Origin of the sequence: Sandarakinorhabdus glacialis (genome assembly GCF_014643455.1) — a bacterium.
Taxonomy (GTDB): Bacteria; Pseudomonadota; Alphaproteobacteria; order Sphingomonadales; family Sphingomonadaceae; genus Sandarakinorhabdus; species Sandarakinorhabdus glacialis.
This window is the reverse complement of sequence record NZ_BMJM01000012.1, coordinates 7,501-65,171: the sequence shown is the minus strand read 5'-3', so window position 1 is coordinate 65,171 and position 57,671 is coordinate 7,501. Positions and strand designations below refer to the sequence as shown.

Here is a 57,671-nt window from a genome sequence, read left to right as displayed (position 1 = left end):
GCCCTCCATGCCGTGGATGATGATGCCGCCGCCGACCCACAGCATCGCCGCCGTGCCGACATAGGCCAGCGTCTTGAGGAACGGCGGCATCGACTTGACGAGGCCGCGTCCGATCGCCTGCAACGGCGCCGAGCGCGTCTGCGTCAACGCCACCCCGGCATCGTCGGCCTTCACGATCAGCGCGACAAAGCCATAGACCAGCGCGGTAATGCCCAGCCCAACCACCGCCAGCACCGCCGCCTGTTCGGCGATCGGCGCGTCGGCGACATCGGCGAGAGTGATCGCCATGATTTCGCCCGACAGGATCAGGTCCGTGCGGATGGCGCCCGACACCATCCGCCGTTCCATCACTTCGGCGTCCTCATCCGTCACATCGTCCTCGACGACGGCGTGCGGCCGAAAAATCTCGTAGATCTTCTCGGCGCCTTCGAAACACAGGTACGACCCGCCCGCCATCAAGAGCGGCGTGATCGCCCAAGGCGCAAAATAGCTCAGCGCGATGGCGCCCGGCAACAGGAACATCAGCTTGTTCTTGACCGACCCCAGCGCGATCTTGCCAACGATCGGCAGCTCGCGCGCCGCGGCAAAGCCGTGGACATAGCGCGGCGTCACCGCAGCATCGTCGATGACCACCCCCGCCGCCTTGGCGCTCGCCTTGGCCGCCGCCGCCGCCGTGTCGTCGAGCGACGCCGCCGCAATCTTGGCGATGGCCGCGATATCGTCGAGCAGCGCGAAAAACCCAGTCGCCACAAAGCCTCCAGAAAAATCCCCCGCATCGATAGCGTCCACCCCCGCAAACGTAAACGCGGACTTCGAAACACCAGCATTGGCCGCATTGCCGACCGCCCGCGCGACTGCTAAAGCACTGACAGGCAAAAACGCGGGGGCGCGTCGTTGGATATTCTGCAAAGCATCCTGGTCGTCGCGGTCATATTCGTCCCGCTCGAGCTGTTACTGCCGCAGCGCCCCGCACAACGCATCTTCCGCCGCCACTGGTTCAACGATCTCATCTACCTGTTCGGCAACGGCTTCGTGGTCCGCATCGGCGTCCTGTTGGCATTTGCCTTCCCCCTGGGCGATGTCGAAACCGCCATGCCGGGCTCGGCGCGCGGCTTCGTCCAGTCGCAGCCAATCTGGCTCCAGGTCGTCGCCGCGCTCATGGTTGCCGAAATCGGCTTTTACGCGGCGCACCGCCTGTTTCACGCCGTGCCGTATCTGTGGCGCTTCCACGCCATCCATCACAGCATCGAGGATCTCGACTGGCTCGCCGCCCACCGCGTCCACCCCATCGATCAGGTCTTCAGCTCGCTGGCAACGGTCGTGCCTCTGCTTGTCGTCGGCTTTTCGCCCGAGGCGATGGCCATCTATGGCCTGCTCTACCTGCTGCAATCGCACCTCGTCCACGCCAACGTCCGGCTCGATTTCGGGCCACTTCGCTGGGTCTTCGCCTCGCCGCGCTTCCATCACTGGCACCACGCCAACCAGCCCGAGGCGCATGGCCATAATTTCTCGGCGCAGCTGGTGTTCATGGACCAGATCTTCGGCACGCTCCGCATTCCCGATGCCATGCCCGATCGCTACGGCACCGACGAAGCCATCCCGCAGGTCTATCCGCTGCAGCTCGCCTGGCCGTTCCTGCGGCAACAGCCCGCGCCGTTCCTGCGGCAACAGCCCGCGCGCCCGCCCCAGCCCCTCACAGGATCGACGCCCTCATGATGTCCCAGCGCACCGAAGACCTGCTCGGCAAGGGCTTGTTGGTCTTCACCTTCACGCTGCTGGCCTATCAGCAGGCACTGTCGTTCGCCCGTACCATCCTCGCTGCCGACCGCCCGGATTTCTGGTGGCTCGACATATTATCGCGCACCCTCACCCTGTTGTTCGTCGCCATCGTCGTCGTCATGACCATCCGCCGCCTGCCGGCCCGCGCCACCGCCGCCGGGCTCGAACCGCGCATCACCGCCATCGCCGGCACCTTCACCCTGATGCTGCTCGCCTTCCTCCCCCATGGCGACGCCGGCGTTGCCGCGCAGTTCGTCGCCACCGTCCTCATCGCTATCGGCACCGCGCTGTCGATCCATTGCCTGCGCTATCTCGGCCGCTCGTTTTCGGTCATGGCCACCGCCCGCGAGCTCGTTACCGGAGGACCCTATGCCCGCGTCCGCCACCCGCTCTATGTCGCCGAGGCCATCACCACCATCGGCATCGTCATCCTGCACTGGTCGATCGGCGCCGTCGCGCTCGGCCTCATCCAGGCGCTGCTCCAGTTCCGCCGCATGCAGAACGAGGAAGCCGTCCTCCGCGCCGCTTTCCCGGAATACGCGAGCTACGCCGCCCGCGTGCCGATGATCATTCCAAGACTGGCGATCTAGCCCCCATCAGGCAAAGACGAAGTCCGCTGCCGAGAAATTCGCGGCGCTCAACACGCTCCCCGGGTCGCCGACCAGCACCGAGAAGTGCACCCCCGTCGATGTCACCACATCGAGCGAAATCTCGCCTCCCGCCGCGTCCCTGGCGAACACCGTGCCAAGCCCGCCGCCATCCTGGTAGGCCCGCACGCCCAGTTTCTCGAGCACCAGCCGGTCTGCGCCATCGGCAAAATCCTCGACCCGGTCCGTCCCCGACAGCGCGCCGGCGCCCTTGAACACGAACCAGTCCGCCCCGGCCCCGCCCCACAACCGGTCGTCGCCCAGTTCGCCGAACAATTTGTCGTTGCCGGCATCGCCGCGGATCAGGTCATTGCCCGCGCCGCCAAACAGGCTGTCATTGTCGTTGCCGCCGTAGAGCCGGTCGTCGCCGTCCTCGCCGCTGATCAGGTCCACACCCGCATCGCCATAGACAAGGTCGGCGCCCGATCCTGCCTGGATATTGTCCGCCCCGGCGCCGCCGACGATCGTGTCGGTGCCCCATTCCGCCACGATGATGTCGTTGCCGTCGCCGCCGTCGAGGTAATTATTGCCGTCGCCGCCATCGACGCGGTCATTGCCGATGCCGCCATAGACCTCGTCGTCGCCCGACTGGCCCTTCAGCTTGTCGTCGCCGCCCTCGCCGTGGATGATGTCGTTGCCCGCGCCGCCGCCGACCGCCTGCGTCGTCATCAACCCCGTCGCCGGGTTGATCTCGTTCAGGAACCCGTCGTCGCCGTCGCCGGCATAGATGGTGTCGTCGCCGACCCCGCCGTCGAGATAATCGCGCCCCGCCCCGCCGAGCAGCGTGTCGTTGCCGCCTTCGCCGAGCAACGCATCGTCGCCGTCGCCGCCCTCCAGCCGGTCGTTGTTCGCACCGCCGTCGAGCACATCATTATCGAGCCCGCCGATCAGCGTGTCGTCCCCAACTCCGCCATCGAGCCGATCCCTGCCCGCCCCGCCGTCGATCCAGTCGTTGCCGCCAGCGCCGAATATCAGGTCCGCCCCGCCAAATCCGAATATCCGATCGCCAACCCCCGTCCCGTAAAGTGTCTCGTCCCGCGTTGTGCCGTTGATCGTCGCCATTCAGGTCTCCTGCCTGCTGCCTCATGCACGCTGACATGTTGCGGACCCGTTAAGAGCCCGCCGGAATGCGACCACCTGCCCTTCGGCATAGTCCGGAAGATGTATTCAATATCGTGGCAAGCGCCGATCGCGCAGACGGATAGGGCTACGCATGGCCCGATTTTGTTGGATTCATAAGGCCAGTCAGTTCGTTAACATTTTCCGCATTTTCCGCTTTCGCACGTTTTTGCGCAACGGCCGGGACCGGGATGGACGTTTACAAGATGAACAGCCGGAATGCCGGATAGCCGGTTTCGGGCGTGTAGGACAGCGCGGCTTCAGCCTGGAAAGGTCGACGGTAAAGCCTCCGGCGGCTGGGGTCTTGGCCCCAGGGCCCCAGTTGACGAATGCCCACCTACGGTCACGCTGCGATCTAACCCGCCACAGAAGGTGGACAATTCACACCACGTCTAAAAAACGACCAACCCAGTCGACGTAATCGGCCAAGCGCCGTCCTGCGCGAATAGAATTGGACCATCAGCGTCATCCGCAAAGTCAAGAGCGTAAACGGCTGTAACTTCTAGAACTGCAAAGGATCTAATTTAATCTAAATCGAGATTGTCTGCTAGTATGTATAACGGAACTGTTCTTCCGGCGCTTATCCTCGTATGGTATCGCGAGGTTAGTAACGCTTTCAATTAGTCTTTTCCGATCTTCATCAGATGCCCAATTAAACAGTTCTGCACCTTGGTGTTCAGCAGCCATCAAAGATGGAGCAGCCAACCTATCAAGTGACGAAGATATATCAAACACAATTTTCGATCGTGTATTATTAATTCCAAAATTCATTCTCGATTGCTCTAAAACTAGAGCAGAGACCGCAATATCTGAAACTAGTTTTCTAGCAGATGATTCTTCAGTGGCAGCGTCAACTGTCTCAATAATATGCATAGCACCATTCTTAAGAACAAAATCAGCAGCCAAGCCTTCGGCTATCTTGAGATTGGTGACCACTCGGTGATCCTCTAATCCTTCACCTTTTTTGGCTAACACTCGTTGACCTAAGAAGGCGCTCTTTATCTCTCCGACAAGCCTTGACCGTTTAAACTTCAAAAACGCAGGTCGAGGCTCCGGGTCAACAAGACTTTTCAGCAAATTAGCGACCGACTCTTCGTAAGCATACTTGGTAGACGCTTGAAAGGTTCCACCTGCGGTGGTTTTTACGGGCCCCAGTTCTCCAAGCATTGATAGACGTTCAACGTGGCTTACAATGCCGCTGCTTACAACATGAGAGTCCAATTCGACCAAGGACCGAAGCGAGTCACGCAAATAGTCTAAATTGATTGCTGCCGAAATCGACTTCAACTTGTCGAGTCGATCTGATAATCTAATATCGATCTTGTTTTCAGAAATTATCGCGAGCCCTACATTCAACCGCTCGTCACGGATATCGTGTGCGCAGAACTGCAAAACCGCAAATCTATGCGAGCGATCCATTTCTCAAGCCCGCTCTAAGAGCTGGCAAGCGCACCCCGTTCGCAAGATCCGACCATGCCCCACGTATAACCCTTTTCTCATCGTCCGAAATCCAATCCGAAGGGACAGTTTGGAGGATTCTATCAAAAACGTCCATAGGCATTGCAGCCACATGGTCGATGATTTCAAACGTAACGCCGATATGGCCACCGTGAAGCTCCCGAAGAATTTTACCCAAGCGGAGGGTGCTGTCGGTAGGCGCAGGGAAGGCGATAGTCGTGAGATCAGAAAATCTAGCCGACGCAAAATCGATCGCACAAAGTCGGTGATCCTGACCATCTGGCACAAGAATGAAATTGCTTGGATATCGATCGCGGTTGTTGAAGAGGAGATCGAGAGCGTGGACACTGGATAGAAATCGGCCAGGCTTGCTTAATGGCTGGCCCAACTCACCAAGTTGACGCCACGACAGGTAGGATTTCATCGTTGCGAGGGCCGCCGTGGAAATATTTTCCAGCGATCCGAAATAGGTATACCCGCGATTATCCTCAATGACGCTAAAGGGGGCCGTCGCAATACCCAAATAGTCCGCAATGCTGGTACAGATTAGCTCAGTCGCTCGTACACGTCGCGCTCCGTCATCGTCCTTGCACACGTAGATCTGGCCACCGTATACGACGGCACGGAAGGCAATATCGCGCCCGAGGTGATTAGCCTCCATTATGTCACGAATACGGAGAGGTAGCAGCGACGGCTGTTCCTCAAAGGGGATCGCGCTTGTAACTCGCACGATCCCTTTCCGCATTTTTATGATGGCGCCCTCATCCACCTAGCTTACTCCGCAGCCACGCCCAGCAACCCGCCCTGCCGGTCATCGATCTCGTTCGCTGCGCCGCCCTCGCTGAGCGTCTTCGCCCCCTTGCGGCTGTCGAACGCGTCCCAGACTTCGTTCCAATTGCCCTTCGTCGCAGCCTTGGAATATTCCGTTGCCCGCGCTTCGAAGAAGTTTGCATGCTCGACGCCGTTCAGCAGCGGCGTCAGCCATGGCAGGGGGTGTTCGTCGATCATGTAGATCGGCTTCATGCCGAGCTGCTTCATGCGCCAGTCGGCGGTGAAGCGGACGTATTTCTTGATGTCGTTGGGGGTCATGCCGGGGACCGGGCCCATTTCGAAGGCGAGGTCGACGAAGGCGTCTTCCATGCGCACGGTTTTCTGGCAGATGTCGGCGATATCGTCGCGCAGCTTGGACGTCATCACGCCGGTTTCGGCGCAAAAGGCGTGGAACAGCTTGATGATGCCTTCGCAGTGGAGCGATTCATCGCGGACCGACCAGGTGACGATCTGGCCCATGCCCTTCATCTTGTTGAAGCGCGGGAAGTTCATCAGCATGGCAAAGCTGGCGAACAGCTGCAGCCCCTCGGTGAAGCCGCCGAACATGGCGAGCGTGCGCGCGATATCGGTGTCGGTCTCAACGTTGAAATTCGCCATGTATTCGTGCTTGTCGCGCATTTCCTTGTAGTTGAGGAAGGCGCTGTATTCGCTTTCGGGCATGCCGATGGTGTCGAGCAGATGCGAATAGGCCGCGATATGGACGGTTTCCATGTTGCTGAACGCCGCCAGCATCATCTTGATCTCGGTCGGCTTGAACACCCGGCCGTATTTCTCGTGATAGCAGTCCTGCACCTCGACATCGGCCTGGGTGAAGAAGCGGAAGATCTGCGTCAGCAGGTTGCGCTCGTGCTCGGTCAGCTTCTGCGCCCAGTCGCGGCAATCCTCACCCAAGGGCACTTCCTCGGGCATCCAGTGGATCTGCTGCTGGCGTTTCCAGAAATCATACGCCCAGGGGTATTCGAAGGGCTTGTACGACTTGGAGGCCTTGAGGAGTGACATGGGGCGAGGTCCTTTGGGGGGATTTGGTGTGTATTCTAGCTTGTTTCGTCACCTCGGCGAAGGTGGGGGCCATTTCCTGGACGTTTCGGAGATGGGCCCCGGCCTTCGCCGGGGTGACGGCGAGGGAGTGGGTGACGGCGTAGAGTGTGCGTTAGCGCGTCAGCAGTTGGGAGGGGGCCGTGGCGACAAGTCGTGGAAGTCATCGCCGCGGCCCCCTCACCTTCCCGATCGGCTGTCACCGGCCGGGTGCCGGACCCTTGCGGGCCCGGACATGCCCTACTGACAGGCAAGGCATTCATCGTAATCCTTCATCTCCATCCGCATGATCGGCGGGGCGGCGGTGTTGTCCGCCTCGACGCCGCCGGCGAACCCGGCGCGCTGGATGCTCATCGAACGGAGATAATACAGCGATTTGATGCCGAGTTCCCAAGCGCGGTAATGGAGCATCAACAGGTCCCATTTCTCGACATCGGCCGGGATGAACAGGTTAAGCGATTGCGCCTGGTCGATGAACGGCGTGCGATCGCCCGCCAGCTCGAGCAACCAGCGCTGGTCGATCTCGAACGCCGTCCGGAACACGGCCTTTTCATCGACGCTGAGGAACTCGAGATGCCCGACCGAGCCGCCCTGCTCGAGGATCGAGTTCCACACCGCGTCGCTGTTCTTCGACTTGGCGATCAGCAGCTTTTCGAGGTACGGATTGCGCACCGAGAACGATCCCGACAGGGTCTTGTGGGTATAGATATTGGCGGGGATCGGCTCGACGCAGGCGCTGGTGCCGCCGGCGATGATGCTGATGCTCGCGGTGGGGGCAATCGCCATCTTGCAGCTGAACCGCTCCATGACGCCCATGTCGGCGGCATCGGGGCAAGGTCCGCGCTCGGCCGCCAGCGCCATCGACGCCTGGTCGACCTGCGACCGGATGTGCTTGAACATCTTCAGGTTCCACGATTTCGCCATGGCGCCTTCAAAGGCAATGCCGCGCGCCTGATAGAAACTGTGCAGCCCCATCACGCCGAGCCCAACCGAACGCTCGCGTTCCGCCGCATAGCGGGCGCGGGCCATTTCGGGCTCGGCGCGGTCGATGTAATCCTGCAGGACATTGTCGAGAAAGCGCATGCAATCCTCGATGAAGCCGGTGTCGCCGTTCCACTGATCCCAGGTTTCGAGGTTGAGCGACGACAGGCAGCACACCGCGGTGCGCTCGTTGCCGAGATGATCCGGCCCCGTCGGCAGGGTGATTTCCGAGCAGAGGTTCGACGTCGAGACCTTGAGCCCCAGGTCGCGCTGGTGCTTGGGCATCGTCCGGTTCACTTCGTCGACGAAGATGATGTACGGCTCGCCGGTCGCCAGCCGCGTCTCGACCAGCTTGGTGAACAGCCCGCGTGCATCGACCCGGCCGCGCTTTTCGCCGGTCTTGGGGCTGACGAGATCGAACTCCGTGCCGTCGCGCACCGCTTCCATGAACTTGTCCGTGACCAGCACGCCGTGATGGAGGTTAAGCGCCTTGCGGTTGAAATCGCCCGATGGCTTGCGGATTTCGAGGAACTCCTCGATCTCGGGATGCGAGACATCGAGATAGACCGCCGCCGAGCCGCGCCGCAGCGAGCCTTGCGAAATCGCCAGCGTCAGCGAATCCATGACGCGCACGAACGGGATGATGCCGCTGGTCTTGCCGTTGAGGCCGACCGGCTCGCCGATGCCGCGGACGTTGCCCCAATAGGTGCCGATGCCGCCACCGCGCGACGCCAGCCAGACGTTCTCGTTCCAGGTGTCGACGATGCCGTTGAGGCTGTCGGAAACCGAGTTGAGGTAGCACGAGATCGGCAGGCCGCGCCCGGTCCCGCCGTTCGACAATACCGGGGTGGCGGGCATGAACCAGAGTTGCGAGATATGGTCGTACAGCCGCTGGGCATGGCCGGCGTCATCAGCATAGGCGGCGGCGACGCGGGCGAACAGGTCCTGGTATGATTCGCCGGGCAGCAGATAGCGATCGTCGAGAGTCTCGCGGCCGAAGTCGGTCAGCAGCGCGTCGCGGCTGCGATCGACAATGACCGGGAATCGCCACGGCATGATCTCGTTCGACGCACGCTGCGGTGCCTTGGCCGGCACCGCGGCCGCATCAATCGCCTTCGCCATGATCGTCTCCACCGGGTCCAGCATCAGCATGTCACCCGACCGGGATCCGCTGTCGCCCGCATTGCTCTGAAACTCGCTCACTGGTCACTCCCGAAATTCTGCCCCTCGCGAACATGGTAGAAGGAGAACAAAACAAGGTCACGCACCGAATTTGCCCCCAAGGCGCAATCCTCGCGTTATCCCCGTTATACACAGCCGGTGGATAACCGGCCCTTGCCCTCCCGCTTCCGCACCCACAACATACTGTGTGATTGCGTCGTCCCCGGGCTACAGATTGTGCCTGACTTCGCGGCGATAACAAGTCCTGATATTTACCGGATATGGGAATTATCCGCTGGACAAACAAGCGGGCCGCCTGTTCCCCCTTCGGCGCCGCGCTGTGGTGGACCAAGCGTCGCAGGCCGCTGTCGGGCGGCCGGTACGGCATGACATGGGGGCGATCGGAGCGGTATCCCGAGTCGCTGGCGCGGCCCGAAAACTGCGCCACACTGCGGCAGGTGCAATGCGGAAGGAGCCGGCGATGAGCGAGTCGACGACATTGACGCTTTATTCCCACCCCTTCTCGTCATACTGCCAGAAGGTGCTGACGGCGCTGTGGGAGAACGATATCGCGTTCACCTACCGGCATCTCGAGGACCCCGGCGCCGGTGCCGAATGCACGGCGCTCTGGCCGATCGGGCGGTTTCCGGTGCTGGTCGACGGCGATCGCACCATCGTCGAATCGAGCATCATCATCGAGTATTTCGACATGCATTTTCCTGGCCCGGTGCAGCTGATACCGGTCGACCGCGAGGCGGCGCTCGAGGTCCGCCTTCTCGATCGCTTTTGCGACAATTACGTCATGGCGGCGATGCAGAAGCCGGTGTTCGAGATGTTGAAGGGCGACCCTGGGCGCAAGGAGGCGGCAATGGCCGAGGCAGCGGCGGCGCTCGACACCGCCTATGCTTGGCTCGACACACGCCTCGCCGGCCGCCGCTGGGCCGCCGGCGCCGACTTCACCATGGCCGATTGTGCCGCCGCGCCGTCGCTGTTCTACGCCGACTGGGTCCACCCGATCGGCGCAAACTGGCCGCGCCTGCGCGAATATCGGGTGCAGCTGTTGGCACGGCCGTCGTTCGCCCGCGCCGTGGAGGAGGGCCGGCGTTATCGCAGCTATTTCCCGCTTGGGGCACCCGATCGAGACTGAATTGTCGGTTGACTCGGCACCGGAACGGATCCAATGTTCTTGTATTGTTCCGCAAGGGAGTCGTCCATGTCCGACCTCATATTCTATACCAATCCGCAGTCGCGCGGGCGCACCGCGCGGTTCATGCTCGAGGAACTGGGGGTGCCGTACGAGACGGTCATCCTCGGTTATGACGGCGACATGAAGACACCCGAGTATCTGGCGATCAACCTGATGGGCAAGGTGCCGACCATCCGCCACGGCGACCGCATCGTTACCGAAGTCGCCGCCATCTGCGCCTATCTCGCCGATGCCTTCCCCGAGGCGGGCCTTGCCCCGGCGCACGACGACCGCGCCGACTATTACCGCTGGCTGTTCTTTGCCGCCGGGCCGGTCGAATCGGCGATCATGGACAATTATCGCAAGCTCGAGCCCGACGCCGAACAGCAGGTGATGATCGGTTATGGCACTTTCAGCCGGACCATTGCGGCGCTCGATGTCGCGGTTGGGAAAAACACCTGGATCGCCGGCGACAGGTTCAGCGCCGCCGATGTCTATGCCGGCTCGCAGATCGACTGGCCGATGAAATTCGGCATGCTCGAACCGACGCCGGGTCTCGTCGCCTATGTCGAGCGCCTGCGCGCGCGTCCGGCGTATATCCGGGCGGCGGAGATCGACGGATAAAGCCGGTCCGTCGCCGAAAAACCTTCGTCATGGGTGGACAAGCGCCCATTGTTGACACCACCCACCCTCCCCCGCCATCCCTCGCGGCATGATCCTCACCCGCCCCGCCGCCGTCCTGTTCGACATGGATGGGCTGCTGCTCGATACCGAACGCATCAGCCGGGCCTCGATGATCGAGGTCTCGACAGCCATGGGCTACCCGGTCACCGAGGCGATTTTCGAGCGCCTCATCGGCGTGCCCGACGACGGCAATCGTGCCACATTGACCGGCATCTTCGGATCCGGTTTCGACTATGACCTGATGCGGACTCGCCAGCGCGCCCTCAACGACAGCCGGTATGGCCATGCCCGGCCGCTGCGCCCGGGCGCCCGCGCCATTACCGAAGCCGTCGCCGCACTCGGCATCCCCTGCGCCATCGCCACTTCGACCGGCCGCGAAAAAGCGACGTCCTTCCTCACCCACACCGGCCTGGTCGGCGCCTTCGACCATATCCTGACCCGCGACGACGTCGCTCGCGGCAAACCCTATCCCGACCTCTACCTCGCAGCCGCTGCCGCGTTCGGCTTCGCCCCCGCCGCCTGCCTGGCGCTCGAGGATTCCTACAACGGCGTCCGCGCCGCCCATGCCGCCGGGGTTCCCGTCATCATGATCCCCGACCTGCTGCCCGAAACCGCCGAGATGCGCGAACTTACCCTCGCCGTCGCACCCGACCTCGATACCGTCCGCGGCTGGCTGCTGGCGCTGTCCTGACGACATTGTCATCCCGGGGTTGACCCCGGATGACAGCAAACTCTACCGCCCCGACAAATGCGCCGCCAGCGCGTCATACGCCGGCAATGTCGTCACATTGATCACCCGGTTGGTCGCTACCGGATGCGAGCCGAACCGCGCGATCACCATTTCGGCCTTGGGATCGATGTAGATCCCCTGCCCGTGGATGCCGACCGCCATGAACTGCCCGCCGGCACGGTGCCACCATTGGCTGGCATAGCTGCCGCCGGCCAGCCCCGGATATTTCGCCGCGACGAACGCCGGCGCATCGCCGCCCTTGCGGATTGCCGCCATCGCCGCCGCCGGGATGATCTCGGCGCCCTGCCAACGGCCGCCCAGCCGCAGCATCTCGCCGAACCGCGCCATGTCGCGCAGCGCCGGCGAAAATCCGCCGCCGGTAAAGCCCGTCCCGACCGGATCGACCTGCAGGCTGGCGTCCTGCTCCATACCCAGCTTCGACCAGAACCGCGCCTCGATCTGCGCCGCGATCGACTGCCCGGCCACCTGCTCGAGCACCCACGCCAGCGCATCGGTATTCGGGGTGCGATAGACCCAGTCACCGCCATGCGCGCCGGCCTTCTTCAGCGACGCGACATTGGCGAAAATCCCGTCCGGCCCGGCATAATCCTTGGGCCGTGGCACCCCGCCCATCGCCAGGCTCATCCGGAAAACGTCGCCGTCGATGCCCCCATAAGCCTCGTCGAAGGCAATGCCGGTGCGCATGTCCATCACCTGGCGCACCGTCGCATCGCCAAAACCGCTGCCCGCCAGTTCGGGCACGTACGACGCCATCGTCCGCTGCGGGTCGAGCTTGCCCTCGGCGATCAATATCTCCGCCAGCGTGCCGACAAAGCTTTTCGTCACCGAAAACGCGATGTGCAGCCCATCGGGCTTCAGCGCACCGAAATAGCGTTCATAAACAATGCGTCCCTTGTGGAGCACGACGATGCCATCGGTGTAATTCGCCGCCAGCGACTGTTCCCAGGTCATCGGCGTCGTCGCCCCCAGCGGCACCAGCGTGATCGCATCGATATCGCGCCGCTCGGCGCGCGGAAATACCGAGATCGGCCCCGACCGCCGCACCGCCGTCGACGGCATCAACTCGCGCCAATGCGAAAAACTCCAGCGCGTTTTCGGGAACGCCCACATGCTCGAATTGTCCCAGCGCACCTGTTTATCGGCCGCCGGCGGAAACCCCTGCATCCACCCCAGCCTGACCGGATCGCTGTCCGCCGCATTCAAAGGCGTCTTGTCCTGTGCCATCGCCGCCGTCCCTGCCAATAGTACCGCCAGCGCCACCAAAATCCGCATCGAATGTCACTCCCCCGAATTGCCGGGACAGCCTAGTGTCGCGAGCGCCATGCGGCAATCTCATGCATAGTAACAGGGCCAACCGACCATGACCGAACTGGATAGCGCCCTTGATTCCGCCTGGCGCGTGCTTGCCCAGGGCGCCGCCGACCCCGACAGCCCGGTCCACACCCCATCGCTTAGCAACATCGACACAAAGGGCCGTCCCGACAGCCGCATCCTCGTCCTCCGCGCCGCCGATCGCGCCAGCGCCAGCCTGCGCTTTCACACCGACGCACGCTCGCCAAAGGTCGCGGTGCTCGACGGCGCGCCCGTCCACATCCTCGCCTGGCATCCCGCAGAGGCGATCCAGCTGCGGATTGCCGGCATCGCCCGCATTCAAACCAGCATCGTCCAAGCCGATGAAATCTGGGCCGCCGCCACCCCCTTCAGCCGCCGTGCCTACCTCGCCGAAAACGCCCCCGGCACAGTCCTACCCGCCCCAGCCTCCGGCCTCCCCCCAACCCTCGACAGCCGAGCCCCGACCGAAGCCGAGCTTGTCCCAGCCCGCCAGAACTTCGCGTTGGTTCTCGTCGAAATCACCAAAATCGACTGGCTCCACTTGGCGCGGAGCGGGCATCGACGGGCGGTGTTCCGGCGGGCGGACAATTGGCTCGGCGAGTGGCTCGTGCCGTAAAACTCCGAACTGCCCCACTCAACACCGTCACCCCCGCGAAGGCGGGGGCCCATCGCCCGCTCATCGACGCTAGCGGGTCAGCTTCTTGTACGTCAGCGCATGCGGCCGATCCGCCGCATCTCCCAACCGCCGCCTTTTGTCTTCCTCATAAGCCTCGAAGTTCCCCTCGAACCATTCGACATGGCTATCGCCCTCGAATGCCAGGATATGCGTCGCCAGCCGATCGAGGAAGAAGCGATCATGGCTGATCACCACCGCACACCCGGCAAACGATTCGAGCGCTTCCTCAAGCGCCCGCAGCGTCTCGACGTCGAGATCGTTGGTCGGCTCATCGAGCAGCAGCACGTTGCCGCCCTTGACCAGCATCTTGGCCATGTGGACGCGGTTGCGCTCACCGCCCGAAAGCTGGCCGACCTTCTTCTGCTGGTCGGCGCCCTTGAAGTTGAACGCCCCGACATAGGCGCGCGTCAGCACCTCGTTCTTGCCGAAGTAGAATTTCTCGTTGCCCTGGGAAATCTCCTCCCAGACGTTCTTGTCGCCCGCCAGCGCATCGCGGCTCTGATCGACATAGGCCAGCTTGACGGTGTCGCCGACGCGGATGCTGCCGCTGTCGGGGGTTTCCTGTCCGGTGATCATCCGGAACAGCGTCGTCTTGCCGGCGCCGTTCGGCCCGATGATGCCGACGATGCCGCCCGGCGGCAGGCTGAACGACAAATTCTCGAACAGCAGCTTGTCGCCGTACGACTTGGTGAGGTTGTTCGCCTCGATGACGGTATTGCCCAGCCGCTCTGGGATCTGGATGAGGATCTGCGCGCTGCCGAGCCGGCGATTGGCCTGTTTTTCGACAAGTTCGTCGAACGCCTTGATACGCGCCTTGGACTTGGTCTGCCGCGCCTTGGCCGACGACCGGATCCATTGCAGCTCGTCGGTGATCGCCTTTTGGCGGCTCTTGTCCTCGCGATCCTCCTGGTCCATTCGCTTCGCCTTGGCTTCGAGCCAATCCGAATAATTGCCCTCGAACGGGATCGCCTGGCCGCGATCGAGCTCGAGCACCCACTTCACGACATTGTCGAGGAAGTAGCGATCATGGGTGACCATGATGGCCATCCCCTTGTATTCCTTCAGATGGTTCTCGAGCCACTGGACGCTTTCGGCATCCAGATGGTTGGTCGGCTCATCGAGCAGCAGGATGCCGGGCTTTTCGAGCAGCAGCTTGCACAGCGCGACGCGGCGCTTTTCACCGCCCGACAGATTGTCGACGCTCGCATCGCCCGGCGGGCAGCGCAGCGCGTCCATGGCGATCTCGAGCTGGTTGTCGAGCGTCCAGCCATCGACCGCGTCGATCTTTTCCTGCAGCGTGCCCATTTCCTCGAGCAGCTTGTCGAAATCGGTGTCGTCCTTCGGGTCGGCCATCTCCGCCGAGATCGCGTTGAAGCGCTCGACGAGGTCGGCGACCGGACGGACGCCGTCCATGACATTGCCGCGCACGTCCTTGGTCGGGTCGAGGTGCGGCTCCTGCGGCAGATAGCCGACGGTGACCCCTTCGGCGGCCCAGGCTTCGCCGATATATTCCTTGTCGATGCCGGCGATGACCTTCATCAACGTCGACTTGCCGGCGCCGTTCGGCCCGATGATGGCGATCTTGGCGCCGGGCAGGAAGCTCAGCGTGATGTCCTTGAACGCCGGCTTGGGCGCACCCGGATAGGTCTTCGACAGACCCTTCATGACATAGGCGTATTGATAGGCCACGGCGGCAAGGCTTTCGAAAAATGCAGGGGACAGGGCGTGTCGGCGCGGTCTAGCCGATTGACCGGGCCAGTTCAAATGGCGCGTCGCGTCCTACCCCTCTCCCGTTCGAGGAGAGGCGAGAGACGGCGCCTTCACGCCGGCCCGGGTGAGGGTCCGTTACTGCAGCGCCGCATCCCCGCACCCCGCCACCAGCACCAGCGGCACTGCAATCTCCCGCCCCGGCACCGCCACCCGGACCTCGACCTTGCCCGCCGCCGCCGCGCCGATCGCCAGCTTCACCAGCCGGCAATTCCAGGCAAAACACCCCTGCACCACGGCATTTTCAGCCGGCTCCTCGCCCAGCGGCACGATCGTCACCCCAGCCGCCGGCACCACGCTGACGACCGCATCGCTCCACCCGGCGCCGTCGCCGTATAGCCGCAACAGGGCGCTTTCCCGGCGCACCACACAGCTCCGCGTCGGCCGCTTGTGCGCCGCCACCGGTGCCAGCGGCCCCAGCGCCAGCGCCGCGTAACACACGGCCTGCGGGTTGCCCGTCACCGCCGCCAGCGCGCTCCCCGTGCACATCGGCATCCGCCCGCGCATCTCGAGCCGGTCGCCCGCCTCGCAGCGCCAGCCGCGCGCCGCTGTCGGCTTCGCCGGAACCGTCACCGCCACACCGCGCTGCGCCACCAGTCCCTTTTCCGGCAGCCCGGCGCATGGACTGGCCTGCGCCCGTGCGGGTACCGCCATCGTTGATGCGGGCCCCGCCATCGCCACCGCGACCAGCGCGATAAAAACCCGCATCAGACCAACTCCGGATCGCCAGTGAACATGATCGTCAGCCACAGTTCCGGCCCGATGCCGCCCAGCGCATTGCCGACCTCGTGCCGGATCTCGTCGAATTCCGCCACCGGCCGCGCCGGCATGTCGGGCGGCACCAGTATCGACACCTCGATGAAGCGCGCCCGCCCGACTTCGACGGCATAGCTCTGGAAATCATGAAAGCCGTGCCGCGCCAATACCGCCGCCACCGCGTCCTTGATCTCGATATGCACCGCCTTCGAGGTGATCAGGAAGATCTCGCCAAAAGCCTGCCGCGCTGTCTGCAGCGGCGCCAGCAGCAACACCGGCGCCAGCAGCGCCAGCACCGCCGGATCGACATACGGCACCACCCATTGCCACGGCGTGCCCTTCAGCAGCAGCCCGCCGCAAAACGCCAGCAGCAGCGCCAGCGTGATCACCCCCGCCATCAGCCAGCCCTGGATCTCGAGCCCGATCAGCTCGGATTCGATACGCTCGTTGCGCGCCTTCAAATAGAACACCATGAAGAAACAGCTGGCACCGACGACGACGGCATAGACGATGCCGATGCCAAACGCCGGCGTCTGTCCGCCCGACATCAGGCCCATCACGGCGTTCAGAAAGGCATAGCCGCAGACAAAGATCAGGATCGACGAATTGAGCGCCATCACCAGCGGTTCAAGGTGCCAGTAGCCGTACTGGAACCGGTGGTTGCCCTCGCTGGCGAGCAGCCGCGCGACAATCAAGGTCAGCACGGTGACGGCCGCGTCGACAACCGAGAATAGCCCGTCGAAAACGATCGACATCGATCCGGCCAGCAGGCCGATGATCACCCCGGCGGCAGCGACGAACACCGTCGCCACGATCGACCATTGCAGCAGCGACGCCTCGAGCGCGCTGCGCAGCGCCGTCACGGCGCGGGCCCGGCGCTGGCTCACCATGATCGTTCCGCCCTCATGACCGCCATCGGCGTCACCTCGCCGCCCGTGTCAAGCGCCACTTGCACGCCCCCCTTGCACCGCCCGCCCCAACCATTATGCCTCTGCCGTAACAGCTGCAAAGGACGCCTCATGTTTCGCCCCCTAACGCTCGCCCTCCTGATCACTGCAACCCCCGTCCTTGCTGCCGACCGGCTCACCCAGGCCGCCACCCTGCGCGATACCGCCCTTGCCCGCTCCGAAGCCTTTCCATTGCTCGAAGACCTGACCACCCGCGTCGGCCCGCGCCTCGCCGGCACCCCCGCCGAACAACGCGGCCGCGACTGGGCAATCGCCGCGATGAAGGCCGCCGGGCTGGTCAATATCAAGACCGAGCCGTTCCCGCTGCCGGTCTGGGAACGCGGCGTCGAATCGGCCGAAATCGTCGGCAGCCACCCGCAGAAGCTCGCCATCGCCGCGCTCGGCTACAGCGGCGCGACGCCGCCGCAGGGCATCACCGCCCCCATCGCCTATTTCGCCAGCTACCAGGCGCTGCAGGACGCGGCGCCCGGCAGCATCGCTGGCAAGATCGCCTTCATCGACCACCGCATGGCGGTCACCCAGGACGGCAGTTCCTATGGCAGCAACGGCGCCGTGCGCCGCTCCGGTCCGGCGCTGGCGCAGTCGAAGGGCGCCGTCGCCGTGCTGATCCGCAGCGTCGGCACCGACAGCCACCGCAACCCGCACACCGGCGGCACCGTCGCCGCGCCGGGCGTTGCCGCCATTCCGTCGGCGGCGCTGTCGCTGCCCGACGCCGAACAGCTCGCCCGGCTGGTCAAGCTCGGGCCGGTGTCGGTCAAGTTCATCTCCACGCCGCGCTTCGACCCCAACGGCCAATCTGCCAACGTCTCGGGCGAAATTCCCGGCACGTCGGGCGAAGTCATCGTCATTGGCGGCCATCTCGACAGCTGGGATCTCGGCACCGGCACCATCGACGACGGCGCCGGCATGGCGATCACGCTGACCGCCGCCAAAACCATCAAGGCCGCCCGGTTGAAACCGCGCCGCACCATCCGCGTCGTTTTCTGGGGCGCCGAGGAGTTCGGGCTGTGGGGCGGCCGCGCCTATGCCGAGGCGCACAAGGCCGAGAACATCGTCCTCGCCGCCGAAAGCGATTTCGGCGCCGACCGGGTCTGGCGCATCGCCTCCAACGTCGCCGACACCGGGCTGCCGCTAATCGCCGAGATCGGCACCGTCCTCGCCCCGCTCGGCATCGCGCCGGCCAGCGACAACAAGTCGGGCGGCGGTCCCGATGTCGGCCCGATGCGCCCGAACGGCGTCGGCATCCTCGATCTCGAGCAGGACGGCACCCGCTATTTCGACCTCCACCACACCCCCGACGACACGCTCGACAAGGTCGACCGCGCCCAGCTCGATCAGAACGTCGCCGCCTGGACCGCCGCCATCTGGCTCGCCGCCTCGGACGACCGGCCGCTCAGGACCAAATAGGCCCAGAACGGCAACACCGGCTCACGCCGAGCAAGATACTGACCCGCTCACGCCGAGCGAAGTCGAGGTACGCCCGAACCAATCCCTATAGACACCAACAACGCGCGCCTTCGCCCCGGTCCTCCTGACTGCATTGCTGCTCCCCGGCTGCATCAGCGCCCAGCGCCAGATCGACGCCAGCCAGGCCGCACTCTATGCCCAGGCGATCACCGAGACCGAGCGCGTCGCCCGCGTCCTCGAAACCACCGGCCCCGGCCGCTATGACGTGCGCTTTTTCTTCAGCAACGCCTTCATCAACCAGAATCTCGCCACCCTCGCCGACTACCGCATCGTCCTGCCAGGCAATCCCGACATCGACCTGCGCGTCAAATCGATCACCCTGTCGGTCATGGGCCCCCTCCCTGCCGTCGCCATCCGCGCCACCGGGACCGCCGACAATATCGCCGCCGACATCACCATGAACGCCGTCCTCACCCCGACCGGCCGCCGCCATGAAATCCGCATAAACATCTATTCGCTGCAACCCGACGTCCGCTGGCGCGGCATCCGTGTCACCCGCATTCCCTCCGCCGATCGCCTGCTCAAGGTCCGCGCCCTCGACGTCACCGCCGGCCTGCCGACCATCCGCCTGCCCGTCGAGGAACGCATCACCATCGGCGGCCCCGCCGGCACCGCCGACATCCGCGTCCAGACCAGCCGTCCGCCGCAAAGCACCGCGCCGTCCTGGCTCAACTTCACCACCACCGTTCCCGCCACGACCTGGACCGGCCGCATCGTCAACCCGCGCTGGTATTTCGTGAACGGCGGCGTCTACATGTTCGGCGACGTGCGATGATCCGCGCCCTCATGCTCCTGCTCGTCGCCGCCCCCGCCGCTGCCCAGGACAGCCTCGCCGACCAGCGCGCCCGCCTCGAACGCGCCACCGCACGCATCGAAACCGCCACCCGCCGCGACACCGCACGCAATTTCGCTGTCTCGCGCCGCATCCATGTCGACCTGTCGCAATCGGTCTTCGCGCGCTGGCTGGGCGCCGTCGCCCCCAACGGCCTCACCGCCGCCGCCCGCGGCACCCGCATGGAGGGCGCCGTCTTCAACGATCGCATCCGCGGCATCGGCGAGCTATCGGCCACCCTCGTTCCCACCGAAACCCGCATGGACATGCGCCTCGCCAACCCCCGCATCGCCGCCGCCACCGGCCGCCTCACCGTCAACGGCAACCTGACCGCCACTGCCTCGGCCCGCGTCCGCCTGTCCGGCATCGGCGCCGACCGCACCGCCGATTGCCGCACCGCCGTCCCCGTCACCGCGCCCGGCACCGCCACCTTCATCCTGCAACCCGCCACCGGCACGCGAATCCCCTATTCGCTGCGCATGACCCGCCCCGACAACCTCGTCACCCGCCTCGATTGCGATTTCGCCGATCGCCGCATCGATCCCGTCCTGCCGATCAACAGCATCGCCGGCAACCTGAGCACCGGATCCATCGACATCGGCCTGTCGACCGACCTCCGCCTGCCCACCCCCGGTTCCGGTGCGCCCCTGACCGTCCGCCTCGCCCCCCGCCGCCCCGACCTGCGCATCACGTCGCAAGGCTGGCATATACAGCCGATTGATTCTAACCAGCGAAACGCAACCAGGCCGGTCAGGCGGGGTTCACCGAAACTGATGCTTCGGTGTCGCCGCAAGCAAGAGCGAGTCACCATCTTGAAACCGAATGATTGGCCTCGCCAGGGCGTCGCCGTCCTCTTCCTTGCTGTCGCCCTCACCAGTTGCGGCGGCGAGACCAAGGCGGATCGCGGTCCAAAGGGTCCCCCGCAGGTCGGTTTCGTCGTCGCCGCCCGCAGCAGCGTGCCGCTGGTCACCGAACTCGCCGGCCGCGTCACCGCCTTTGAAATGTCCGAAGTCCGCCCCCAGGTCGCCGGCATCGTCCGCGAGCGCCTTTTCACCGAAGGCGCCGTCGTCCGCCGCGGCCAGACCCTCTACCGCGTCGATCCGCGCCTCTACGCCGCCACCGTCTCCGAGGCCCGCGCCAACCTCGCCAGCGCGCAGGCCACCGCCGAGGCCGCGCGCATCAGCGCCGGCCGCCTGAAACCCCTCGCCGCCATCGAAGCCGTCAGCGCGCAGGACCTCACTGACGCACAGGCCACCGCCCGCCAGGCCGACGCCGCCGTCGCCCAGAACCGCGCCCAGCTCGAAACCGCGCGCATCAACCTCGCCTTCACCGATGTCCCCGCCCCGATCACCGGCCGCATCGGCCGCTCGCTGTTTACCGTCGGCGCCCTTGTCACCACCGGCCAGGTCGATCCGCTCGCAGTCATCCAGCGCCTCGATCCCATTTTCGTCGACATGCAGCAATCGAGTGCCGACCTCCTCGCCCTGCGCCGCTCCCTCGCTGCCGGCGGCATCGCCCCCGCCCCCGCCTCCGGCGGCAACAACGCAACAACCGCCCGCGTCCGCCTCGTCCTCGAGGACGGCAGCGATTTCGGCATGACCGGCAACGTCCAGTTCTCCGAAGTCATGGTCAACGCCGCCACCGGCACCGTCACCCTGCGCGCCAAGTTTCCCAACCCGCAGGGGGTACTCCTGCCCGGCATGTTCGTCCGCGCCCGCTTTGCGCAAGGCATCGATAACGGCGCCATCCTCGTACCGCAGGCCGGCCTCGCCCGCGGCCCAAAGGGCGACGCCAGCGTCTTCATCGTCGGACCCGGCGACAAGGCCGTCCAGCGCACCGTCACCGCCGCCCGCACGCAAGGGTCCGACTGGGTCGTCACGCAAGGCCTCGAGCCCGGCGACCGCATCATCGTCCAGGGCACCGCCAATGTGAAACCCGGCGCCGTCGTCCGCCCCGTCCCCTACGACACGCCGCAAAAGCTGGTCCCGCCCGCGAAACCTCCAGCAAAGGCGCGCTGATGTCGCGCCTCTTCATCGACCGGCCGATCTTCGCCTGGGTGCTTGCCATCATCGTCATGCTGGCCGGCGTCGGCGCGATCCTGTCGCTGCCGGTCGCCCAATATCCCGACGTCGCGCCGCCGCAGGTCAATATCCGCGCCACCTATCCCGGCGCGTCGGCCGAAACCATCCAGAACAGCGTCACCCAGGTCATCGAGCAGCAGCTCACCGGGATCGACGGCCTGCTCTATTTCAGCTCGTCGTCATCATCGCGCGGCTCGGTGTCGATCTCGGCAACCTTCGCCAAGGGCACCGACCCCGACATCGCCCAGGTCCAGGTCCAGAACCAGGTCCAGCAAGCCCTGCCCCGCCTGCCCGCACAGGTCCAGCAACAGGGCCTGCGCGTCAGCAAGTCGAACCCCGACTTCCTGATGATCGTCGGCGTTTACGATGAAACCGACCGGCGCGACCGAAGCGACATCTCCGATTTCCTCACCACCAGTCTGCAGGACACGCTGGCCCGCATCGAAGGCGTCGGCGAAGTCAACGTCTTCGGATCGCCCTATGCCATGCGGATCTGGCTCAATCCCGATCGCCTCACCAGTTTCGGGCTGATGCCGGGTGATGTCGTCACCGCGATCCAGAACCAGAACACCGAGGTTGCAGCCGGCGAAATCGGCGGCCAGCCACAGCCTGCCGAACAGATGCTCAACGCCACCGTCACGGCACAGGCCCGCCTGCAAACTGCCGAGCAGTTCCGCGCCATCATCCTCAAGACCGAACCCAGTGGCGCCGCCGTCCGGCTCCAGGATGTCGCCCGCGTCGAACTGGGTGCCGAAAACTACAGCTCGAGCAGTCGCATCAACGGCCATTCCGGCGCCGGCCTGTCGATCTCGCTGTCGCCCGGCGCGGATGCCCTCAAGACCGCCGAACTTGTCAAGGCCGCCGTCGAGGCCGCGGCGCCCGGTTTTCCCGCCGGCCTCAAATACTCCTACGCCAATGATACAACCGCTTTCATCAAGCTGTCGGTCGAGGAAGTCGTCAAGACCCTGATCGAGGCCATCGTCCTCGTCATCATCGTGATGTTCGTGTTCCTCCAGAACTGGCGCGCGACGCTGATCCCGACCATCGCCGTTCCCGTCGTCCTGCTCGGCACCTTCGCGATCTTCTATTTCGCCGGGTTCTCGATCAACACCCTCACCCTGTTCGGCCTCGTCCTCGCTATCGGGCTGCTCGTCGACGACGCCATCGTCGTCGTCGAAAACGTCCAGCGGCTGCTGGAGGAAAACCCCGAAATGACGCCGCGCGAAGCCACCATCCAGTCGATGGAGGAAATTCAGGTCGCGCTCGTCGCCATCGCCATCGTGCTGTCGGCGGTGTTTCTGCCGATGGCGTTCTTCGGCGGCTCGACTGGCGTTATCTACCGGCAGTTCTCGCTGACCATCGTCTCCGCGATGATCCTGTCGGCCCTCGTCGCCCTCATCCTCAGCCCGGCGCTGACCGCCACCCTGCTCAAGCAGCACAAGCCCGGCGACGCCTATGACGGTTGGGCGCATCGCCACTTCCCGCGCATCAGCGGCGGGCTCGATCGCGCCGGCGACGGCTTCAACAAATGGTTCACCAGGTCCACCGACCGCTATGTCGGCGCCGTGTCGCGGATCATCGACCGAAAATGGTTCTACCTCGTCATTTATGCCGCCGTCGTCGCGCTGTTGGTGCTGTTGTTCGTCCGCTTGCCGACCAGCTTCCTGCCGACCGAGGACCAGGGCGCCGCACAATTGCAGTTCCGCCTGCCCGCCGGGGCAACCCAGGGCCGCACCATCCCGGTCCAGCTTGCAGTCGAGAAGTATTTCATGAACGAGGAAAAGGCCAACACCAGCGTCGTCTTCACTGTCGCGGGCGGCGGCGGCGGCGGTGCCAGCGGCCAGAATACCGGCCAGGGCTTTCTCAACTTCGCGCCGTGGGACCAGCGCGAGGGTCCGGAAAACAGCGCCGACGCCATCGTTGCCCGCGCCACCGCCGCGTTCGCCAATTTCCGCGATGCCCAGGTGTTTGCCCTGGTGCCGCCCGCCATCCGCGGCCTGGGGCAATCCAACGGCTTCACCATGCAGTTGCAGAACCGCAGCGGCATGACGCGCGCAGATTTCGCTGCTGCCCGCGATCGCCTGCTTGCCGCCGCCAACGCCGATTCCGAGCTGGCCTCCGTCCGCCTCAGCGAACTGCCCGATATCGCCACGTTGCAGGTCGACATCGACCAGCAGAAGCTCTCGGCACTCGGGTTGACGCAGACCGACGTCAACAACACGCTGGCGACGGCGTGGGGCGGCCGCTACGTCAATGATTTCATCGACCGCGGCCGGGTGAAACGCGTGTTCGTGCAGGGCGATGCCCAGTTCCGCTCCGATCCTGACAATCTGTCCCAATGGTTCGTGCGCGGCAACAATGGCCAGATGGCCCCGTTCAGCGCCTTTGCCCGCACCAGCTGGTCGCAGGCGCCGACGACGCTATCGCGCTTTCAGGGCATCCCCTCTTTCGAAATTCAGGGCCAGGCTGCTTCCGGAGTCAGTTCGGGAGATGCAATGGACCGTATCGAAGCGCTGGCGCGTGAAATTCCCGGCACCAGCGTCGCCTGGTCCGGGCTATCTTTTCAGGAACGCCTGTCGTCGGGCCAGGCGCCGCTGCTCTACGGCCTGTCGCTACTCGTCGTCTTCCTCTGCCTCGCGGCGCTGTACGAAAGCTGGACGATCCCGATCGCCGTGCTGCTGGTCATCCCGCTCGGCCTCGTCGGCGCGGTCTTTGCCGTCACCCTGCGCGGGCTCGAAAACGACGTCTATCTCCAGATCGGGCTGCTGACGACGATGGGGCTCGCCGCCAAGAACGCCATCCTCGTCATCGAGTTCGCCGAACGCGCGGAGAAGCACGGCAAGCGCGTCATCGATGCCGCGCTCGAGGCGTCCCGGTTGCGTTTGCGCCCGATCCTGATGACCAGCCTCGCCTTTATCTTCGGGGTATTGCCGCTGGCGCTGTCGACCGGCGCCGGCGCCAACAGCCGCATCGCCATCGGCACCGCGGTCATCGGCGGCATGCTGACCGCGACCATCCTCGCCATCTTCTACATTCCGTTGTTCTTCGTCATCGTCCGCCGCACCGCGCGCGACGCCTTCCGCCCGCACCCGCCCTATGCGCCGCCCAGCCCGGTGCCGGGAGCCGCCGAATGAAGCGGGCGCTCCCCCTGATGCTGGCGCTTTCGGCCTGCTCGATGGCCCCCGACTATGCCCGCACGACGCCGCCGGTGCCGGCGTCATGGCCGGTCGGCGACGCCTATCTGCGCCAGTCCGAGGCATCGCTGCCCAGCGTCACGTACCGCGACGTGTTCCGCGACCAGCGCCTGCAAAGGCTGATCGAGACCGCGCTCGCCAACAACCGCGACCTGCGCATCGCCGCCGCCAACATCGCCGCAGCCCGCGCCCAGTACCGCGTCCAGCGCGCCAGCATCTTCCCCGTCGTCAACGTCGGCGCCGACTACAGCCGGCGCTCGGCAGGGTCGAACACCGGCAATGTCGTCACCGGCAACGGCAGTTCGCTGTCCGCCGACGTCGGCATCAGCGGCTTCGAAATCGACCTGTTCGGCCGCCTGCGCTCGCTCTCCGACGCCGCCCAGAACCGCTATTTCGGTACCGAGGCCGCCGCCCGAGCCGTCCGCCTGACCCTTGTCGCCGATATCGCCGACGCCTGGCTGTCCTGCGCCGCCGACCGCAGCCTGTTGCAGGTCGCCCAAAACACCGTCGCCAGCGCCCGGCGCAGCGTCGACCTCACCGCAGCTCGCCTCAAGGGCGGCATCGCCCCGCGTACCGATCTCGCGCAGGCCCAGCAGATCCTCGGCCAGGCCGAAGCCGATGTCGCCGCCCAGACCACCGCGATTGCACAAGACATCAACGCCCTGCGCCTGCTCGTCGGCACCGTAGTCGACCCGGCATTGCTGGCCGATTCGATCGACGTCGCCGGCCCCACCGTCGCCGCACTCCCCGCCGGGCTCGACTCGCGGGTGCTGCTGCGCCGCCCCGATATCGTCCAGGCCGAATACGAGCTACGCGCCGCCAACGCCGAGATCGGCGCTGCCCGCGCGGCGTTGTTCCCGACGATCTCGCTGACCGGCCTGGTCGGTTTTGCCAGCAACACCCTGACGTCGCTGTTCACCGGCAACGCCTTCACCTGGTCGGTCGGCCCCGCCATCAATTATCCGATCTTCCGCGCCGGCGCCGGCCGCGCCGGCGTCGAGCTCAGCGAAGCCCAGCGCGACGCCGCGCTGGCCAGCTATGAACGCGCCATCCAGTCGGGCTTTCGCGACGTCGCCGACGGCCTCGCGAGACGGGGCACCATCGCCGCGCAACTCGCCGCCGTCGACCGCCAGACGGCAGCCGCCGCCGACACCTACCGCCTCACCGAAGCCCGCTACCGCGGCGGCATCGACACCTTCCTCGCCAGCCTCGACGCCCAGCGCTCGCTCTACACGGCGCAACGCACCCAGGTGAACACAAGGCTCGTCGCCGCCAGCAACGGCGTTACCCTCTACCGCGCCCTCGGCGGCGACGCGCTCATGGACGCGCCCCTCTGACCTCTTGTCCTCCCCCTCAAGGGGGGAGGCGAGAGACGCGTCTTCGCCCGGGTGGGGGTGGTCCCCCGTCGGCGCAGGGCGACACCCCCACCCGCCGCGCCAAGCAGCGCGAGTCGCCTCCCCCCTCAAGGGGGAGGAAAACAAGCCGCGCACCCCTTTTTTTAATTCGTCACCCCGGCGAAGGCCGGGGCCATCTCCTGCCCGACCCGGATAAACCAGCTCCCCTCACCCAACCGCAAACCCCTCATACCCCCGCTCGACAACCTCCTCGCAAATCTCCCGATAAACCCCGAACCCGCCCGCAAACGGCAGGAACTGCCGCGGTTTCCCCGGCACATTCGCCCCCATGTACCAGCTGTTCGCCTGCGGAAACAAAGTCCCCGCCGCAATCTCGTTTACCTGGTCGACCCAGCCATTCTCGGCCTCCAGAGTCGCCTCGATCGTCGCCGCCCCCCGCCCGCGCAACCAAAGCAGGCAATCGGCAATCCACTCCACATGCTGCTCGATCGACGTCACCATATTGGTCAGCACCGAAGGACTCCCCGGCCCCGTAACCGTAAACAAATTCGGAAACCCCGACACCATCAGCCCCAGATATGTCCGCGGCCCCTCCGCCCAGCGATCCTTCATCCGCACTCCGCCCCGCCCGGTAATCGCGATCCGGTCCAGCGCCCCGGTCATCGCATCGAACCCCGTCGCCAGCACGATCGCATCGAACGAATATTCAGCATCGCGCGTCTTCACCCCGCCGGCGGTAATGCGTTCGATCGGCGCCGCCTTGATGTCGACCAGTTCGACATTGTCGCGGTTGAAGGTCGCATAATAATTGCTGTCGACGCACAGCCGCTTGGTCCCCCAGGGATAATCCTTGGGCGTCAGGATATCCGCCACCGCAGGATCCTTGACGATCGACCGGATCTTCTCCGCCGCAAACGCCGCCGCCACCTTGTTGGCCTCGGAATCGATGCCGAGATCGGCATAGGCCCCCAGTATATGGAACCCGCCGATCTGCCAGCGCCGCTCGAACTCGGTCGCATGATGCTCGGGTGCCGCTTCCAATGTCAGCTGTTCCGAAGGATCGTTGAAGAACCCGCCCGCCGTCGATTTCATCGCCAGGCGATATTCCGCCCGCCGCGCCGTCCAGTCGGCATAGACGTCCTCGGCAATCGGGCCGTTGTGCGCCGGCACGCTATAGTTCGGCGTCCGCTGGAAAACCGTCATCTTCGCCGCCTGCTCGGCAATCAGCGGAATCGACTGGATCGCCGACGACCCGGTGCCGATGACGCCGACCCGCTGCCCACTGAAATCGACGCCTTCATGCGGCCACTGCGACGTCCGGTAGATCGTGCCGCCGAAATCCTCGATCCCGGCAAAATCGACATTGGTCGGCACCGACAAGCTGCCCGTCGCCATCACCACATGCTGCGCCGAAACGGTGTCGCCGCCATCGGTCGTTACCGACCAGCGATTGCTCGCCTCGTCGAAAACCGCCGCTTCAACCCGGGTGTTGAAAACGATATCGCGCTTCAAGTCGAACCGATCGGCGACATGCTCGGCATAGCGCAGCAGTTCGGGCTGCGGCGCATAATGCTCGCTCCACTTCCACTCGTTCTCGAGCTCCTCCGAAAACGAGAAGGAATATTCGAGACTGCGAATATCGACGCGCGCGCCCGGATAGCGATTCCAGAACCAGGTCCCGCCGACACCGCCACCGGCCTCGAAGACGATCGCCGTCATTCCCTGCCCGCGCAATTTGTGGAGCATGTACATGCCGGCGAACCCCGCACCGACGATGACCACGTCGAACGATCGATTTGCCTGTGCCATGTCGCTTCCCCGAAATACCATGACCCGACGCTAACACGCGGGCGATTGGCACATCACCTGACGCTGATACCAGTGTGACTTTCCCTACAGCCTTCCCTGCACATACCCGCAAAATCCGGTCCCGAGGTGCAAACCACCCCGGGACATGCTCCTGACAATCCCGGAAACAACCGCCGACAGGCGCGCGGCAGCCCCAAAATCCCCAGCTTTTACCCCTGCGCCGCAGCGAAGTTCATCGCAGCGAATTCCCAGTTCAAATGGCCCTCGACGACGGCCTTCACGTGATCCGGGCGGCGATTCTGAAAGTCGAGATAATAGGCATGCTCCCATACATCGACCGTCAGCAGCGGCACCTGGCCCTTGGTGAAAGGCACCTCGGCATCCTCGGTACTGACCGCCTTGACCTTGCCATTCTCCACCACCAGCCAGCCCCAGCCGGTGCCGAACTGGTTGACACTGGCATCGATAAGTGCCTGACAGGCCTCGGCAACGCCGCCAAAGTCACGCACCAGCGCCTCCGCCAGCGCCCCCGTCGGCTCCTGCTTTTCGGGACTCAGACTGTTCCAGTAAAAATTGTGATTCCAGCACTGCGCCGCGTTGTTGAAGATCTTCTTTTTGGCCTTGTCGCCGTCCGTCGCAACGATGATTTCCTCGAGCGTCTGCTCGGCCATCGGCGTCTCGGCGACCAGCTTGGCGAGCATATCGAAATAGCCCTTGTGGTGCTTACCGTAATGAAAACCAAAGGTTTCTGCCGAAATCACCGGTTCCAGCGCGGTATCGCCAAACGGCAGCGGCGGCTGCACCTGCGGCGACCGGCCAATCTTGTCCGCCGCGACTGCGGAACCGGCAAGGGCTTGATCCGACATCATAACTCTCCATGTTTTGAACGCGATTGTGTCGATAAACCCATGGCCGCGTGGCCCGGTTCCGCATTTTCCATGTTACACGGTGCATGACAGGACGACCGGGATTCGCTATCCGCGCGGCATGACCGAGATCACCCCGCAGATCGTTGCCGAACACGGCTTTACCCCCGACGAGTATGACCGCGTCGTCACCTCGCTGGGTCGAATTCCCAACCTGCTGGAACTAGGCATTTTTTCGGTCATGTGGTCCGAACATTGCTCGTACAAGTCGTCGCGCATCCATCTCGCCAAGCTGCCGACGTCGGCACCCTGGGTGATCTGCGGCCCGGGCGAGAACGCCGGGGTCATCGATATCGGCGATGGCGACGCTGCCATCTTCAAGATGGAAAGCCACAACCACCCAAGTTTTATCGAGCCATATCAAGGCGCTGCGACCGGCGTCGGCGGTATCCTGCGCGATGTGTTCACGATGGGCGCGCGGCCGGTCGCGAACCTCAACGCGCTGCGCTTCGGCGAGATCGACGCGCCCAAGATGCGCCATCTGATCAAGGGCGTCGTCGCCGGCATCGGCGGCTATGGCAATTGCGTCGGGGTGCCGACGGTCGGCGGCGAGACCAATTTCCACAAGGCGTATAACGGCAATATCATCGTCAATGCGATGACGGTCGGCATCGCAAAAACCGACAAGATCTTCTACTCGGCGGCGGCGGGCATAGGCAATTCAGTGGTTTACGTCGGGTCGAAGACCGGCCGCGACGGCATCCACGGCGCCACCATGGCGAGCGCCGAGTTCGACGACGACAGCGAGGACAAGCGGCCGACGGTCCAGGTCGGCGACCCGTTTACCGAGAAATTGCTGATCGAGGCGTGCCTCGAACTGATGGCGTCGGACGCCATCGTGGCGATCCAGGACATGGGCGCGGCGGGGCTGACCTCGTCGGCGGTGGAGATGGCCTCCAAGGGTGGCGTCGGGCTGCGGCTGGACCTCGACAAGGTGCCCGTTCGCGAGGAGCGGATGACACCCTACGAGATGATGCTGTCGGAGAGCCAGGAGCGGATGCTGATGGTGCTCAAGCCGGGGCGGGAGGATTTCGCCGAGGCGATCTTCCGGAAGTGGGAACTCGATTTCGCGATCATCGGCGAAGTTGTCGAAGGCGGCAATTTAACGTTGATGTTCAATGGCTTGGTGGTCGGCGACATTCCGCTGGCGCCGCTCGCGGATGCGGCGCCGAAATATGATCGGCCCTGGGTGCAGACGCCGGCGCGGGCGGCGCTGGAGGGGGTTGTGGAATCGACTGATGTCGCTGGGGATTTGCTGAAGCTGGTGGCGTGCCCGGACCTGGCTTCGAAGCGGTGGATATGGGAGCAGTATGACCACATGGTCGGTGCCGATACGGTGCAGCGGCCGGGCGGTGATGCGGCGGTGGTGCGGGTTCACGGTTCGCGCAAGGCGCTCGCGATTTCAACGGATTGCACGCCGCGCTATTGTTTTGCCGACCCGGTCCAGGGTGGCCGGCAGGCGGTGGCGGAGGTCTGGCGGAACCTGGTTTCGGTGGGGGCAAAGCCGCTGGCGATTACCGACTGCATGAACTTCGGCAACCCGCAACGTCCTGAGATCATGGGGCAGTTCGTCGGGTGCATAGAGGGCATGGCGGAAGCGTGCCTGGCACTGGATTTCCCGGTGGTTTCGGGCAATGTCAGTTTGTACAATGAAACCAACGGGGTAGGCATTTTGCCGACGCCGGCTATCGGTGGGGTTGGTGTTATTGCCGATTATGCCGACCAGATGACACTGGCGTTCAAGGCCGAGGGCCAAGCGATTGTTGTCATTGGCAAATCTGCCGGTCATCTGGGGCAATCGCTTTGGTTGCGCGAAATTGCGGGGCGCGAGGATGGTCCGCCGCCGCCGGTCGACCTGGCCGCCGAGCGCGCTGCGGGTGAATTGATTCAACAGCTTATCGCTGGAAAGCTGGTCGACGCGGTGCATGATGTGTCGGGCGGCGGGCTGCTTGTCGGCATTGCGGCGATGGCGATGTCGAGCGGAATCGGTGCCGATTTGTCGATGACCGGCGACACCGGAGCGTGGTTCGGCGAGGACCAGGGGCGGTTCATCGTGACGACCGGCGACGCCGAGGCGGTGCTGGCCAAAGCGGCGATTTCGGGCGTTTCCGGGATGGTCATCGGCAAGACGGGGAGCAGTTCGATCCTTGTCGCGGGTAAGTCTGCGCCCTTGAACCGGCTTTGGGCGGCACATCAAGAGGCGTTGCCGGGACTGTTGTTGGAAACCGCCTGACCGCCTGATCTTGAATCGCCGAAAATCGGGGCCATTTTAGCTGAAGCAGCATCCCGCTGCCGGAGCATTGCGACCAGATGGCCGCCAGTTTTGCAGCGTTCGATTCCGCCAACGCCCGCCAGTATCTGGCGCGCGACGTGCCGTCGGCGCGCCTGCGCATCGAGATGCTCGAGAAAGTGCTCGAACGCGCTTTCGTCATCCCGGGGCTTAATCGCGGTGTCGGCCTCGATTCGGTGATGGGCTTCGTGCCGGTTGCAGGTGACATGATCGCCGGCGCGATGGGACTATATCTTGTCTGGGAAGCCCGCAACATCGGCATGCCCAAGCGGACGGTCGCGCGGATGCTGATGAACGTCGGCGTCGACACGACGCTGGGCGCGGTGCCGTTCGTCGGCGACGTGTTCGACTTTTTCTTCCGCTCCAACACGAAGAATTTGCGGCTCATCAAGCGGCATCTCGATCGGCATCATTCGGGCACGTCGCTGGTCGACGCTCGTTAAAGCGACCGGGCGGGTGCCGTTCCTGTTGCTCGTCTTCGGGGCGGCCGTGCTGATTGCGGGGTTGCTCGCCGGCACGGCGCTGGTGGTCTTCCTGCGGTCGCGGTTTGTGGTGGTGGCGATGGCGATACTTGGTGGCCTGGCCGTCGGTGGTGGGTCGGTCAGCCGGACTTTGCTAATTTCGGCGCTGCTGTTCGTGGTGCTTTCGCTGGTCTGGCCGAAGCGGCCACGGCGCCGGCAGCGCGGGCAAAACTTCGATATCGAGGCGACGGCGACCGAGGCGCAGCCGGCGGTACGACCGGCGCCCATAGTGGCCCGGGCGGTTTCGGCGAAGGACGAGACCCTGATGACGGCGTTCGCCGCATTGGCGGAGAATGCCGACTGGGCGCGGTCGCGGATTGCCGTGGTGCAGGAAAGCTGTCGGCTGTTCCTCGGGTTGGCCGATCGCAATCCGTTTGACAATGATGCCGGGGATTTGGCGATCCGTATTCGGAAGTGGGTGCCGCAGCATATCGGCGACGCGCTGGTCGGATGCGAGCTGGCGACCCTGTCGGAGCGGCGGGCGATGCTCGAGGAGGCGGTGTTTACCGTCGAAAAGGTCGGGGCGGAGGCGGATCGGCAACGGGCGCGGTTGATGGCGCCGGGGCAGTCGGCGCTCGATGTGCAGCGGCGACATTTGACGCGGGGGTCGGACTCTTTTCTGGATTAGGGGGGCTTTGACTGTCACCGCGGGCTCGAGCTTTTTGGCGCAGAGAAGCAACTGGGTCCCAGGTCGAGCCCGGGATGACAATCTTCGGTTGTAGCGTGACTGATGTCGGCGGGGGACCACCCCCACCCGGGCCGCGCAAGAGCGCGTCTCTCGCCTCCCCCCTTTAGGGGGATGGCAAGGAAGAGTTACGCGAAGTCGAGGCCTATGTCTGCCGCCGGGGCGCTTTGGGTTATGCGGCCGACGCTGATGTAGGTCACGCCGGTTTCGGCGATGGCGCGGATGGTGGCTAGGTTTACGCCGCCGCTGGCTTCGGTGGGGACGCGGCCCGCGATCATGGCGACGGCTTCGGTGAGCATCGCCGGGCCCATGTTGTCGAGCAGCAGGCGGTCGGCGCCGGCGGCAAGAGCGGGCGGAATCTGGCCGATGGTGTCGACTTCGACGACGATGTCCTTAAGGCCGGCGGCCTTGGCGGCGCCGACGGCGGCCTCGACGCTGCCGGCGACGGCGATGTGGTTGTCCTTGATCATGACGCCGTCGTCGAGGCGCATCCGGTGGTTGGTGGCGCCGCCCATACGGACCGCGTATTTTTCAAGAATGCGCAGGCCGGGGAGGGTTTTCCGCGTGTCGAGGAGTATCGCGCCGGTGCCGGCGATGGCGTCGATATAGGCCCGTGTCATGGTGGCAATGCCGGTCAAATGCTGGACGGTGTTGAGCGCCGAGCGTTCGGCGGTGAGCAGCGCGCGGGCGTTGCCGCGGATGCGCATCAGGTCGGTGCCGGCGGGGACGCTTTCGCCCTCGGAAACGAGGGTGTCGATAGTGCAGTCGGGGTCGAGGGCGCGGAAAAAGGCGGCGGCGATGGGGAGGCCGGCGACGGTCACGGAGTCGCGCGAGTCCATCACCGCGGTGAGGATGGCGTCGGCGGGGATGACGGCGGCGGAGGTGCGGTCGCCGCCTTGGCCCATGTCTTCGGCGAGGGTGGCGGTGATGAAGGCGGGGATGTCGAAATCGGGGAGGGTGAAGTCGGTCATATTTGGCTTTCTTCTGCACGGAGGACCACCCTCACCCGGGCCGCCAAGGGGCGTCTCTCGCCTCTCCCGTCGAGGGAGAGGGGAAGGAAGCTAGTCGCCTTTTACGGGGGAGGCGGAGACCCTGCCGGCCATTTCGAGCATGCGGTCGAGGCTGATCTTGGCCTTTATGCGGACGTCTTCGGGGACTTCGATGCGGGGGCTGAGGTCGCGCAGCGCGATGTAGAGTTTTTCCATCGTGTTGAGCGCCATGTAGGGGCAGGTGTTGCAGCCGCAATTGCCGTCGGCGCCGGGGGCTCCGATGAAGGTCTTGTGGGGGGCCTTCAGCTGCATCTGGTGGATGATGTTGGGCTCGGTGGCGACGATGACCGTCTGTTCGGGGCTATTGAGGGCGTAGTCGAGGATGCCGCTGGTGGCGCCGATGTAATGCGCGAGGTCGAGGATCGCGGCGGGGCATTCGGGGTGCGCGAGAACCGGCGCGGCGGGGTGCTGCGCCTTCAGCTTGAGCAATTCGGTTACCGAGAATTTCTCGTGGACGATGCAGGTGCCGTCCCAGAGCAGCATGTCGCGGCCGGTCTTGCGGTTGAGCCAGGCGCCCAAATGCTTGTCGGGGGCGAACAGGATTTTCTGGTCGGCGGGGAGCTGGTTGATGATCTTTTCGGCCGAACTCGACGTGACGATGATGTCGCTTTCGGCTTTCACCGCCGCTGAGCAGTTGATGTAGGTCAGGCTGATGTGATCGGGATGGGCGCGGCGGAAGCGTGCGAAATCCTCCGGCGGGCATGAATCCTCGAGGCTGCAGCCGGCGGCGAGATCGGGGAGGACGACGATCTTGTTGGGGGACAGGATTTTCGCGACTTCGGCCATGAATTTGACGCCGCAGAAGGCGATGACTTCCGCTTCGGTGGCTGCGGCCTTGCGCGACAGGTCGAGACTGTCGCCGACGAAATCGGCGATGTCCTGCAATGCCGGGTCCTGGTAATAATGCGCGAGAATTACGGCGTTTTTTTCTTTGCGCAGGCGGTTGATCTCGGCCTTGAGGTCGAGACCGGCGAGGGCGTTTCGGGGGCCGAAAGGATTGAGGCGTGCGTCCATGCGGGGTGCTCCGGGGCTTTTCGGCGATATAGAAGGTGTGGGGGGGTTCGTCACCCTTTTGTGGGAGGAAGGCCCCCTCTCCCGGCTCGCGAAGGCGCGAGTCCGACTTCTCCCTCGAGGGGAGAGGTGTTTAGATCAGGCGCCACTCGTTGTTGGTGTCGGTGACTGTGTCGCGGTTCCTCAGGTCGATCAGATGGGCGAGGACCGAGCGGCCGGCTGCGGGGTGGAGACGGGCGTCGACCTTGGCGTACATGACCGCGACCATCGCCGGGATGGTGTGGGGGCCTTCGCCGAGCAGCTTGAGGATCTGGTTTTCGCGTTGCTTGCGGTGGGTAATGAGGCCGCGGACGAAGCGCTGCGGATCGGTGACCGGCTCGCCGTGGGTCGGGTGGTAGATGACGTCGTCGCGGTCGAGCAATTTGCGCAGCGACGCCATGTACGCCGCCATGTCGCCGTCCGGGGGCGCGACGACGGTGGTCGACCAGCCCATGACGTGATCGCCGGTGAACAGCGCCTTTTCCTCGGGGAAGGCGAAGCAGAGGTGGTTCGAGGTGTGGCCGGGGGTGGCGAGCGCGGTGAGTGTCCAGCCGGGTCCCGACACGCTGTCGCCTTCGGCCATGACGCGATCGGGGGCATAGGTCGGGTCGAAGCCGGCGTCGGCGCGGGGGCCGTCGTCGGAGAGGACCAGCGGCACGCAGCCGGTGATGATCGCACCGGTCGCCGCCTGGAGCGCCGGGGCGGCCGGGCTGTGGTCCATATGGGTGTGGGTGATGACGATGTGGCTGACGGTCTCGCCCTTGAGCGAATGGATCAGCGCGGCGATGTGATCGGGGTCGGCGGGGCCCGGATCGATGACGGCGACGATGCCATGCCCGACCACGAAAGTGCCGGTGCCGGTGTAGGTGAACGGCGACGGGTTGTGGGCGAGCAGCCGGCGGACCAGCGGTGTGCGCGGCACGAGATGGCCCCAGGCAGCCGCGTCGGGGTGTTGGTCGAGTTCCATGACGCAGATGTGGCATTGTGCGGGGTGGATGTGAAGGGCGCGGAAGTGAGGGGTTCGCGGCGTTGCCCGCAGGTGCCAAAGACTATAGGCCGCAGGCAGGTTTGTGGGGAAGATGTGTGAGTGAGCGGTTCGATGTCGTCATCGTGGGAGCCGGCCATGGTGGGGCGCAGACCGCGGTGCAATTGCGGCAGTTGGGGTATGCCGGTTCGATCGCCATCATCGGCGAGGAGCCGGAATTGCCTTACGAGCGTCCTCCCCTGTCGAAGGATTTCCTGAGCGGCGACAAGGCGTTCGAGCGAATGCTGATCCGGCCGGAGAGTTTTTGGGTCGACCGCAACGTGGTGATGCTGACCGGGCGGCAGGTGACGCGGGTCGATGCGGACGGGCATGTCGTGTTTACCGATGGCGGCGAGCATTTTGGCTATGGCGCGCTGGTATGGGCGACGGGGGGCAGCCCGCGGCGGCTGAGTTGCCTCGGGCATGACCTGGCCGGCGTGCATGGCATCCGGACGCGCGCCGATGTCGAGGTGTTGAAGACCGAGCTGGGTGCGACGACGCGGGTGGCGATCATCGGGGGTGGGTATATCGGGCTGGAGGCGGCGGCGGTGCTGGCGAAGCTGGGCAAGGCGGTGACCGTGCTCGAAGCGCAGCCGCGCGTGCTGGCGCGCGTGGCGGGGCCGGTCCTGTCGGAATTCTATGAGGCCGAGCACCGGGCGCACGGCGTCGAGGTGCGGACCGGGGTGACGGTGGTTTCGGTGCTGGGCGAAGATGGCCGGGCTAGCGGCGTGATGCTGGCCGGGGGTGAGATCGTGCCGGCAGAGATGGTGATCGTCGGCATCGGCATCGTGCCGGCGGTGGCGGCGTTGCTCGCGGCGGGTGCCGAGGGCGGCGATTCGGCGCCGGGGGGAGTCGATGTCGACGATCATTGCCGGACGTCGTTGCCCGACGTGTTCGCGATCGGGGACTGTGCGGCGCACGACAATGGTTTTGCCGGCGGGGCGCATATCCGGGTCGAATCGGTGCAGAACGCCAATGACCAGGCGGCAACGGTGGCGCGGCTGCTGACCGGCGCGCCCAGGCCCTATCATGCGGTGCCGTGGTTCTGGTCGAACCAATATGATTTGAAACTGCAGACGGTGGGGCTGTCGATCGGGCATGATCGGGCCGTGTTGCGCGGCGATGTGGCGGCGCGGTCGTTCAGCGTGGTGTATCTGAAGGATGGGCGGGTGATTGCGCTCGATTGCGTCAATGCGGTGAAGGATTATGTCCAGGGCAAGCTGCTGGTGGAGCAGGGGATTGTCGTGGCGGCCGACGTGCTGGCGGATGCGGCGACGGCGCTGAAGGCGCATCATCCGGCGGGCTGACACTTTGCGCCGTTTCCAGTTCGGGTCGGGTGCGCTAGGCTGGCGCAAACGTCATTCTGGGGAGTTTGCCGGTGAACAATGCGGGCCGTGAAGTGTGGGACTTTATCATCGTTGGCGCGGGGTCTGCGGGGTGCGTGCTCGCCAACCGGCTGTCGGCGGATCCGGGCACGCGGGTGCTGCTGATCGAGGCCGGCGGCAAGGACAATTCGATGATGATCCAAATGCCGGCCGGCATCGCGCAGATCATCCCGCCGGAGAAAGCCAGCCCGTTCGACTGGGGATTCTGGACCGTTCCCCAAAAGGAGATGGGCGACCGCAAGATGTACTGGCCGCGCGGCCGGGCGCTGGGCGGATCGTCGTCGATCAACGGCATGGTCTATATTCGCGGCCATTCGAGCGATTACGACCGCTGGTCGCAATTGGGGCTGACGGGGTGGGGCTGGTCCGATGTGCTGCCGTATTTCCGCAAGGCGGAAAGCAGCGAGCGCGGGGCGTGCGATTTCCACGGCGCCGATGGCCCGCTGCATACGTCACGCAAGGGGGCGCTGCCGCATGTGCTCAACGATGTGTTCCTGAAGGCGGCGCAGGAGGCCGGGTACAAGCGCACCGATGATTTCAACGGGCCGCAGTTCGAGGGCGCCGGGTTCTATGACGCGACGATCAAGGACGGCCAGCGGTTCTCGGCGGCAAAGGCGTATCTGACGCCGGCGGTGAAGGCGCGCAGCAACCTCGAGATCCGCGACAGCGTGCAGGTCGAGCGGGTGACCTTCGAGGGCAAGCGCGCGACGGGGATCGCCTACAAGCGCGGCGGCCGGGCGGAAACGGCGTTGGCACGCGAGGTGATCCTGTGCGGCGGGGCGGTGAATTCGCCGCAATTGCTGCTGCTGTCCGGGATCGGCCCGGCGGCGCACCTGAAGGCAATGGGCATTCCGGTGGTGCATGACAGCGCCGATGTGGGGGGTAATCTGCAGGACCATCTCGACATGATCGTGCAATGGGAATGCTCGCAACCGGTGACGCTCAATTCGAACGCGAGTTTTGCCCACAAGATGATGGCGCTGGGCAAATGGGTGTTCGGCAAGACGGGGAATGGCGCGCATATGCCGACGCCGACGGGGGCGTTCCTGTCGAGCCGCGAGGGGCTGGCGGCGCCCGACCTGCAGATCCACTTCATGCCGGTGAAGGGCGCGCCGCACGGGCGCGGCACGATGAGCGCGCAGCATGGGTACCAGATGCACGTCTGCCAGCTGCGACCCGAGAGCCGGGGCACGATCCGGCTGGCGTCGCCCGATCCGCTGGCGCCGCCGGCGATCGATCCGCAGTATCTGAGCGCGCCGGAGGATGTCGAGACGCTGGCACGCGGTGTCGAGATGGCGCGCGAGATCGGCCGGCAGCCGGCGTTTGATGCGTTCCGCAAGGCGGAAACCTGGCCGGGGCCGGGGGTTACCGATCGCCCGGGGCTGGTGGCGGCGATGCGCGAATGGGGCGAGACGATCTATCACCCGGTCGGCACCTGCCGGATGGGCATCGACGAGCGCGCGGTGGTCGATGGGCGGCTGCGGGTCAATGGCGTCGAGGGGCTGCGGGTCGTCGATGCGTCGGTGATGCCGTATCTGGTTTCGGGCAATACCAATGCGCCGACGATCATGATCGGCGAGAAGGCGGCGGACCTGATCGCCGAGCGGCGGACGCTGGAGCGCAAGCTGGGGATTGCGGCTTGACGATTACGCCGTTCGAGATCCCCGTCAATGCGCTCGAAATGGCGCTGGTGCGGTCGCGGGTCGGGGCGTTCCGATTCTTCGAGGAGCCGGAAGACGCAGGCTGGAAGCATGGCGCCAACCGCGACTACATGGAGCGGCTGCGGACGTATTGGCTCGAGGAATATGACTGGCCGGCGGCGGTGGCGGGGCTCAACCGGCATCCGCAGATGCGCGTGGAGGTCGAGGATGGCTTCAGCCTGCATGCGATTCACCGGCGTTCGACGCGGGCGGATGCGCGGCCGCTGCTGATCTCGCATGGCTGGCCGGGGTCGATCGTCGAGTTCGACGCGATCATCGAGCGGCTGGCCGAGCCCGAGGATGCGGCGATGCCGGCGTTCCATGTCGTAGCGCCGTCGCTGCCCGGCTATGGCTGGTCGGACCGGCCGAAAAACCCGTTGGGACCGCGCGCGGTGGCCGGACTGTACGACAGGTTGATGGCGCGGCTGGGATACGACCGGTTCGTCTATCAGGGGGGCGACTGGGGATCGGTGATCGGCGGCTGGATGGGGCTCGACAGCAAGCGCGTCGAGGCGGTGCATCTGAACGGGTTTGGGCTGCGGCCGGGGAACATGGCGCCGGAGACACCCGAGCAGGGTGCGTGGCTGCAAAAGGCGCTGGCCACGCGGGATGCCGAGACGGCGTATCTCCAGTTGCAGGGCACCAAGCCGCAGAGCCTGGGCTTTGCCATGATGGATTCGCCAATGGGCGTCGCGGCGTGGTTTTCGGAGAAGTTTTCGGGTTGGTCCGATGTGTCGGCAGGGGTGGGCGACCCGCCGTATCCGATGGACACGATGCTGACCAACATCATGATCTACCTGACGACGCGGAGTTTCCTGACGGCGACCTGGCTGTATCGCGGCATGTTCCTCGAGGGCGGGTTTTCGATTCCGGACGGGCGGCGGATCGAGGTACCGGTCGGGGTGGCCAGTTTCCCGCATGACCTGCTGGCGTTCCCGCCGCGCGCGGTGGTCGAGCGCGGCTATAATATCGTGCATTGGACCGACATGCCGCGCGGCGGGCATTTTGCCAGCCTCGAGGAACCCGAGCTGTTCCTCGGCGACCTGCGGGCGTTCGTCGCGGCGCTGTGATGGAGGTGCCCGAATGGCGGGTCGAGCCAGGGTTGCTCGACTATCCGGCGGCGGTCGCGGCGATGGAGGCGCGGGCCGCAGCGATCCGCGAGGGCACAGCCCAAGAACTGATCTGGCTGGTCGAACACCCGCCGCTTTACACCGCCGGCACCAGCGCGGTGGCCGGCGACCTGCTGATGCCGGATCGCTTCCCGGTGTATGCGGTCGGGCGCGGCGGCAAGCATACTTATCACGGGCCGGGACAGCGGGTCGTCTATGTGCTGCTCGATCTCGATCGGCGCGGCCGCGATATCCGCAGGTTCGTCGGTGCGCTCGAGGGCTGGATCATCGCGGCACTGGGCGACTTCGGCGTTTCGGCGCGGACGATCGATGGCAAGGTCGGGGTATGGACCGGGGATAGCCCGGCGAAAATCGCCGCGATCGGCGTGCGGGTGCGGCGCTGGGTGAGTTTTTATGGGGTCTCGGTCAACGTCGCCCCTGACCTGTCGCATTTTCAGGGCATCCTGCCGTGCGGACTGGCCGACCCGGTGACCAGCCTGGCGGAAATCAACGGCGAAAACCGCCTTTCGGCGCTTGATCTGGCCCTGCGCCGGCACCTGCTGGGCATGCTCGACGCCGTTGGAACGCTCCAGGCGCGGAATAGCACCTTGCCGCTCAAAAATGTCGCCAGCATGAATGGCGCTTGAGGGCGCGTGGATTTCTGCTAATGTCTACCTCGGTTGGGGGATAATAATCGATCGCCGGCCCAACTTGTCCTGGGTCCAGGATTCATCTGAAGGAGTTTAACATGGCTGACATCGTTTCGAAGCTGAAGACCGCCGCCCTCGTTGCCGGTGCTGCCCTGCTCGTCGTCGCTTGCGGCGAAAAAGCTGCGGAAACCACCACCGCAACGGATACCACGACCACCACGACCGAAGCGCCTCTCGAAGACGCAATGGCCGCTCCGGTGACCGATGCCACCGTTCCTGCCGTCGATGCACCTGCAGCCGACGCAATGGCCGCTGGCACCACCGACGCCGTTGCACCAGCCGCTGACGCTGCTGCGACGACGACGACCACCACCGATACCACGACGACCGAGACCAAGTAGTCTCGACATCGCCGTCTGAACGGTTAGGAAAGGGTCGCCGCAAGGCGGCCCTTTTTTTTGGACTTGGGGAAGGAATACATATGAGCCTCGATGCAATCACCGACCAGATGAAGACCCGGATCGGTGCGGGCGGTAATTTCAAGAAGTCGGTAAAGTTCGATTTCGGCAGCGATGGCCTGGTGCGCATCGACGACACGGTGTCGCCGGCGATTGTCGACAATGAAGCGGCGCCGACCGATTGCACCGTCAAGGTGTCGATGGCCGATTTTACCGAGATCGCCAGCGGCAAGCAGAATGCCCAGATGGCATTCATGATGGGCAAGCTGAAGGTCGAAGGCGACATGTCGGTGGCGTTGCAGCTGGGCAGCATTCTCGGCTGATCCGGGCGCCTTGGACCAGCCGGTTCAGGGCGAAATTGCTTGGCTTCGCGATTCCTGTCGCAAGACACTGGCGGACCGGGTGTGGCAAGGCTATGCCCGGTCTGTCATACGATCGAAGCGGAGATTTTCCCCAAATGCAGTATCGTTTGTCGATTCCGGCAGCTTTTTTGCTGGTTTTGTCGCCCCTGCTCCCGGTTTCCGCCCAGACGACAACGCGGCCGGTCGGTACAGGCACGGCGCTGCCGCCGCGACCGGCGACCCCGGCTGCCGGAACGCCGGCGCTGAATCCCGCCAATTTGCCGCTTGGTACCCTGCCGTCGTCGGTCCCGGCGCTGCCGGTGAAGAAGGGCGGCTTCATGGTGCCCAAGGCGATCGAACTGCGAACGCTGACGCCGGCCGAAACCGAGGCCAATGCGATCTGGAACATGCGCGCCGCGCTCAATGTCGCTGCCTTGCAGTGCCAGTTCTCGAACTACCTGGCGACGGTCAAGACCTACAATGCCATGCTCAAGCAGCATTCCGACGAACTGTCGAAGGCGCAAAAAACCATGATCGCGCATTTCAAGCGCTATGACGGCGCCAAGGCGCTCAACAATTTCGACGTTTATACGACGCGGACGTACAACAGCTATTCGACGCTCGACGCCCAATATACGTTCTGCGCCGTGGCCGGCGTCGTTGGCAAGGACGTGCTGGCGACACCGCGCGGCAAGATGGGTCCGATCGCGATGCTGCGCAATCCGGAGATCCGGGCTTCGCTGGGCGAGATCCCCTTGTCGCCGGCGCTGGCGATGCGGCCGGTGGATTTAATTTTGTTGCCTGATATTTCGGCTATGTAATTTTCGGCGCGGGGAGACACCCCCACCCGGGCCGCGCAAGGGCGCGTCTCTCGCCTCCCCCCTCTAGGGGGAGGACAAGGCTAGCGGCGACCGAAGAGTTTTTCGATGTCGGTGCGGGCGAGGCGAACCCAGGTCGGGCGGCCATGATTGCACTGGCCGCTATGAGGGGTGACCTCCATCTCGCGCAGCAGCGCATTCATTTCGGCGATCGACAGCACGCGGCCGGCGCGGACCGAGCCGTGGCAAGCCATGGTCGCGGCGATCGAATCGAGGCGTTCCTTCAGCGTCACGGCGCGGCCCCATGCCGACAGGTCGTCGGCGAGATCGCGGACCAGCGCGACTGCATCGGTGGGGCCGAGCAGCGCCGGCGTGGCGCGGACGAGAATGCTCGCCGGGCCAAAGGCTTCGACCTCGAGGCCGAGTTCGGCGAGCTCGGTAGCGCGATCGGCGATGCGGCCGGCGGCGATTTCATCGAGCTCGACGAGTTGCGGGATGAGCAGCGCCTGCGAGGCGACAGCACCCTTGCCCAGCGCGGCGTTCATGCGCTCGAGGGTCAGGCGTTCATGGGCGGCGTGCTGGTCGACGAGGATCAGCGCGTCCTCGGTTTCGGCGACGATATAGGTGTTGGCGATTTGCCCGCGCGCCGCCCCTAATGGATGGCTGGCGGCAGCGGGGGCGGCGAAATGCGTCGGCGCCGAGAGCCCGCTGTCCGGGCTGACGAACGCCGGCGGAAATTCGGTGAACAGCCGCGGCGGCTCGGCGAGACTTGCATCGCCCCAGCCGGCTGCGCAGGCATATTGGGGCGCGGCCGCCGCAAAGTCCGGGACGGCGAAAGCGCCGAGCGCGGCGGCGGAAACATGCGTCGAGGCGCGGTGGCCGGCGGCATCCAGCGCACGGCGCAGGCCCGAGACGATGAGGCCGCGGACAAGGGCGGCATCCCGGAAGCGCACTTCGGTCTTGGCCGGGTGAACGTTGACATCGACGAAATCATGCGGGACGGTGAGGAACAGCGCGGCGACCGGGTGGCGATCGCGGGCAAGCAGATCCTGATAGGCACCGCGCAGCGCGCCGACGAGCAGGCGGTCCTTTACCGGGCGATTGTTGACGAACAGATATTGATGGTCGGCGATGCCGCGATTGTAGGTCGGGATCGCCGCCAGCCCGCCGAGGCCGATGCGCTGTTCGGTTTCGTTGCTGTCGGCAAAGCCGCGATCGAGATCGATGGGCACCGAATTGTCGGCAAAATCGGGGCCGAGCAGCGCCGCGAGCCGCGCCACCAGCGATACCGGGCTGGCGTCCATGCCGGCAGCGACCGACAGCAACCGCCGGGGGGCGCCGCCGCGCGTGCCATGCCGAAGTTCGAAGGCGACATCGGCACGGGCCATGGCGAGGCGGCGGACGACATCGAGGCAAGCGGCGAGTTCTGAGCGTTCGGACCTTAAAAACTTGCGGCGCGCGGGAACGGCGGCGAACAGATTGTCGATGGCGACGCGGGTGCCGGGCGGAGCGGCGGCCGGGCCGTCCTCGACCAGACGGCCATTGTCGATGACCAGGCGCCAGCCGGTGGCGCCTGAGCCTGTATGGTTGGTGCCCGTGTGGCTGGTAATCGACAGCACCGCGACGCTGGCGATTGAGGGCAGTGCCTCGCCGCGAAAGCCGAGGGTGGTGATGACCGACAGGTCGCCATCGGGGAGTTTCGAAGTGGCGTGGCGTTCGACGGCGAGGCGGAGCTGTTCGGGGTCCATGCCGCAGCCGTCGTCGGTGACCGAGATATGGTCGATGCCGCCGTTTTCGAGATCGATTACGATGCGGCGCGCGCCCGAATCAAGCGCGTTTTCGACAAGTTCCTTGAGCGCCGCCGCGGGGCGTTCGACCACCTCGCCCGCCGCGATCTGGTTGACGAGAGTATCGGGAAGGCGGCGGATGAGAGGCACGGAGCCGGTCTAGGCTTCGATCGGGGTGGAGTCACCTGAGGCGGTGAAACGGCGTGCGATCAAAAGGCGGAGTCTTCGCTGCCGGGCATCAGATTGACCGGGCGCGTCGGGTGCGAGCGTTCGGGCAGGACCCCCCAGCCGATGCGGCGGCGCTGGCGGCGGCGGATGAAGACAACGAGGCTGAGCAGGGCAAGGCCGAGCGCGGCGATCTGGACGAAGCCGATCTTCCAGCCGCCGGCGATCGCGCCATCGGCGAGGTCAGGAGCCGGGAAGGTAATCAGGAATGCACCGCTGTCGCTCTCGGCGGGGATGAACGGCCTGTCGGCCGGCGATGTATCCCGGGCGTGCGCTGCCGCTTCGGTCTCCGTGGCTGGGCGCGCGGTGGTGACGGCAGCGTCGGCCGACGCTACAAGCATAACATTCGCCAAAAGAAATGCTGCAACGCACCAAACCGTCCGCAGGCTGTTACGGGGCCAGACCAGACCATGTTGGACCACCGCGTGCTTCGTCACAACAATTCCCCCTTCCCCAACTATCCAGCCGACTTTCACCTACTATCTTTCGGCTGCGGCATTTGGATTTGACGAATGTTACCAGATCGAGCACGGACCCGTCATCCGTAAAAGTGCACAATGACGACAAATGCGACAAATAATTCATATAGTTTCGGTACGAAAACGTTCTTAACCGGCTATTTCCGGAGAATAGTTCTCGCGCCCGATTTTTTCGGCGCGGCGCGGCAGGCAAGCGGTCTGTCGCAGATGAACGACCGCTGCGTGAATTCGGACCGCCTGCGCATCAGCGCGCCTTGCAACGGCCGGGGAATCCCGCCAAACGCGGTGGTACACGCGTGCGTCTCCGCAACTCCCCTTTTGCCCCAGATCGGGTCCCCGCCCCAATGTCGTTGTTCAACCGTTTGTTCTCGTTTCTCAGCCAGGATATGGCGATCGACCTCGGCACCGCCAATACGCTCGTTTATGTCCGCGGACGCGGCATCGTCCTCAACGAGCCATCGGTCGTTGCCATCGAGACCATCCGCGGCACGACGACGGTCAAGGCCGTTGGCAGCGAAGCCAAGCTGATGATGGGCAAGACGCCCGGCAACGTCGAATGCATCCGCCCCTTGCGCGATGGTGTCATCGCCGACATCGACATCGCCGAGAAGATGATCAAATATTTTATCGCCAAGGTGCACACGTCGCGGCTGCCGCGCTTCCCCGAGATCGTCATCTGCGTGCCATCGGGATCGACCAGCGTCGAGAAGCGCGCCATCCGCGACGCCGCCAACAACGCCGGCGCCAGCCAGGTCTATCTGATCGAGGAGCCGATGGCGGCGGCGATCGGCGCGGGCATGCCGGTGACCGAGCCGATCGGCTCCATGGTCGTCGATATCGGCGGCGGCACGACCGAAGTCGCGGTGCTCAGCCTGCGCGGGCTGGCGTACACGACATCGGTGCGCGTCGGCGGCGACAAGATGGACGAGGCGATCGTCTCCTATGTGCGGCGTAACCATAACCTTTTGATCGGCGAGATGACCGCCGAGCGCATCAAGAAGGAAATCGGCACCGCCAAGCCGCCGGCCGACGGCATCGGCATGACGCTCGAGATCAAGGGCCGCGACCTGATGAACGGCGTGCCCAAGGAAATCACCATCAACCAGGCGCAGATCGCCGATGCGCTGGCCGAACCCGTCGCGACGATCGTCGAGGGCGTCCGCGCCGCGCTGGAGAATACCCAGCCCGAACTCGCCGCCGATATCGTCGACCAGGGCATCGTGCTGACCGGCGGCGGCGCGCTGCTGCGCGATATCGATGTGGTGCTGCGCGAGGCCACCGGGTTGCCGGTGACCGTTGCCGAGGACCCGTTGACGTGCGTGGCGATCGGCACCGGGCGGGCGCTCGAGGATCCGATGTACCGCGGCGTGCTGACGACGGCTTAAGGGCCGATCGCGGCGCGGATGTAACGCGGCTGGCGCAAAATCGCCGAGACGCTATGCAACGTGGTGGGCACGGCGTTTAATTGTGTCCAGCAAGAGCCCGGACTGGGCTCGCAGAAGGCAGGAAATGGACTGGACGCCCGCGCCGAGACGATCGAGCGCCATGCGCCGCGAGCAGAACCTCGCCCTCGTGGGGGCGGTCGTGTCGGGCGCGGTGATCGCCGGCGGACTGGTGCTGTTGCTGGTGGCGCGGGTCAATCCCGACGGGGCGGCGCGAATGCGCGGCGTGATGCTCGACCTGACGACGCCGGTGTGGAGCGTGGTGCGGGCACCGTTCGATGGCGCCGGGCGGGCAATCTCCTGGGCCGGCGACTATCTGGGCGCGGTCAGCCGCAACCGCGCGATGGAGGCCGAACTGGCCGAGGCCAAGGCCGACCTGCAGCGCGCCGCCGCCGATCGCCGGGCACTGGCGTCGCTGCGCAAGCTGGACAAGGTGCGCGATCCGGCGCGGCGCGTGGTGGCGACGGCGCGAATCGTGTCGGCGACGTCGGGTTCGGTGGTGCGGTCGGCGATGATCGCTGCCGGGCGCGGCGACGGCGTCGGGCCGGGGCTGCCGGTGATCGGTGCCGATGGACTGATCGGGCGGACCATCGAGGCGGGCGCGCTGTCGGCGCGGGTGCTGCTGCTGACCGATCCGGGTAGCCGGGTGCCGGTGGTGGTGACGCGCACCGGCGAGGCAGCGCTGGCGGTGGGACGCAATACGCCGAACCTGGTGATGCAGGACCGGGTGGGCGCCGATGTGCCGCTGATGGTCGGCGACACGCTGGTGACGTCGGGCGATGGCGGGGTGTTTCCGCCCGGCATTCCGGTGGGAATGATCATCTCGATCGGGGAACCGCCGCAGATCCGCACGGCCGCCTCGCCCGTCGGTGCCGGATATGTGCTGGTCGAGGCAGCCTATCTGCCGCTGCCGGTGGTCGACGCGCCCCCTGCCCTCGACGCGCCGGTACCGATCGAGGCGCGCCAGGGCAAGGCGTCGCCAGCAAAGCCGCAGTCGTGATTTCCCGCTGCGAAGCCGCAGCCATGACCGCCGGCACATGATGAACCGCAACGCGCCGCCGTGGCGATTGATGGACGCCGCCGAGCGCCGCCGTTACTGGTGGGGCCATTGGCGGATGGGCATCCCGGCGCTGAGCACGCTGCTGCTGGTGCTGGTGATGACGGCGCCTTTGGTCGTGCCGGTGCCGGTGTTTCCGCAACTGGCGCTGCTCGGGGTGTTCGTGTGGAGCATTTTCCAGCCGGGGTTGATGCCGCCTTGGGTCGCATTCCTGGTTGGGCTGGTCGCGGACCTGCTTTTCGCGCAGCCGCTCGGGGTCAATGCGACGCTGTTTGCATCGGCGGCCGGCGTCGTGCGGGTCCTTGAAAACCGTTATGGCCATCATGCCTATAATTTCGACTGGGGCATGGCGGCGGCGATGGTCATCGTCTTCGAGGTGCTGACCTGGCAGTTGATGGCGCTGGCGGGCAAGCCGGTGCCGCTGCTGCCGCTGGGCTGGCAGGTGCTGACCAGCATCGCCGCCTATCCGCTGGTGGCGGCCTATTGTGCCCGCATCCAGCGCCGCGCCTTTGGGCCGGACCGGGCGCGGTGAGCAACGAAGCCATTCGTCAGCAGGGCTTCACTCGCCGGGCGCTGTTCCTCGGCGGCGGCATGGGGCTCGTCGGCGCCGCGCTGGCGACGCGGATGGCGTGGCTGTCAATCTTCGAGGGCGAGAAATACCGGCTGGCGTCGGAGGACAACCGGGTGCAGCTGCGCCTGATCCCGCCGCGGCGCGGCTGGATCGTCGATCGCAACGGCAAGCCGCTGGCGCTCAACAAGCCCGACTACCGGCTCGAGCTGATCCCCGACCAGATCGGCGATCTCGATGCGGTGCTCAAGACGCTCGGCGGTATCCTGGCGCTGAGCTATGACGACGAGCTGCGCATCCGCGCCGATATCGCCATCCAGCCGGGCTATATGCCGGTCGAGGTCAAGCGCGACCTCGATTGGCCGACCTTTGCCGGGCTCAATGTCAAGGTCGCCGACGTGCTGGGGCTGCGTCCGGTGCAGGCGTTCAGCCGGGTCTATCCCGATGCCGATCACTTCGCCCATCTGCTCGGCTATGTCGGATCGCCGACGCCCAACCAGTACAAGGAGCAGAAGGACCCGCTGCTGATCTTTCCCGGTTTCCGGATCGGCAAGGACGGCATCGAGCGCCACGAGGACCGGCTGCTGCGCGGCAAGGCGGGGGCGCGGCGCGAGGAGGTGACGGCGCGCGGCAAGGTGGTGCGCGAACTCGACACCCGCGGCGACGAGCCCGGCGCGACCCTGAAGCTGACCATCGACCGCGACCTGCAGAGCTTCACGGCGCGGCGGCTGGGCGACAACAGCGCCAGCGTCATCGTCATCGATTGCGTCACCGGCGACGTGCTGACCATGGTGTCGATGCCGGCCTATGATCCCAACGTCTTCTCGACGCGGGTGCCGACGAAATTGTGGAAGGAATTGCAGGACAACGACCATAATCCGCTGCTCAACAAGAGCGCGATGGGGCTGTATCCGCCGGGGTCGACCTTCAAGATGGTGACCTCGCTGGCGGTGCTCGCAGCCGGGGTGCCGCCCGGCGCCGGGACCAGTTGCTCCGGCAAATACCGGCTCGGCAACAACACCTGGCATTGCCACAGCCGGCGCGGCCATGGCTTCGTCAACATGCACACGGCGCTGCCCAAAAGCTGCGACGTGTATTTCTATGCGTTCGGCCGCCAGGTCGGCATCGACGCGATCGCGGTGATGGCGCGGCGGATGGGGCTGGGCCAGAAATACGAGCTGCCGCTGCCGGGCCAGGCCGCCGGCATCGTTCCCGACATCGCCTGGAAGGACAAGCGCTATGGCAAGCCGTGGAATCCCGGCGAGACGCTCAACACCTCGATCGGGCAAGGCTATCTGATCGCCAATCCGCTACAGCTGGCGGTAATGACGGCGCGCGTCGCCAGCGGCCGCGAGGTCATGCCCCGGCTGCTGGTGCCGACGGATGGCAGCCCGCCGCCGGAATTTCCCTCGCTGGGCATCCCCGAGGAGCATCTGCAGATCGTTCGCCAGGGCATGTACGACGTCATCAATTCGGGCATCGGGACTGCCCGCGGCGCCCGATCGCCGATCGATGGCGTGCATTTCGCCGGCAAGACCGGCACGGCACAGGTGCGGCGGATCACGGCGGCGGAGCGGCGCGCCGGCGTCAAGCGCAACGAGGCGTTGCCGTGGAAGCAGCGCGACCATGCGCTGTTCGTCGCCTTTGCCCCCACCGAGGAGCCGCGCTATGCGATCAGCGTCATCATCGAGCATGGTATCGCCGGCGGGCGCTATGCCGGGCCGATCGCGCGCGACGTGCTGACATTCCTGTATGATCCGGAGCGCGCCATGAAGACGTTGATCCCGATCGAGGCGGCAATGAAGGCCCGGCGCGAGGCCGAGGCGCGCGCCGCTGCAGTCGAGGCAGCTGCGGTTGCCGAGCCCGAGACGCTGATGCCGTCGTGGCTGCGCATGGAGGAAGTCACGCCGCCGGTGTTCGAGATCGCGCCGCCCGATGCGCCGCAACCCGAGCGCGACGAGCCCTGATGTTCAACGGGCCGTGGATGCGCGAACTGAGCCGGATGCCATGGGGCATCGTGCTCGTTACCATCGGGCTGGCCGGCTTCGGCATGGTCATCCTCTATTCGGCCGCCGGCGGCTCGCTTTCGCCATGGGCGCTCAAGCATGGCCTGCGGTTCTGCCTGTTCCTGGCAATGGCGCTGGGGATCTCGATCATAAGCCCCGATACCTGGATGAAATACGCCTGGGGTGTCTATGGCGCGGTGCTTGTCGGGCTGATTGGCGTCGAACTGATCGGGCAGGTCAGCGGCGGCAGCCAACGCTGGCTCGACCTTGGCATCATCCGGCTGCAGCCATCCGAATTCATGAAGCTCGCGGTCGTCATGGTGCTGGCGCGCTTCTATCATTTCCTGCCCAAGGGTTACGAAACCAGGCCGGCGGCGCTGTTTCCGGCGCTGGCGCTGATCGCGGTGCCGGCGGCGCTGGTCATGCTGCAGCCCGACTTGGGGACGGCGCTGTCGATCGCCTTCGGCGGCGTGGTGGTCATGTTCCTGGCCGGCGTGCGACTGTGGCTGTTCCTCGGTGCAGCGGTTGCCGGTCTTGCGGCGATGCCGCTGGCCTGGTCGATGCTCCACGACTACCAGCGCAAGCGCGTGCTGATCTTCCTCGACCCGTCCACCGATCCGCGTGGTGCCGGCTACCATATCACCCAGTCGAAGATCGCCATCGGATCGGGCGGCATCTCGGGCAAGGGCTTTCTCAACGGCACCCAAAGCCATCTCGACTATCTGCCCGAACTCCACACCGATTTCATCTTTGCGACGATGGCGGAGGAATGGGGGCTGATCGGCGGGCTGTTCATCATCGGCGGCTTCGGCATCATCCTGGGCTGGGGCATCATCACGGCGATGCAGGCGCGCGGGCAATTCCAGCGATTGCTGGCGCTGGGCCTGACCTCGACGCTGTTCTTCTATTTGGCGATCAACATGATGATGGTGATGGGGCTGGCCCCCGTGGTCGGCATCCCGCTGCCGCTGGTGAGTTACGGCGGATCAGCGATGTTGACGGTGATGATCCTGATTGGCCTGATCATGGGCATCGCGCGGCAGAATAAACTGCCCAACGCATGATGGAAGCGCTGGACATCCCGGCGTGCCATTGCTAACAGCCTGCCTCCACGCAGTCTCCTGCGCAGGGACGTATAGCTCAGTCGGTAGAGCAGCTGACTCTTAATCAGCGGGTCCCAGGTTCGAACCCTGGTGCGTCCACCATATTTTCAATGACTTAGAGGCAATGATGCCGGGGTCGTTGGAAGCTAGGTAGCAAATAAGTAGCAGCGTGGAACGGTTCGTTGCGGGCGGCTGGTAAGGGTGCTATGCTTTTATCATAGGCACTTCGGCCGACGTGGCGACAGTCCCGCCCCTGCCCCCGTCCAATTTTCGCCGTTTCCCTACCCTGCTGCCGGTGGATGCTGTTGCGCCAATGTGAAGCGCCGCATGGCTGGCACAGCGCCAGCCTTCGCTCTGCCTCCGATGTCATCATGTTGACGGAAGGCAGCAGGTTATTGAAACGGTAGAAGCCTTGTCCAGATCAGAGATCCAGCCTAGGTCCAACTTCTCACGTCGGGGGATGGATGAATGCACGGGCGTATCGCAGCGGCTATTATAGCGTCAGGTCTCATATTTTCTTCCGCCGGTGCTGCGGGGGACACAGAACAACTGTGCGCAAAAGAGTGGGACGGAAACTTTCGTATGCAGGAGTACTGCATAAAGAAGGGCCAAGAAGGAGCAGCAGACTACCGAGCAATCGCGCGCACCTATCAAGCTAATAGTGCAATGTCGCGGGCACTGAGTAAGTGCTTTCAGGATTGGACGGAAGGCGGACTGACTAATTGGCGAATGGCAGCCTATTGCGGCAGAAAACAGGCTGAGAGTTACGAGCGATTGCGCTAAAAGGGGACAAACTGATGTGGACGGTAACTATAATCTCTTCGGGGATAGGCGTATTGCTATTTTTTACAGGAATGGCCGGCGCAAAATCCGCCGTACAAGAGGCAGCATCAGCAGCGCAGGCTATGGCTTTCGCGGTCATTCCCTACATCATGTCACGCGCGCTAGAAGCTCGGGCGGCTGAGACGCTGCGAAACAGGGCCATTAGTGGCTCACAGAACGCGGCAGAGAAAGACTGACCCTGCCCTCATACCATCTTCCAATCAGGAAAGGCCCGCGACACCCGGCACAACAGTGCCCGAAGCGATGAAGGCGTCTACAGCCGCAGCTTTGTAACGAACGGCGTGGCCGACTTTGATATAAGTCGGCCCTACGCCCGCCCAGCGCCACCGGCGAAGTGTTCCAGGAGCCACGCTCAACATAGTTGCGGTCGTCTTCTCGTTAAACAGAGTATCGATCAGAGTCATCACTCGCTCTCCATGCCTTTGTGAATGGATAGTTGTAGATCATGCGCATATTTGTTCCTATCGATAATGATCAAGAGTTCGGAACTATTACTTTCTACTTTCTCTACCCACCTCGCCGCGGCCTCGCCGTCCGCACAGACGGCTGGTGGCCCCGCTCTGGCCTCGCCGTCCGCACAGGCGGCTGGTGGCACCGCTCTGGCCTCGCCGTCCGCACAGGCGGCTGGTGGCCCCGCTCTGGCCTCGCCGTCCGCACAGGCGGCTGGTGGCCCCGCTCTGGCCTCGCCGTCCGCACAGGCGGCTGGTGGTGCCGCTCCGGCCGCTTTGGATTGTCGTTAGTCAAGTATTCGTTTCAGTGAGAGAAGGACACGCCGGGTGCGGGCGTGATCGCGTCCGCACACATAGTCAATAAAAAGAGGCTTAGTTCTGAACTTGAGTTCAGAAGTTCTATACTTACCTACTTTTTTTACGCCTCGTGGGGGTAAAAGGTAAATACTTTTTGAACACTTTATTACTGTTTATTGAGAACGATTATCAATAGTAAATTGTCAAGTTGCAAACTGTGATTATTATGTAACAATTCGGAACTTGACCGGAGTCGGCCACCGTCAATGAAGGGTGCAGTCAGGCCCCTTGTTCGGCTGGAAAGTAGACCACTCCATGTTCGATCCATCTGGCGGCGACTAGTCTCCCCGTTATTTCCTTAGAACCTACGTCCAGAAGCAGCGTGATACTGGCGAGAGATACGCGCTTGGATAAATCGCACGATTGGCGGCAATACGGTATTCATTATACTTCTTCAATTTTAACTCGCACAGGGCTGATCATTTATTGAGACGTCATCTTTACGAACGCTCCGCCGACAAGGTTTGCAGCGAGCTTGACCGGGTCATCTGCCAAGTGGGCGTATCGGGCGGTCGTGGCGGCTTGTGTATGTCCCAGCAACTTACCGATCATCGGCAAGCTCAAGCCCAAAGACGCGGCGACACTGGCATAGGTATGCCGCAAATCGTGAAGCCGAACTTCATCGAGGGCGGCTAGGTCACGAATCTTTCGCCAAGGCTTTTGCAAGTTCACAAGCGGCTTGCTGCCCGAGCGCCCCGGGATCACATAAACCGCGTCGGCGGCTGGGGAGGCCTTCAGTTCGGTTAGCAATGCCAGCGTCTCGTCCCCCAACGGAACTTTGAACGCACCTGTTTTGGTATCTGGTAGTGACAACATCTTTGAGTTGAAGTTGATCCAAGCCCACTCTAACGCCAGCACCTCCCCCAGCCGCCGGCCCGTGAGCATCAGCAACTTGATTGCTGCAATAGCACTGGTGGGCACGGCTTGGACATCGGGAGAGTGAAGTACGCCCCATAGCCGCATGACTTCATCCGACGTAAGGAAACGCTCCCGCTTCTCTTCACGATAGCGATCGATGTTCTTCGCCGGGTTGCTGTGATCTGGACGAAGTCCCCATCGTTCCGCAAGTGAGAACATCTTGGACAAAAGCGCCAAGCACCGGTTGGCTTCATAGGGCGTCGACGAAATGCTGTGGTGCAATGCCGATACGTGTGCCCGCGTCACAGCAGCCACCTTCTTGCTGCCAATCGCTGGTAGAATGTGGCTGTCAATCAATCGCCTGTCATTTCGGATTGAACTGTCCTTCTTTCGAATGCCGGCGTGTTCCAACATATATCGCTCGCACAGGTCGTGGATCGTTGGCGCGGCCCGCCCTTCCTGCCTTAAGGCTGACGGGTCGCTGCCCTTTGCCACCTCCGACAGCCATTGCCTGGCCGTCGCGCGTGCTGCTTCGGGACGCACTGCCGGCCAGCTTCCGATGCTAGGCTTACGCTGTTGGCCGTCTCGGGTGCGGTAGAACAGCAAAAATGTGCGCTTGCCGGCTGGCGTAACCTTCAAACCGAAGCCAGCAATCTCGTTGTCCCAAACGACCACGTCCTTTGCAGCAGGCTGTATGCCCTCAATGCTTCGAACTGTTAGCTTCATCTTCACAGTGCGACCCCGCCGCGCTTCTAGGTAGCGGATAAGTAGCATTAGGTAGCAACAGGACGCAACGTCTATCTACAGTCTCTGTTGGTTTTCTTATTGTGAATCAACGAACTATCGCCACTCAACGCCCAGCACCGCCACCCATAAACAACTCTGACATGAGACTCTTAATCAGCGGGTCCCAGGTTCGAACCCTGGTGCGTCCACCATTCTCCCAATTTACACCATAGAGATAAGTATCTGCCCTCGGATGCGGTCGGGTCTTCCACTAGGCCGCATTCACCTTGGGAATGAATACCGATTTTGGCCGCGTGAACTCGAGCAGCCCGGCGAGGCCATTCTCCTGCCCGAACCCCGATTGCTTGGCCCCGGCCAGGGGCGTGAACGGCGTCGACTGCAAATTCTGGTTGATCCACACCGTGCCGGTATCAAGCCGATGCGCGATCGCCGTGGCGGCCTCGACATCCGCCGACCAGACCGCGCCGGCAAGCCCGTATTCGCTGTCGTTCGCCCGCCGCACCACATCGTCGAGGTTGCTCCACTTGAGCAGCGGCAGCACCGGGCCAAAGGCTTCCTTAACGACGACGCGGCTATCCTCGGGCGGGTTGTCGACAAGGGTGAGCGGCACGAAATAGCCGACTTCGGGCACCGGTGCGCCCTGCAGCAAGACCAGCCCCTGCTGCCGGGCATCGTCGATCAATCCGAGCACCCGGCGATACTGCGGCTCGTTCTGCACCGGGCCATAACGATTGCCCTGCTGCGCGCCGTCGCCGACCGTCGTCGCCAGCGCGAGCGCGTGCAACTGGTCGCGCATCTCGTCGTAAATGTCCTCGTGGATATACAGCCGCTTGGTCGCCACGCAGACCTGCGCCGTGTTGTGGAAGGCGCCTTCGAACAATTGCGCCGCCACCGCGCCGACATCGACATCGGCGAGCACGATCGCCGCGTCGTTGCCGCCGAGTTCGAGCGTGATGCGCTTCAGATCCTTGGCGGCGCTCTCCATGACCCGGCGCCCGGTCGCGGTCGATCCGGTGAAGCTGATCTTGGCAAATCCCTTGTGTGCCGTCATCATCGGTCCCAGCGCATCGCCGCCGGTGATGATGTTGAGCACCCCGGCCGGGAAGCAGTCGCGGATCAGTTCGCCGATGCGCAGCGTCGTCAGCGGGGTGAACGGCGAGCGCTTGAGCACCATTGTATTGCCCGCCATCAGCGCCGGGCCGATCTTCCAGATCGCCAGCAGGACCGGGAAATTCCACGGCACGATGGCGCAGACCACGCCGAGTGGCACATGATGCACCTCGACGCGCCGGGTCTCGCTGTCCTCGGTCACGTCGACAGGAATATCGAGCATCGTGCCGGCGCGCAGCCACATCGCGGCGCCCTTGATCTCGCCCAATGCCCCCGGATAGGGCCGGCCCTGCTCCGACACGAACAGGGTCGCCAGCGCCTCGGCATTGGCGTCGATGATGCCGGCCGCAGCGGTCAGCGCCGCCTTGCGCTCCGCCATCGGCACGCGCTTCCAAGACTCGAACGCCCGCGCAGCGGCGGCCACGGCCCGGTCGAGGTCGGCGGCGCTGGCGTCGGGCGCTGAGGCGAAATCCTTGCCCGTCGCCGGGTTGCGCACCGGGAACGTCCCTACGCCGGAAATGCCCTTGCCGTCAATCGTCATGGAAAGCAGGGTCTGCGCGGGTGCCGTCATGTGCCAATATCCTCGTAAACCTGATCTTGCTCGCAGGTTTACAAACTAATGGCGTTAGATAAAGCCGTTTCGGCGTGGCCAGTTCAATTGGAGAGGGTGAAGATGATCGAAGGTGGATGCAATTGCGGCGCCATTCGCTACCGCATCGAGGGTAGCCCATTGGCCATCGCCGCGTGCCATTGCACGCGCTGCCGGCGGCAGTCGGGCAGAATCTATTCGGTCAACCTCGTGGTCAAGCTGTCCGACATGGCGGTCGAAGGCAGTCTCGAATCCTTCGAGGACACCAGGTCCGATACCGGCAATTCGGTCTATCGCGAATTCTGCGGCGATTGCGGTTCGCCGATCCGTTCGCTGCTCGCCGGTAGCCCCGGCATCGCGGCGGTCAAGGTCGGCACCGCCGACGACCCGGCGGCGCTCGCCCCGGCGTTCCACGTCTGGACGTCGATGAAATTGCCGTGGGTCGAGATTCCCGCCGCGCTGCCGCAGTTCGAACGCAATGCCGGCTAGTTCGCCCCTTGCGGGCATCAACGTCGTCGATGCCGTCACTGGCCCGCTGGCGCCGATCACCCGCTATCTCGCCGACCTCGGCGCCGATGTCGTGCGCATCGTGCCCGATGACGGCGACCCGATAACGGCGCTCGTCGCTAATCGCGGCAAGCGATCCGGCGACGCGTCGAGCCTGGCGACCGCGCATATCATCGTCGACGACAGCGGCCTCGATCTCGCCGCGCTGCGCGCCGCCAACCCCGCGCTGGTAACGATGACAGTCAGCCCGTTCGGCACCGGCAACGCGCTCAGCGACTGGGCCGCCACCGGCCCCGTCCTCCACGCCTTGTCGGGCGAACTCTCGCGCTCGGGCATCACCGGTCGCGGGCCGCTCCTTCCCCCCGGCGACCTCGCCCATCAATGCGCCGCCGTCCAGGCCGCCTATGCGCTGCTCGCCTCGCTGCTCCACGCCTTGCGCACCGGCACCGGCGACCATCTCGATTTCGCAGCGCTCGACGGTGCCGTCCAGGCGCTCGATCCCGGCTTCGGCATCGGCGGCAGCGCCACCCTCGGCCGCCCCGCGCACCTGCTGCCGCGCGAGCTGCCCCCCAGGGGCTATCAATACCCGATCATCGCCTGCGCCGACGGCCATGTCCGCATCTGCATCCTCGCCGTCCGCCAGTGGCAGGGCCTGTTCCGCTGGATGGGCGCGCCCGCCGCCTTCGCCGATCCGTCCTTTAACAAGGTCGGCGTCCGCTATAAATCGCCCGACCTGCTGCCCGCCATCGCCGCCTTTTTCGCTCCCCGCAGCCGCGCCGATCTCGAACGCGAAGCCGAAGCGCACGGCGTCCCGCTCGCCGCCATCGCCACCCTCGCCGAAGTTACCGAAGGCCCGCACTTCCGCGCCCGCAACCTGTTCGCCGACGCCCAATTGCCAGATGGCCGCACCGTCCCGCTGCCCGGCGGCCCGATCACCATCGGCGGTGTCCGCATTTTCGCTTCCGACGCCGGTGCAGCTTTCCCGCCACCCGCGTCTCCCCGCCACAGCCACGCCTTCACCGGCCTGAAAGTCCTCGATCTCGGCATCATCGTCGTCGGCGCCGAGGCCGGGCGGCTGTTCGCCGACCAGGGCGCCGACGTCGTCAAGCTCGAAAGCCGCGCTTTCCCCGATGGCAACCGCCAGTCGCACCTCTCCTACTGCCTGTCCGCCGGTTTTGCTGCCGGCCACCGCAACAAGCGCAGCCTCGGCCTCGACCTACGCAGCCCCGCCGGCAAGGCGATTTTCCTGCGCCTCGTCGCCGAGGCCGATGTCATCCTGTCGAACTTCAAGCCCGGCACCCTCACAGCGCTCGGCCTCGATCCCGAGACCCTCACCGCCGCCAACCCCGGGATCGTCACTGTCGAAAGCTCGGCCTTCGGCAACACCGGGCCCTGGAGCCGCCGCATGGGCTATGGCCCGCTGGTCCGCGCCGCCACCGGGCTCAGCGACCTGTGGCGCTACCCCGGCGACCCCGAGGGCTTTGCTGACTCGATCACCATCTACCCCGATCATGTCGCCGGCCGGATGAGCGCCATCGCCGCCACCGCGCTGCTCATCCGGCGCCTGCGCACCAGTCGCGGCGGCCATGCCGCCATCGCCCAATCGGACGTCATGCTCGCCCAGTTCGCTGAGCCAATCGTCCGCGCGGCGCTCGGCGACCCCGCCGGG

The 57,671-nt window shown here is 64.7% G+C and carries 48 protein-coding genes and 1 tRNA gene (2 of these 49 only partly in view); 29 read left to right on the top strand and 20 right to left on the bottom strand.

From position 1 onward, the window contains the following. Window positions 1-750 carry the 5' portion of a DUF808 domain-containing protein gene (locus tag IEW98_RS13980; RefSeq protein WP_188763781.1) on the bottom strand. 183 nt of this gene lie to the left of the window's left edge, so the window shows 750 of its 933 coding nt (coding positions 1-750); its start codon is at window positions 748-750; its stop codon lies off the left edge, out of view. Between the two features lie 144 nt (window positions 751-894). Here IEW98_RS13980 and IEW98_RS13975 point away from each other — a divergent pair, with 144 nt between their 5' ends. Next, complete coding sequence (locus IEW98_RS13975) at window positions 895-1,716, top strand: sterol desaturase family protein (RefSeq protein WP_188763779.1); 822 nt, start codon at window positions 895-897, stop codon at window positions 1,714-1,716. Continuing rightward, window positions 1,713-2,369, top strand: a complete 657-nt coding sequence (locus IEW98_RS13970) for a methyltransferase family protein (protein WP_188763777.1) — start codon at window positions 1,713-1,715, stop codon at window positions 2,367-2,369. The genes IEW98_RS13975 and IEW98_RS13970 overlap by 4 nt, the downstream gene beginning before the upstream one ends. Window positions 2,370-2,375: 6 nt before the next feature. Here the strand turns inward: IEW98_RS13970 and IEW98_RS13965 are convergent, their stop codons facing one another. The 5 genes from IEW98_RS13965 to IEW98_RS13945 all read right to left on the bottom strand — a co-directional run bounded on the left by IEW98_RS13965 (window position 2,376) and on the right by IEW98_RS13945 (window position 9,002). Beyond that, window positions 2,376-3,488, bottom strand: a complete 1,113-nt coding sequence (locus tag IEW98_RS13965; RefSeq protein ID WP_188763775.1) for a calcium-binding protein — start codon at window positions 3,486-3,488, stop codon at window positions 2,376-2,378. Window positions 3,489-4,064: 576 nt separating this feature from the next. Continuing rightward, window positions 4,065-4,964, bottom strand: a complete 900-nt coding sequence (locus IEW98_RS13960; RefSeq protein WP_188763773.1) for a hypothetical protein — start codon at window positions 4,962-4,964, stop codon at window positions 4,065-4,067. Continuing rightward, complete coding sequence (locus tag IEW98_RS13955) at window positions 4,948-5,772, bottom strand: hypothetical protein (protein ID WP_188763771.1); 825 nt, start codon at window positions 5,770-5,772, stop codon at window positions 4,948-4,950. Before IEW98_RS13955 ends, IEW98_RS13960 begins: the two co-directional genes overlap by 17 nt. Window positions 5,773-5,777: 5 nt before the next feature. After that, window positions 5,778-6,833: a ribonucleotide-diphosphate reductase subunit beta gene (locus tag IEW98_RS13950; RefSeq protein WP_188763769.1), complete on the bottom strand. Its 1,056-nt coding sequence runs from the start codon at window positions 6,831-6,833 to the stop codon at window positions 5,778-5,780. A 276-nt stretch (window positions 6,834-7,109) separates the two neighbouring features. Further along, the gene (locus tag IEW98_RS13945) at window positions 7,110-9,002 is read right to left on the bottom strand and encodes a ribonucleoside-diphosphate reductase subunit alpha (RefSeq protein WP_371870787.1); all 1,893 of its coding nucleotides are present in this window, start codon (window positions 9,000-9,002) and stop codon (window positions 7,110-7,112) included. A 490-nt stretch (window positions 9,003-9,492) separates the two neighbouring features. On the opposite strand from IEW98_RS13945, the gene IEW98_RS13940 reads away from it, so the two are divergent. From IEW98_RS13940 to IEW98_RS13930, 3 genes are all read left to right on the top strand, one after another. Next, the gene (locus IEW98_RS13940) at window positions 9,493-10,158 is read left to right on the top strand and encodes a glutathione S-transferase family protein (protein WP_188763767.1); all 666 of its coding nucleotides are present in this window, start codon (window positions 9,493-9,495) and stop codon (window positions 10,156-10,158) included. A 66-nt stretch (window positions 10,159-10,224) separates the two neighbouring features. Continuing rightward, window positions 10,225-10,821, top strand: a complete 597-nt coding sequence (locus IEW98_RS13935; protein ID WP_188763765.1) for a glutathione S-transferase family protein — start codon at window positions 10,225-10,227, stop codon at window positions 10,819-10,821. Between the two features lie 88 nt (window positions 10,822-10,909). Continuing rightward, the gene (locus IEW98_RS13930; protein WP_188763763.1) at window positions 10,910-11,572 is read left to right on the top strand and encodes an HAD family hydrolase; all 663 of its coding nucleotides are present in this window, start codon (window positions 10,910-10,912) and stop codon (window positions 11,570-11,572) included. Window positions 11,573-11,614: 42 nt separating this feature from the next. On the opposite strand, the gene IEW98_RS13925 is transcribed toward IEW98_RS13930, so the two are convergent. After that, on the bottom strand, window positions 11,615-12,904 hold the full coding sequence (locus tag IEW98_RS13925) for a serine hydrolase domain-containing protein (RefSeq protein WP_188763761.1): 1,290 nt from the start codon (window positions 12,902-12,904) through the stop codon (window positions 11,615-11,617). An 88-nt stretch (window positions 12,905-12,992) separates the two neighbouring features. Here IEW98_RS13925 and IEW98_RS13920 point away from each other — a divergent pair, with 88 nt between their 5' ends. Continuing rightward, complete coding sequence (locus IEW98_RS13920; RefSeq protein ID WP_188763759.1) at window positions 12,993-13,580, top strand: flavin-binding protein; 588 nt, start codon at window positions 12,993-12,995, stop codon at window positions 13,578-13,580. A 69-nt stretch (window positions 13,581-13,649) separates the two neighbouring features. Here IEW98_RS13920 and ettA read toward each other — a convergent pair whose 3' ends face one another. The 3 genes from ettA to IEW98_RS13905 all read right to left on the bottom strand — a co-directional run bounded on the left by ettA (window position 13,650) and on the right by IEW98_RS13905 (window position 17,053). After that, a complete protein-coding gene (ettA, locus tag IEW98_RS13915; RefSeq protein WP_188763757.1) occupies window positions 13,650-15,329 on the bottom strand; it encodes an energy-dependent translational throttle protein EttA in 1,680 nt (559 codons plus the stop codon). A gap of 156 nt (window positions 15,330-15,485) precedes the next feature. Then, window positions 15,486-16,115: a hypothetical protein gene (locus IEW98_RS13910; RefSeq protein ID WP_188763755.1), complete on the bottom strand. Its 630-nt coding sequence runs from the start codon at window positions 16,113-16,115 to the stop codon at window positions 15,486-15,488. Next, window positions 16,115-17,053 (bottom strand): cation diffusion facilitator family transporter, encoded by a 939-nt coding sequence (locus IEW98_RS13905; protein WP_188763753.1) that lies wholly within the window; start codon window positions 17,051-17,053, stop codon window positions 16,115-16,117. The genes IEW98_RS13910 and IEW98_RS13905 overlap by 1 nt, the downstream gene beginning before the upstream one ends. A gap of 129 nt (window positions 17,054-17,182) precedes the next feature. Here IEW98_RS13905 and IEW98_RS13900 point away from each other — a divergent pair, with 129 nt between their 5' ends. The 5 genes from IEW98_RS13900 (at window position 17,183) to IEW98_RS13880 (ending at window position 26,042) form a co-directional block, all read left to right on the top strand. Beyond that, on the top strand, window positions 17,183-18,538 hold the full coding sequence (locus IEW98_RS13900) for a M20/M25/M40 family metallo-hydrolase (RefSeq protein WP_188763751.1): 1,356 nt from the start codon (window positions 17,183-17,185) through the stop codon (window positions 18,536-18,538). 133 nt (window positions 18,539-18,671) lie between these two features. After that, the gene (locus IEW98_RS13895; RefSeq protein ID WP_188763749.1) at window positions 18,672-19,373 is read left to right on the top strand and encodes a hypothetical protein; all 702 of its coding nucleotides are present in this window, start codon (window positions 18,672-18,674) and stop codon (window positions 19,371-19,373) included. An 830-nt stretch (window positions 19,374-20,203) separates the two neighbouring features. Then, window positions 20,204-21,448, top strand: a complete 1,245-nt coding sequence (locus tag IEW98_RS13890; protein ID WP_188763817.1) for an efflux RND transporter periplasmic adaptor subunit — start codon at window positions 20,204-20,206, stop codon at window positions 21,446-21,448. After that, window positions 21,448-24,645, top strand: coding sequence for an efflux RND transporter permease subunit (locus tag IEW98_RS13885; protein ID WP_188763747.1), 3,198 nt, complete (start codon window positions 21,448-21,450; stop codon window positions 24,643-24,645). The genes IEW98_RS13890 and IEW98_RS13885 overlap by 1 nt, the downstream gene beginning before the upstream one ends. Further along, entirely contained in the window at window positions 24,642-26,042 is a 1,401-nt protein-coding gene (locus IEW98_RS13880) for an efflux transporter outer membrane subunit (RefSeq protein WP_188763745.1), read from the top strand. Before IEW98_RS13885 ends, IEW98_RS13880 begins: the two co-directional genes overlap by 4 nt. 225 nt (window positions 26,043-26,267) lie before the next feature. On the opposite strand, the gene IEW98_RS13875 is transcribed toward IEW98_RS13880, so the two are convergent. Both IEW98_RS13875 and IEW98_RS13870 read right to left on the bottom strand, forming a co-directional pair. After that, window positions 26,268-27,869 carry a flavin-containing monooxygenase gene (locus tag IEW98_RS13875; RefSeq protein ID WP_188763743.1) on the bottom strand — a complete coding sequence of 534 codons (1,602 nt, stop codon included), beginning with the start codon at window positions 27,867-27,869 and terminating at the stop codon, window positions 26,268-26,270. Window positions 27,870-28,078: 209 nt separating this feature from the next. Beyond that, window positions 28,079-28,672 carry a superoxide dismutase gene (locus IEW98_RS13870; protein ID WP_243450780.1) on the bottom strand — a complete coding sequence of 198 codons (594 nt, stop codon included), beginning with the start codon at window positions 28,670-28,672 and terminating at the stop codon, window positions 28,079-28,081. Between the two features lie 184 nt (window positions 28,673-28,856). Here IEW98_RS13870 and purL point away from each other — a divergent pair, with 184 nt between their 5' ends. The 3 genes from purL (at window position 28,857) to IEW98_RS13855 (ending at window position 32,234) form a co-directional block, all read left to right on the top strand. After that, a complete protein-coding gene (gene purL, locus IEW98_RS13865; RefSeq protein WP_188763741.1) occupies window positions 28,857-31,028 on the top strand; it encodes a phosphoribosylformylglycinamidine synthase subunit PurL in 2,172 nt (723 codons plus the stop codon). Between the two features lie 77 nt (window positions 31,029-31,105). Then, entirely contained in the window at window positions 31,106-31,528 is a 423-nt protein-coding gene (locus tag IEW98_RS13860; RefSeq protein WP_188763740.1) for a DUF4112 domain-containing protein, read from the top strand. A 13-nt stretch (window positions 31,529-31,541) separates the two neighbouring features. Further along, window positions 31,542-32,234, top strand: coding sequence for a hypothetical protein (locus IEW98_RS13855; protein WP_188763738.1), 693 nt, complete (start codon window positions 31,542-31,544; stop codon window positions 32,232-32,234). Window positions 32,235-32,419: 185 nt separating this feature from the next. On the opposite strand, the gene nadC is transcribed toward IEW98_RS13855, so the two are convergent. The 3 genes from nadC to IEW98_RS13840 all read right to left on the bottom strand — a co-directional run bounded on the left by nadC (window position 32,420) and on the right by IEW98_RS13840 (window position 35,357). Next, on the bottom strand, window positions 32,420-33,262 hold the full coding sequence (nadC, locus tag IEW98_RS13850) for a carboxylating nicotinate-nucleotide diphosphorylase (RefSeq protein ID WP_188763736.1): 843 nt from the start codon (window positions 33,260-33,262) through the stop codon (window positions 32,420-32,422). Between the two features lie 90 nt (window positions 33,263-33,352). Further along, window positions 33,353-34,354: a quinolinate synthase NadA gene (gene nadA / locus IEW98_RS13845; RefSeq protein ID WP_188763734.1), complete on the bottom strand. Its 1,002-nt coding sequence runs from the start codon at window positions 34,352-34,354 to the stop codon at window positions 33,353-33,355. Window positions 34,355-34,484: 130 nt separating this feature from the next. Further along, the gene (locus IEW98_RS13840) at window positions 34,485-35,357 is read right to left on the bottom strand and encodes an MBL fold metallo-hydrolase (RefSeq protein WP_188763733.1); all 873 of its coding nucleotides are present in this window, start codon (window positions 35,355-35,357) and stop codon (window positions 34,485-34,487) included. A 116-nt stretch (window positions 35,358-35,473) separates the two neighbouring features. Here IEW98_RS13840 and IEW98_RS13835 point away from each other — a divergent pair, with 116 nt between their 5' ends. The 7 genes from IEW98_RS13835 (at window position 35,474) to IEW98_RS13805 (ending at window position 41,878) form a co-directional block, all read left to right on the top strand. Continuing rightward, window positions 35,474-36,721: an NAD(P)/FAD-dependent oxidoreductase gene (locus tag IEW98_RS13835; RefSeq protein ID WP_188763731.1), complete on the top strand. Its 1,248-nt coding sequence runs from the start codon at window positions 35,474-35,476 to the stop codon at window positions 36,719-36,721. Between the two features lie 71 nt (window positions 36,722-36,792). Then, window positions 36,793-38,442: a GMC family oxidoreductase gene (locus IEW98_RS13830; RefSeq protein ID WP_188763729.1), complete on the top strand. Its 1,650-nt coding sequence runs from the start codon at window positions 36,793-36,795 to the stop codon at window positions 38,440-38,442. Then, window positions 38,439-39,569 (top strand): epoxide hydrolase family protein, encoded by a 1,131-nt coding sequence (locus tag IEW98_RS13825; RefSeq protein ID WP_188763727.1) that lies wholly within the window; start codon window positions 38,439-38,441, stop codon window positions 39,567-39,569. The genes IEW98_RS13830 and IEW98_RS13825 overlap by 4 nt, the downstream gene beginning before the upstream one ends. Continuing rightward, on the top strand, window positions 39,569-40,255 hold the full coding sequence (gene lipB, locus IEW98_RS13820) for a lipoyl(octanoyl) transferase LipB (protein WP_188763725.1): 687 nt from the start codon (window positions 39,569-39,571) through the stop codon (window positions 40,253-40,255). The genes IEW98_RS13825 and lipB overlap by 1 nt, the downstream gene beginning before the upstream one ends. Before the next feature lie 101 nt (window positions 40,256-40,356). Then, window positions 40,357-40,659, top strand: a complete 303-nt coding sequence (locus IEW98_RS13815; protein ID WP_188763723.1) for a hypothetical protein — start codon at window positions 40,357-40,359, stop codon at window positions 40,657-40,659. Window positions 40,660-40,739: 80 nt separating this feature from the next. Next, on the top strand, window positions 40,740-41,039 hold the full coding sequence (locus IEW98_RS13810) for an SCP2 sterol-binding domain-containing protein (protein WP_188763720.1): 300 nt from the start codon (window positions 40,740-40,742) through the stop codon (window positions 41,037-41,039). Between the two features lie 134 nt (window positions 41,040-41,173). Further along, window positions 41,174-41,878, top strand: a complete 705-nt coding sequence (locus tag IEW98_RS13805) for a hypothetical protein (RefSeq protein WP_188763719.1) — start codon at window positions 41,174-41,176, stop codon at window positions 41,876-41,878. Window positions 41,879-41,958: 80 nt separating this feature from the next. On the opposite strand, the gene mutL is transcribed toward IEW98_RS13805, so the two are convergent. Both mutL and IEW98_RS13795 read right to left on the bottom strand, forming a co-directional pair. After that, window positions 41,959-43,812 carry a DNA mismatch repair endonuclease MutL gene (mutL, locus tag IEW98_RS13800; protein ID WP_188763716.1) on the bottom strand — a complete coding sequence of 618 codons (1,854 nt, stop codon included), beginning with the start codon at window positions 43,810-43,812 and terminating at the stop codon, window positions 41,959-41,961. 59 nt (window positions 43,813-43,871) lie between these two features. Further along, window positions 43,872-44,228 (bottom strand): hypothetical protein, encoded by a 357-nt coding sequence (locus tag IEW98_RS13795; RefSeq protein WP_188763714.1) that lies wholly within the window; start codon window positions 44,226-44,228, stop codon window positions 43,872-43,874. 482 nt (window positions 44,229-44,710) lie between these two features. Between IEW98_RS13795 and IEW98_RS13790 the strand changes: the two genes are divergently transcribed. The 6 genes from IEW98_RS13790 (at window position 44,711) to IEW98_RS13765 (ending at window position 50,644) form a co-directional block, all read left to right on the top strand. Further along, complete coding sequence (locus IEW98_RS13790; RefSeq protein WP_188763712.1) at window positions 44,711-45,751, top strand: rod shape-determining protein; 1,041 nt, start codon at window positions 44,711-44,713, stop codon at window positions 45,749-45,751. A 124-nt stretch (window positions 45,752-45,875) separates the two neighbouring features. After that, on the top strand, window positions 45,876-46,808 hold the full coding sequence (locus IEW98_RS13785; RefSeq protein WP_188763710.1) for a rod shape-determining protein MreC: 933 nt from the start codon (window positions 45,876-45,878) through the stop codon (window positions 46,806-46,808). 37 nt (window positions 46,809-46,845) lie between these two features. After that, a complete protein-coding gene (mreD, locus tag IEW98_RS13780; RefSeq protein WP_188763708.1) occupies window positions 46,846-47,397 on the top strand; it encodes a rod shape-determining protein MreD in 552 nt (183 codons plus the stop codon). Continuing rightward, window positions 47,394-49,400 carry a penicillin-binding protein 2 gene (gene mrdA, locus IEW98_RS13775; RefSeq protein ID WP_243450779.1) on the top strand — a complete coding sequence of 669 codons (2,007 nt, stop codon included), beginning with the start codon at window positions 47,394-47,396 and terminating at the stop codon, window positions 49,398-49,400. The genes mreD and mrdA overlap by 4 nt, the downstream gene beginning before the upstream one ends. A gap of 17 nt (window positions 49,401-49,417) precedes the next feature. Next, a complete protein-coding gene (gene rodA / locus IEW98_RS13770) occupies window positions 49,418-50,503 on the top strand; it encodes a rod shape-determining protein RodA (protein WP_243450778.1) in 1,086 nt (361 codons plus the stop codon). 65 nt (window positions 50,504-50,568) lie between these two features. Further along, a tRNA-Lys gene (locus tag IEW98_RS13765) sits at window positions 50,569-50,644 on the top strand. Window positions 50,645-51,585: 941 nt separating this feature from the next. Here the strand turns inward: IEW98_RS13765 and IEW98_RS13760 are convergent. The 3 genes from IEW98_RS13760 to IEW98_RS13750 form a co-directional block, all read right to left on the bottom strand. Next, window positions 51,586-51,789, bottom strand: a complete 204-nt coding sequence (locus tag IEW98_RS13760) for a helix-turn-helix transcriptional regulator (protein WP_188763704.1) — start codon at window positions 51,787-51,789, stop codon at window positions 51,586-51,588. Window positions 51,790-52,614: 825 nt separating this feature from the next. Further along, window positions 52,615-53,775: a tyrosine-type recombinase/integrase gene (locus tag IEW98_RS13755; protein ID WP_243450781.1), complete on the bottom strand. Its 1,161-nt coding sequence runs from the start codon at window positions 53,773-53,775 to the stop codon at window positions 52,615-52,617. A 271-nt stretch (window positions 53,776-54,046) separates the two neighbouring features. Next, complete coding sequence (locus IEW98_RS13750; RefSeq protein WP_188763700.1) at window positions 54,047-55,477, bottom strand: aldehyde dehydrogenase family protein; 1,431 nt, start codon at window positions 55,475-55,477, stop codon at window positions 54,047-54,049. Between the two features lie 102 nt (window positions 55,478-55,579). On the opposite strand from IEW98_RS13750, the gene IEW98_RS13745 reads away from it, so the two are divergent. Then, window positions 55,580-55,984 (top strand): GFA family protein, encoded by a 405-nt coding sequence (locus IEW98_RS13745; protein WP_243450777.1) that lies wholly within the window; start codon window positions 55,580-55,582, stop codon window positions 55,982-55,984. Continuing rightward, window positions 55,974-57,671 carry the 5' portion of a CaiB/BaiF CoA-transferase family protein gene (locus IEW98_RS13740; protein WP_188763697.1) on the top strand. The gene runs 549 nt beyond the window's last position, so only the first 1,698 of its 2,247 coding nucleotides appear in the window; its start codon is at window positions 55,974-55,976; the stop codon falls past the right edge of the window. The genes IEW98_RS13745 and IEW98_RS13740 overlap by 11 nt, the downstream gene beginning before the upstream one ends.

Bases quoted from the DNA above. Each gene is read 5' to 3' on its own strand.
- IEW98_RS13970 (WP_188763777.1), top strand. From the start codon at position 1,713: ATGATGTCCCAGCGCACCGAAGACCTGCTCGGCAAGGGCTTGTTGGTC.
- IEW98_RS13965 (WP_188763775.1), bottom strand. From the start codon at position 3,488: ATGGCGACGATCAACGGCACAACGCGGGACGAGACACTTTACGGGACG.
- IEW98_RS13960 (WP_188763773.1), bottom strand. From the start codon at position 4,964: ATGGATCGCTCGCATAGATTTGCGGTTTTGCAGTTCTGCGCACACGAT.
- IEW98_RS13950 (WP_188763769.1), bottom strand. From the start codon at position 6,833: ATGTCACTCCTCAAGGCCTCCAAGTCGTACAAGCCCTTCGAATACCCC.
- IEW98_RS13945 (WP_371870787.1), bottom strand. From the start codon at position 9,002: ATGCTGATGCTGGACCCGGTGGAGACGATCATGGCGAAGGCGATTGAT.
- IEW98_RS13940 (WP_188763767.1), top strand. From the start codon at position 9,493: ATGAGCGAGTCGACGACATTGACGCTTTATTCCCACCCCTTCTCGTCA.
- IEW98_RS13935 (WP_188763765.1), top strand. From the start codon at position 10,225: ATGTCCGACCTCATATTCTATACCAATCCGCAGTCGCGCGGGCGCACC.
- IEW98_RS13930 (WP_188763763.1), top strand. From the start codon at position 10,910: ATGATCCTCACCCGCCCCGCCGCCGTCCTGTTCGACATGGATGGGCTG.
- IEW98_RS13925 (WP_188763761.1), bottom strand. From the start codon at position 12,904: ATGCGGATTTTGGTGGCGCTGGCGGTACTATTGGCAGGGACGGCGGCG.
- IEW98_RS13920 (WP_188763759.1), top strand. From the start codon at position 12,993: ATGACCGAACTGGATAGCGCCCTTGATTCCGCCTGGCGCGTGCTTGCC.
- IEW98_RS13910 (WP_188763755.1), bottom strand. From the start codon at position 16,115: ATGCGGGTTTTTATCGCGCTGGTCGCGGTGGCGATGGCGGGGCCCGCA.
- IEW98_RS13905 (WP_188763753.1), bottom strand. From the start codon at position 17,053: ATGGTGAGCCAGCGCCGGGCCCGCGCCGTGACGGCGCTGCGCAGCGCG.
- IEW98_RS13900 (WP_188763751.1), top strand. From the start codon at position 17,183: ATGTTTCGCCCCCTAACGCTCGCCCTCCTGATCACTGCAACCCCCGTC.
- IEW98_RS13890 (WP_188763817.1), top strand. From the start codon at position 20,204: ATGCTTCGGTGTCGCCGCAAGCAAGAGCGAGTCACCATCTTGAAACCG.
- IEW98_RS13885 (WP_188763747.1), top strand. From the start codon at position 21,448: ATGTCGCGCCTCTTCATCGACCGGCCGATCTTCGCCTGGGTGCTTGCC.
- IEW98_RS13880 (WP_188763745.1), top strand. From the start codon at position 24,642: ATGAAGCGGGCGCTCCCCCTGATGCTGGCGCTTTCGGCCTGCTCGATG.
- IEW98_RS13875 (WP_188763743.1), bottom strand. From the start codon at position 27,869: ATGGCACAGGCAAATCGATCGTTCGACGTGGTCATCGTCGGTGCGGGG.
- purL (WP_188763741.1), top strand. From the start codon at position 28,857: ATGACCGAGATCACCCCGCAGATCGTTGCCGAACACGGCTTTACCCCC.
- IEW98_RS13860 (WP_188763740.1), top strand. From the start codon at position 31,106: ATGGCCGCCAGTTTTGCAGCGTTCGATTCCGCCAACGCCCGCCAGTAT.
- nadC (WP_188763736.1), bottom strand. From the start codon at position 33,262: ATGACCGACTTCACCCTCCCCGATTTCGACATCCCCGCCTTCATCACC.
- nadA (WP_188763734.1), bottom strand. From the start codon at position 34,354: ATGGACGCACGCCTCAATCCTTTCGGCCCCCGAAACGCCCTCGCCGGT.
- IEW98_RS13840 (WP_188763733.1), bottom strand. From the start codon at position 35,357: ATGGAACTCGACCAACACCCCGACGCGGCTGCCTGGGGCCATCTCGTG.
- lipB (WP_188763725.1), top strand. From the start codon at position 39,569: ATGGAGGTGCCCGAATGGCGGGTCGAGCCAGGGTTGCTCGACTATCCG.
- IEW98_RS13815 (WP_188763723.1), top strand. From the start codon at position 40,357: ATGGCTGACATCGTTTCGAAGCTGAAGACCGCCGCCCTCGTTGCCGGT.
- IEW98_RS13810 (WP_188763720.1), top strand. From the start codon at position 40,740: ATGAGCCTCGATGCAATCACCGACCAGATGAAGACCCGGATCGGTGCG.
- IEW98_RS13805 (WP_188763719.1), top strand. From the start codon at position 41,174: ATGCAGTATCGTTTGTCGATTCCGGCAGCTTTTTTGCTGGTTTTGTCG.
- IEW98_RS13795 (WP_188763714.1), bottom strand. From the start codon at position 44,228: ATGCTTGTAGCGTCGGCCGACGCTGCCGTCACCACCGCGCGCCCAGCC.
- IEW98_RS13790 (WP_188763712.1), top strand. From the start codon at position 44,711: ATGTCGTTGTTCAACCGTTTGTTCTCGTTTCTCAGCCAGGATATGGCG.
- IEW98_RS13785 (WP_188763710.1), top strand. From the start codon at position 45,876: ATGGACTGGACGCCCGCGCCGAGACGATCGAGCGCCATGCGCCGCGAG.
- mreD (WP_188763708.1), top strand. From the start codon at position 46,846: ATGATGAACCGCAACGCGCCGCCGTGGCGATTGATGGACGCCGCCGAG.
- rodA (WP_243450778.1), top strand. From the start codon at position 49,418: ATGCGCGAACTGAGCCGGATGCCATGGGGCATCGTGCTCGTTACCATC.
- IEW98_RS13760 (WP_188763704.1), bottom strand. From the start codon at position 51,789: ATGACTCTGATCGATACTCTGTTTAACGAGAAGACGACCGCAACTATG.
- IEW98_RS13755 (WP_243450781.1), bottom strand. From the start codon at position 53,775: ATGAAGCTAACAGTTCGAAGCATTGAGGGCATACAGCCTGCTGCAAAG.
- IEW98_RS13750 (WP_188763700.1), bottom strand. From the start codon at position 55,477: ATGACGGCACCCGCGCAGACCCTGCTTTCCATGACGATTGACGGCAAG.
- IEW98_RS13745 (WP_243450777.1), top strand. From the start codon at position 55,580: ATGATCGAAGGTGGATGCAATTGCGGCGCCATTCGCTACCGCATCGAG.